Origin of the sequence: Marinitenerispora sediminis (assembly GCF_003336425.1) — a bacterium.
In the GTDB taxonomy this organism is placed as follows: domain Bacteria; phylum Actinomycetota; class Actinomycetes; order Streptosporangiales; family Streptosporangiaceae; genus Marinitenerispora; species Marinitenerispora sediminis.
The window spans coordinates 1-42,227 of record NZ_QEIO01000035.1; the positions used below are offsets into that span (position 1 = coordinate 1).

Here is a 42,227-nt window from a genome sequence, read left to right on the forward strand (position 1 = left end):
CCCCCGCCGCCCGCCAGCCCGGTGAGCTGCGCGACGAGTCCACCGGACCGGCGCCGCGGCCGGGCACCGGCGGCTATCCCGCCCACCGGCGCGGCGACGACCTCCTCGCCGGCCCCTCCGACAGCGATCCCCAGCGGCTCACCGATCCCGCCGTGCACGGCAGCAGCGGGTGGTTCGCCGACGAGCGGCGCCACGACCCGCAGCCGCGCGAGGACCCCCGGTACCGGGGCTGGACCGAGCCCCCGCGGTGGGACGCCCCGAACCGCTGGGAGACCCCGGCCTGGGAGCAGCCCGGCGCCGGGCATCCCGGCGCGCACCGCCCCGACCAGGCCGCGGGACCGGACGGGTGGAGCGGCACCGACCACGCCGGCGGCGGCACCGCGCGGCCGCCCGGACCGCTGCCCGGCGCCGAGGACGGCGCCGACAGCGGCCAGCAGCCCGCCTCCACCGAGCCGGCCCGGCTGAACCCGAAGTACACGTTCGACACGTTCGTGATCGGCTCCAGCAACCGGTTCGCCCATGCCGCGGCGGTGGCGGTGGCCGAGGCGCCGGCCAAGGCCTACAACCCGCTCTTCGTCTACGGCGGGTCCGGCCTGGGCAAGACGCACCTCCTGCACGCCATCGGCCACTACACCCAGCGCCTCTACGACGGCGCCCGGGTGCGCTACGTCAGCTCCGAGGAGTTCACCAACGAGTTCATCAACTCGATCCGCGACGGCAAGGCCGACGGCTTCCGGCGGCGCTACCGCGACATCGACGTGCTCCTTGTGGACGACATCCAGTTCCTGGAGAACAAGGAGCAGACGCAGGAGGAGTTCTTCCACACCTTCAACACGCTGCACAACTCCAACAAGCAGATCGTGATCTCCAGCGACCGGCCGCCGAAGCAGCTGGTCACCCTCGAGGACCGGCTGCGCAACCGGTTCGAGTGGGGCCTCATCACCGACGTCCAGCCGCCGGAGCTGGAGACGCGGATCGCGATCCTCCGCAAGAAGGCCGCCCAGGAGGGTCTCGCCGCACCACCCGAGGTGCTGGAGTTCATCGCGAGCAAGATCTCCACGAACATCCGCGAGCTGGAGGGCGCCCTGATCCGGGTCACCGCGTTCGCCAGCCTGAACCGGCAGTCCGTGGACCTGCACCTCACCGGGATCGTCCTGAAGGACCTGATCCCCGACGACGAGGGCCCGGAGATCACGGCGTCGGCCATCATGGCGCAGACGGCGTCCTACTTCGGGCTGACCACGGACGACCTGTGCGGCACCTCGCGGTCCCGGGTGCTGGTGACCGCCCGCCAGATCGCCATGTACCTGTGCCGGGAGCTGACCGACCTCTCACTGCCCAAGATCGGCCAGCAGTTCGGACGCGACCACACCACCGTCATGCACGCCGACCGCAAGATCCGCTCGCTCATGGCGGAGCGCCGGTCGATATACAACCAGGTCACCGAGCTCACCAACCGCATCAAGCAGCAGTCGCGCAACGTCTGATCCCGGCTCGCGGAATCCGCGGCCGGCCGGCCCTCCACGAGCCGACGCGCCCGGACGCACACCCGGTGCACAGCCACGTGGACGCGCCTTCTCCCCCGGGGAAGGCGCGTCCCGCTTTCCCCATGCCTGTGGATAACCCTGCGGATAACCGGGCTGGAGCTGTGGGAAACCTGTGGAGAGGATGTGCGGTCGCTGCCCGGTGATCCGATCACCCGATCACCGGCACTGTGCATAGCCGGTGGATAACCCGTGGATAACCGGTGGACGACCTGTGGATCGTCTGTGTGGACAGCGGCGCCGTCCACAGTCGCCCGAGTTTTCCCCAGCCGTCACCCACAGGGCCGGTGGACAAAAATCCGTGGGCCGACCTGCGAAAACACTGGTTATCCACATTATCCACAGCCCCTACTACTACGACGCCTCCTATAGAGATCGATGGGGCTTGGAAATCAGGGTTGGGCCCTTTCTGTGGACAACTCGGCGCTCCTCGACCTCGAACGCTCACCCCGCGTTCGGACGACCGCACCGAGCCCCGACGGTCCCTCGGAGTTCGGGCCCTCTCGTCGACCAATCGGTGGCGGTGGGCAGCGGCTCCCGTGGAATCCGGGTACCGTGGGGAGCTGTCCCCTTGACGCATCCGGTGGCGGGACCCGACCGAGGGACCGCACACCCTGCGGTGCCGTGATCCGTACGCAGCCTGGATGTCCAGTGATGACGCGGGGGTACGCCGTGCCCTCCGGGCCTGTAGTCCTTGAGGAAAGAGAGTCGGATAGTGAAGTTCCGGGTCGAACGTGACGTGCTCGCCGACGCCGTCGCCTGGACCGCTCGTACGCTGCCGGTCCGGCCTTCCGTTCCCGTCCTGGCTGGAATGCTGCTGGACGCCGGGGAGCACGACGGCCAGCACCGGCTGAAGCTCTCCAGCTTCGACTACGAGGTCTCCGCCCAGGTGTCGGTCGAGATCGATGTCGAGGAGCCCGGCACGACCCTCGTCTCGGGGCGGCTGCTGGCCGAGATCACCCGGAACCTTCCGCCGCAGACGGTCGAGATCAGCACCGACGGCGCCAAGGTCGTGGTGGCCTGCGGCTCCGCGAAGTTCACCCTGCTGACGCTGCCGGTCGAGGACTACCCGACCCTGCCGGACATGCCGCAGCTCACCGGCTCGGTCGGCAGCGACGCGTTCGCCGCCGCCGTCAGCCAGGTGGCCGTCGCGGCCGGGCGGGACGACACACTGCCCATGCTCACCGGTGTCCGCGTCGAGATCGAGGGCGAGACCGTCACCCTCGCGTCCACCGACCGCTACCGGCTCGCTGTCCGGGAGCTCACCTGGAAGCCTGAGAACCCCGAGCTCTCGGCGGTCGCGCTCGTGCCGGCCAAGACCCTCGCCGACACCGCCAAGTCGCTCACGACGGGCGCCGAGGTCTCCATCGCGCTCTCCGCCGGCAAGACCGCCGAAGGCATGATCGGCTTCTCTGGCGGCGGCCGGCGCACCACCACGCGCCTGCTCGACGGGGACTTCCCGAAGTACCGGGCGCTGCTCCCGGACACGTTCAACTCGGTCGCAGAGGTGCAGAAGTCGGAGTTCATCGAGGCGGTGAAGCGCGTCTCGCTGGTCGCGGAGCGCAACACCCCCCTCCGCCTGGCGTTCAGCGACGGCCAGCTGGTCCTGGAGGCGGGCACCGGCGACGAGGCCCAGGCGGTCGAGGTGCTCGAAGCCGGCCTCGAAGGCGACGACATCCAGATCGCCTTCAACTCCGCGTTCCTGCTCGACGGCCTGAACGCCATCGACTCCGACATCGCCCGCCTGCAGTTCACGACCTCGACCAAGCCGGCGATCATCACCGGCAAGCCCGCCGAGGACGGCGCCGACGCGGACTACCGGTACCTGATCATGCCGGTCCGGCTGTCGAGCTGAGCCGATCGGCCGACACGTAGATTTGTCCACATGTCCACGGGCCGCACTGGGGGAGTCACGAGCATGCAACTGGGTCTGATCGGCCTCGGCAAGATGGGCGGCAACATGGCCGCACGGCTTCGCGAGAAGGGGCACGAGGTGGTCGGTTACGACCGCTCCCCCGACCTCCGCGACGTCGACACGCTCGCCGAGCTCGTCGAGCGGCTGCCGGTCCCGCGCACCGTGTGGCTGATGGTCCCGGCCGGCAAGCCCACCACGGACACCATCGAGGAGCTCGCCGAACTGCTGGCGCCCGGAGACCTCGTCATCGAGGGCGGCAACTCCCACTACGTGGACGACCGCCGGCACGCCGGGCAGCTGAGCGCCAAGGGCATCCGCTACGTCGACGCGGGCGTCAGCGGCGGGGTCTGGGGCCGGCAGAACGGCTACGGCATCATGGTCGGCGGTGCCGCGGAGGACGTCGCGCACGCCAAGCCCATCTTCGACGCGCTCACCCCCGACTCCGGAGGTGGCTACGTGCACGCCGGCGGGGTTGGTGCCGGACATTTCGTGAAGATGGTGCACAACGGCATCGAGTACGGCATGATGCAGGCCTTCGCGGAGGGCTACGAGCTCATGGCCGCCTCGGACGTCGTCGATGACGTCGCCGGTACCTTCGACAGCTGGCGCGAGGGCACCGTCGTGCGCTCGTGGCTCCTCGACCTGCTCGTGCGGGCACTGGAGGAGGACCCGGAGCTGGAGGGCATCCGCGGCTACGCGCAGGACTCCGGGGAGGGGCGCTGGACGGTGCAGGCCGCCGTCGACCACGCGGTCCCAGCGCCGGTGATCACCGCGGCGCTGTTCGCCCGGTTCGCCTCGCGTCAGGACGACAGCCCGGCGATGAAGGTCGTCGCGGCGCTGCGCAACCAGTTCGGCGGGCACGCGGTGACCAAGAGCACCGGCGACTCCGCGTAGTCGGCCGCGGGCCTGGCGGCGGGTTCTCCCGCCGCCCGACCGGACCGGCGTGCGGTTCGGCGCAAGAACTCCCCCCCCGTTTCGGGTGGTGTTTCACGTGAAACACCACCCGAAACGGGGGGCCGCCCGCAGTGCCGGCCAGCATGCCGCCCCGCCCTTCGCCGACGATTGGAGGCCAGATGTACGTCTCGCACCTGCAACTGGCCGACTACCGGTCCTACGAATCCGCGTACCTGGAGCTGGAACCCGGGATCAGCACGTTCGTGGGGCCGAACGGCCAGGGCAAGACGAACCTCGTCGAGGCCATCGGCTACGTGGCCACCCTTGGCAGCCACCGCGTGGCCACGGACGCCCCGCTGGTCCGGCGGGGGGCTGAACGCGCCATTGTCCGCGCGGCCGTGGTACGCGGCGACCAGCGCGCCCTGGTCGAACTGGAGATCACCCCCGGCCGGGCCAACCGCGCCCGGCTGAACCGCTCCCCGGTGCCCCGGCCCCGCGAGGTGCTCGGCGTCCTGCGCACCGTGCTCTTCGCCCCCGAGGACCTCGCCCTCGTGAAGGGCGACCCGGGCGAGCGCCGCCGCTTCCTGGACGAACTGCTGGTGGCCCGGGCGCCCCGCTTCGCCGGTGTCCGCTCCGACTACGAGCGGGTGCTCAAGCAGCGCAACGCCCTGCTGAAGTCGGCGTCGGCCCGGTACTTCCGGCAGCGCGCCGAGCCCGACCTGTCCACGCTGGACGTCTGGGACGAGCACCTGGCCGCCGCCGGTGCGGAGCTGCTGGCCGCCCGCCTGGCCCTCGTCGCCGAACTCCAGCCGCTCGTCGCCAAGGCCTACGGCGAGCTCACGAGCTCCGGCGGGCCGCCCGCCCTGCACTACCGCAGCTCCGCCGCCCCGGACGAGGGCCACCTGCCGGCGGACCGCGCCGCTCTGGCCGAGCTGCTCCGCGGCGCGTTGTCCGAGGCGCGCCCCCAGGAGCTGCAGCGCGGGGTGAGCCTGACCGGACCGCACCGCGACGACCTCCAGCTGCGGCTGGCCGATCTCCCGGCGAAGGGGTACGCCAGCCAGGGGGAGGCGTGGTCCTACGCGCTCGCGCTCCGGCTGTCCGGCTTCGAGCTGCTGCGCGCCGACGGCGACGATCCCGTCCTCATCCTGGACGACGTCTTCGCCGAGCTCGACGCCGAGCGCCGGCGCCGGCTCGCCGAGCACGTGCGCACCGCGGAGCAGGTGCTGGTGAGCGCGGCCGTGCCCGGTGACGTGCCGGAAGAACTCGTGGGCACCCGGTTCCGGGTGGGCGAGGGCCGGGTGGAGCGTGAGTAGCGCCGAGCGCCCGCAGGGGGAGGCCGCGGCGTCCGCTCACGGCGACCGTCCACAGGATGTGGACGGCGCGGCCGCGCCCACTGGGATCGAACTCGCCCGCCAGGCGCTCGCCCAGGCGCGCGCGGCCGCGAAGGAGCGCGGTGCCGCCCCGGGGGCCGCTCCGCGGCGGACCCGCCGCACCCCGCTCCGGTCCCGCCGCGAACCGCAGCTCTTCGGTGACGCGGTCCGGGCCTGGCTCGTCGAGCACGGCTGGCAGGAGCAGGTGGCGATCGGCGGGGTGTTCGGCCGGTGGACGGAGATCGTGGGTGAGTTCAACGCCCAGCACCTCCACCCGGTCAGCTACGAGGAGGGCGAGCTCGTCATCGCCGCCGACTCCCCCACCATGGCCGCGCACGCGCGGGCGATGGTCCGCGACCTGATGCGGCGGCTGAACGAGGAGCTGGGACACGGCACCGTGCGTTCGATCCGCGTCCAGGGGCCCGGCCGCAGCCGCTCCGCCGGCCCGCTGCGGGTCCGCTGACGCCGTCTGGCCGCCCCTGCGCCGGCTGACCGTTGCCCGGTGTGCCCATGACCCGGAGCTGACGCTCTTCGGGGGAGCAGATCCCCGCAGCGGGCACTGAACGGCGCGGAACTTTGTCGGCAGGGGCGGGTGTGTGTGGGGGCTTGAGTCCCGCCATATTCACCCGTTGTCGGGCAGCACAGCGCCGCGAATGCCACTTTCCGGCGACGCGCGCGGTATCATGAAACCGGTTCTTCGGACGCTTCCGCCGGCAAAGCCCGCCCCAAGAGCGGGGGGCAGGAAACTGGGCGAAGTGAGCGGTGCCAGGCGGGGGCGGTTGTGTACCTCTGAACGCCCCACGGTCATCGTGCTCGCTGGCCAGTTGCCCTGAGAGGCTGGTAGGCGTCCCCAGCAGGAGGGTGTGCACACTTGGCCTACGACGCTCGATCAATCACTGTTCTTGAAGGGCTCGAGGCGGTTCGCAAGCGCCCCGGCATGTACATCGGATCCACCGGTGAACGTGGTCTGCACCACTTGGTCTACGAGATCGTGGACAACTCCGTGGACGAGGCCCTGGCCGGGGCCGCCAGCGCGATCGAGGTGACCCTGCTCGCCGACGGCGGGGTGCGTGTCGCCGACAACGGCCGCGGTATCCCCGTCGACCTGCACCCGGTGGAGAAGCGGCCGGCCATCGAACTGGTCTTCACCACGCTGCACGCGGGCGGCAAGTTCGACGGCAAGTCCTACGCCGTCTCCGGTGGCCTGCACGGTGTGGGCGCCTCCGTCGTCAACGCGCTGTCCACCCGGCTCGACGTCGAGGTCCGGCGCGACGGCAGCGTGTGGCGGCAGAGCTACGAGATGGCGCGGCCGACCGGCGACCTCGCGAGGGGCGAGGACACCGAGGAGACCGGGACCCAGATCACCTTCTGGGCCGATCCCAGCATCTTCGAGACCACGACCTACAGCTTCGAGACGCTGGCGCGGCGGCTGCAGGAGATGGCGTTCCTGAACAAGGGGCTGTCCATCACCATCCGCGACGAGCGGCCGGAGTTCGTGGCCGACGCGCCCACCGTGCACACCTACCACTATGAGGGCGGACTCTCCGACTTCGTCCGGCACATCAACGCGACGAAGGAGGCCGCGCACGCCTCCGTGATCGACTTCGAGGAGGAGGGCGACGGCATCTCGGTCGAGATCGCGATGCAGTGGAACCAGTCCTACACCTCCTCGGTGCACACCTTCGCCAACACCATCAACACGGCGGAGGGCGGCACCCACGAGGAGGGGTTCCGCTCGGCGCTGACGTCGATCGTCAACCGGTACGCGCGCGACCAGAAGCTGCTCCGCGAGAAGGACGACAACCTCACCGGTGACGACGTCCGCGAGGGCCTCACCGCCATCATCTCGGTGAAGCTGGCCGACCCCCAGTTCGAGGGGCAGACCAAGACCAAGCTGGGCAACACCGAGGCCAAGTCGTTCGTGCAGAAGGTGTGCAACGAGCACCTGCGCGACTGGTTCGACCGCAACCCCGGCGAGGCCAAGGACGTCATCAGCAAGGCCGGCCAGGCGGCCCGGGCCCGGATCGCGGCGCGGCAGGCCCGCGACCTCACCCGGCGCAAGACGCTGCTGGAGTCCACGTCGCTGCCCGGCAAGCTGTCGGACTGCCAGTCGACCGAGTCGGAGAAGTGCGAGCTCTACATCGTCGAGGGCGACTCGGCGGGCGGCTCCGCCAAGGGCGGCCGCGACCCGCACTACCAGGCGATCCTGCCCATCCGCGGCAAGATCCTCAACGTGGAGAAGGCCCGCATCGACCGGATCCTCAAGAACAACGAGGTCCAGGCGATCATCACCGCGCTGGGCACCGGGATCCACGACGACTTCGACATCGAGAAGCTGCGGTACCACAAGATCATCCTCATGGCCGACGCCGACGTCGACGGCCAGCACATCCGCACGCTGCTGCTCACCCTGCTGTTCCGGTTCATGAAGCCGCTGATCGAGGCGGGCCACGTCTACATCGCCCAGCCGCCGCTGTACAAGATCAAGTGGGACTCGCGCGGCAGCGACGCCGACTACGTGTTCTCCGACCGCGAGCGCGACGAGACCATCGCCGCTGGTATCGCCGCGGGCAAGCGCGACCCGCGCCCGCGCGACCTCGTCCAGCGCTTCAAGGGCCTGGGTGAGATGAACGCGGCCGAGCTCTGGGACACCACCATGGACCCGGCGCGGCGGGTGCTGCTCCAGGTGTCGCTGGACGACGCGGCCCAGGCCGACGAGATGTTCAGCGTGCTCATGGGCGAGGACGTCGAGGCCCGGCGCTCCTTCATCCAGCGCAACGCCCGGGACGTCCGCTTCCTTGACATCTAGCGGCCTTCGCGAGGCACCTCGACGGCAGCGAACGACTCACCAGAAAAGGATCGACATCCCGTGACGGATGCGAACACCCCGGAAGCTCCGGAGGAAACCGAGAACCAGCACCACCGGGTCGAGCCTGTCGACATCCAGGTCGAGATGCAGCGCAGCTACCTCGACTATGCGATGTCGGTCATCGTCGGCCGCGCGCTGCCCGACGTGCGCGACGGCCTCAAGCCGGTGCACCAGCGGGTGCTCTACGCCATGTACGACGGCGGCTACCGCCCCGACCGCGGCTACTTCAAGTGCGCCCGCGTCGTCGGCGACGTCATGGGCAACTACCACCCGCACGGCGACTCGCCGATCTACGACACCCTGGTGCGGCTGGCGCAGACGTGGTCCATGCGGATGCCGCTGGTCGACGGCAACGGCAACTTCGGCTCGCCGGGCAACGACCCCGCGGCGGCCATGCGCTACACCGAGTGCAAGCTCGCGCCGCTGGCCATGGAGATGCTGCGGGACATCGACAAGGACACCGTCGACTTCCGGCCGAACTACGACGGCCGCTCCCAGGAGCCCATCGTACTGCCGGCGCGGTTCCCCAACCTGCTGGTGAACGGCTCGGCCGGTATCGCGGTCGGCATGGCGACGAACATCCCGCCGCACAACCTGCGCGAGGTCGCCGCCGGCGTCAACTGGTACCTGGAGAACCCGGACACCTCCGACGAGGAGCTGCTCGACGCCCTGATCGAGCGGATCAAGGGCCCGGACTTCCCGACCAGCGGCCTCATCGTCGGCCGGCGGGGCATCGAGGACGCCTACCGGACCGGCCGCGGCTCCATCACCATGCGGGCCGTGGTCGAGATCGAGGAGGACGGCCGCGGCCGGCAGTGCCTGGTCGTCACCGAACTCCCCTACCAGGTGAATCCCGACAACCTGGCGCTGAAGATCGCCGACCTGGTCAAGGACGGCAAGATCACCGGGATCGCTGACGTCAAGGACGAGACGAGCGGGCGTACCGGCCAGCGGCTGGTGATCGTGCTCAAGCGCGACGCCGTCGCCAAGGTCGTGCTGAACAACCTGTACAAGCACACCCAGCTCCAGGAGACCTTCGGCGCCAACATGCTGGCCCTGGTCGACGGTGTGCCGCGCACGCTGCGGCTGGACCAGCTGATCCGGCACTGGGTCACCCACCAGATCGAGGTCATCGTCCGGCGCACCCGGTACCTGCTGCGCAAGGCCGAGGAGCGGGCGCACATCCTGCGCGCGCTGCTCAAGGCGATCGACCGCATCGACGACGTCATCGCGCTCATCCGCGGCAGCGCGTCGGCGGACGAGGCCAAGACCGGGCTGATGGCGCTCCTGGAGATCGACGACATCCAGGCCCGCGCCATCCTCGACATGCAGCTGCGCAAGCTCGCGGCGCTGGAGCGCCGGCAGCTCACCGACGAGTACGACGAGCTGATGACGCAGATCGCGGACTACAGCGACATCCTCGGCTCGCTGCCCCGGCAGCGCACGATCGTGCGCGACGAGCTGGCGGAGATCGTCGAGAAGTACGCCGACGAGCGCCGTACGCACATCGTCCCCTTCGAGGGCGACATGCGTATGGAGGACTTCATCGCCGAGGAGGAGATCGTGGTCACGATCACCCGCGGCGGATACGCCAAGCGCACCCGGATCGACAACTACCGGGCGCAGAAGCGCGGCGGCAAGGGCGTCCGCGGCGCGCAGCTCAAGCAGGACGACATCGTCCAGCACTTCTTCGTGACCACCACCCACAACTGGGTGCTGTTCTTCACGAACAAGGGCCGGGTGTACCGCACCAAGGCCTACGAGCTGCCCGAGGCGGCGCGCGACGCCCGGGGCCAGCACGTCGCGAACCTGGTGCCGTTCCTGCCGGACGAGGAGATCGCGCAGGTCATGACACTGCGTGACTACGAGACCGCGCCCTACCTGGTGCTGGCCACCCGGTCGGGCCTGGTGAAGAAGTCCCGGCTGGCCGAGTTCGACTCCGCGCGTGCGGCCGGCATCATCGCCATCAACCTGCGTGAGGACGACGAGCTGATCGCGGCCCGGCTGGTTTTCCCGACCGACGACCTGCTGCTGATCAGCAGCGACGCGCAGGCCATCCGGTTCCCGGCCTCCGACGAGTCGCTGCGCCCCATGGGGCGGGCGACCAGCGGCGTCATCGGGATGCGGTTCCTCGAAGGCGACTACCTGCTCAGCATGGACGTGATCCGCGAGTCCGACGGCCCGACCGACGTGTTGGTGGCCACGGAGGGCGGCTACGCCAAGCGGACCCCGGCCGAGCAGTACCCGGTGCAGAACCGCGGCGGCAAGGGCGTGCTCACGGCCAAGATCGTCGAGGCGCGCGGCAAGCTGGTCGGTGCGCTCATGGTGCGCCCGGAGGAGGACGAGGTCTTCGCGATCACCTCGGGCGGCGGGGTCATCCGCACCCGCAGCGCGGAGATCAAGCAGTCGGGACGTGCCACCATGGGGGTGCGCCTGATGAACCTCGACGACGGCAACCACGTGGTCGCCATCGCCCGCAACGCCGAGGCGATGGAGGAGGACGTCGAGGACGCCGACGGGGACGGTGCCGGAGCGGTCGAGCCGGCTGAGGCGACCACCCCGGACGACAACGCCGAATAACCCTCCCCGCCCGCCGCCGTGAACGGGCCCGGACGGGCGAGGGGGACGCCGGTCGTCCCCCTCCCCGCCCCGGGCCCGCGGGCGTCCGGGTGCGCGGCCACAACCCACAGCAGCACCTGCCAACCGTCCGGTGGAGTACCGCCGTCTCACGGCTCTGCCGACCCGACCCGTAGATGGAAAGTCCAGCGGTAACGTGGCTATGTCTGACAACGCACAAGGGGATTCCGCCGCCCGGGACCAGGCCGGCGCGGACCCCGACACGAGCACCGGCGGGCACGCGTCGGGCGCGCCGTCGGCCGACAGCGCTGAACAGGGTGATGCGACCATGACGGCACCGGAGTCCAGGCCCGCTCCTGCCCCGGCGACGAAGAGCACAGGCAGCATGCGCAAGGCCCACCTCACCGTGAGCCGGGTCGAGCCGTGGTCGGTGATGAAGTTCAGCTTCGTCATCTCGCTGGTGTGCTTCATCATCCTGTTCGTCGCCGTGGCGGTGATCTACTTCGTCCTGTCGATGCTGGGCGTCTTCGACGCCGTGACCGAGCTGATCACCTCCCTGACCGACGGGGGCGAGGGCGACGAACTCGCCCTGAACCCGGCGTCCTGGTTCTCCCCGGCCCGCGTCCTCGGCTACACGGGCCTGTTCGGCGCGCTGAACATCATGGTGATCACCGCGCTGGCCTTCGTCGGCGCGATCCTGTACAACCTCGCGTCCGACCTCGTGGGCGGCATCGACGTCACCCTCAGCGAGTCCGAGTAACACCGCCGACGCCCCGGGCCCCCGCCACCTCGCCGGGGGCCCGAGCACTGCCCGCCCCACGCTAGAATCGGTACCGGAGAGGGCGTCCAGCACACCCCTCCCCCACCACCGAGGGCCCTGCCCACCTCACCGAACCGGTTCGCCCCGGTAGGCGGAGTGCGATAGAGTCCCAGAGGTACGCGGGCGTATAGCTCAGTCGGTTAGAGCGCATCCCTGATAAGGATGAGGCCCCAGGTTCAAGTCCTGGTACGCCCACATAGCTGACCTGCGCGAAGGCCCCTGTCGGATGTCCGGCAGGGGCCTTCGGCATTCAGCAGTGCGGGCAACCGGCGACGCGGCCGTTCTCGGGCGCTGTTCCCATTGCCACCGAACCAGGGTCCGGCCAGCTGGCGGAAGATTTGCCGCTGTGTCTCCTCGTCGACAAGCGTGCGGATCTCCACGGCGACCGCGCGGCGCCGCCCCGGCATGCTTCGGCGGTGACGCCGTACAGGAGCGAGTCGACGGCTCGCGCTCGCCGCTCGGGTCGGGGTGACGGTGCGCCCCGATCCGTTCGCCGGCTACTCGATCAGCTCCACCACCGGGTGCTCTGCCGACGGCCCCTCGAACAGCTCGCCCGAGCCGTCGCGCAAATGCAGGTCGAAGAACGCCGTCAGGTACGCGCGCTGCGCCGCCAGGCTGCTGTCCGGGTCGGCCGTGCCGATGGAGCCGGCCAGGAGTTCCTCCTCGTTCTGGTCGCCGGTGGCGAGTTCCAGGGCGTCCGCGAGCTGTGGGAGCAGGACCTGGTAGTCGGTGAAGCTCATGTGCTCGCCGTCCGCCATGTAGAGGTCGCGCCGCCAGCCGGTGGAGCGGTCCCAGAAGGTGCGCCACTCCGGGGTGTCGAGGTGGTGGTGCGGCAGGTCGGCGTCGCCGCTGGTGCCGGCTCCCATCAGGAGGAAGGGGCGGTCGACGCCGGTCTCCGCGGCCTGGCCGTGGCGCGGCGGCATGCTGCCGTCCATGTTGACGCCGGCGTCGACGCGCGGGTCGGTGAGCATCGTCTCCGCGCTCGCGTAACCGCCCATCGAGTGGCCGAACATGCCGACCCGCGACAGATCGAGGGCGGCGGCGACGCCCTCCGGGACCGGGCGGCCGAGGGTGTCGGGGTTGTCGCCGGCTCGGAGTCCGGTGAGTGCGTCGAGCACGAACCCCATGTCGCGGACGCGCTCCCGCAGCGCTTCGGTCATGTCCACGTCGGACGCGGGGAACTCCATTCCGTCCGGTAGCTCGACCGGGGCCTGGAAGGTGTGGTCGACGGTCACCACCACGTAGCCGCGGCTCGCGAGTTCTTCGACCAGGGTGGTGCCCAGCATCCGGGACAGGCCGCCGCCGGGTGAGTACAGGAGTACGGGCAGGTCCGCCGCCCCTGGCGCGGCCGGAACACGGGTGCGCGCGTGGCTGCGGACGCCCGTGAAGTCGACGCTGTCCGCGGGGGCTCCGATCGCCTCGACCGACTGCTCGTAGAACGAGGCCAGGCCGCGCGGCAGGTAGGGCGTGCGCGGGCCGGACGCCCGCGGGTCCGCCGGGTACCAGACGCTGGCCATGACCTCGCGCGGGCCGCCGTCCTGCGACCACGGGTCGGGGCGGTTCCCGTCGACGAGGTGCAGGTCGAAGGTGCCCAGGCGGTGCGGACCGGTGGGGGCGGGCAGCGTCGGCGTGACGGTGTCCGGAGCGTGGCCGGCTCGGGCGGTGGCGGTCGGTAGCAGCAGGGCCGCGGTGGCGGCCACGAGGGCGGCGGCGGTGGCGGCCGCGGCCGCCCGTCGGCGGGGGTGCGGGTATCCGGAACACATGGCCCCAGTCTTCGGCGGCGGCGCGGGGCGGGGCATCCGCCGTTCGGTGCCGGCCGGGCATGCCGAAAGCCATAGGGGGCGGGGGCGCTCGCCGTGCGGCGGGGCTCGGCCGTGCCGGCCCCCGCGGTCGTGTCCCACCTCGCGGCCGACTCCCACCCCGCGGCTGGGCCGAGCCGGCCGCCGGCGGGCGCCGTGCTGCCCGCCGCCAGGGCGCCGCGCGGATCCGGGCGCCGCCGGCGGGGATGAGCTGGTTCGCACCGCCATGGGCCGTGCGGGTGTCACGACCCGTCGACCAGCCCCGCCTGGTAGGCGACGATCGCGGCCTGGACCCGGTTGCGGACCTCCAGCCGGCGGAGGATGGCGCTCACGAAAACCTTGACGGTGCCCTCCACCACGTGCAGCCGGCGTCCGATCTCCGCGTTGGACATCCCCCGGCCCACGAGCGCCAGCACCGCGCGCTCCCGGTCGGTCAGTACGGCGACCCGGTCGCGGGCAGTGGCGCGGGCCGCCAACCGGCCGCCGGGGCCCTCGGCGAGTTCGGTGATCACCCGCTTGGCGATCCTCGGCGACAGGTACGCCGCGCCCGCCGCCACTGCCCGCAGACCCGCCAGCAGCTCGTCCGGGTCGCCGGTCTTGAGCAGGAACCCGGTCGCACCGCCGCCGAGCGCACGGGCGATGTAGTCGTCCTCGGCGAAGGTGGTCAGTATGACGACGGCGGTCTCGGGAAGCACGCGGCGGATCTCCGCGGCGGCGGCCAGTCCGTCGAGCCGGGGCATGACGATGTCGAGGAGTGCGACGTCCGGCCGGTGCGACCGGGCGAGTTCGACGGCCGCCCGGCCGTCGGGGGCTTCCGCCACGACGTCGATCCGGGGATCCGACCGCAGGATGGTGCGGACCCCGGCGCGGATCAGCGGTTCGTCGTCGGCCAGCAGTACTCGGATCACGTGCGTCGTCCTCGCGGGTGCGGTCGGAGGTCAGCTATCGGCGGGCCGGCGCGGGGCGGGGGCCGGCGAAAGGGCCTCGCGCGGCACGGCGTCCTTGGCGACCAGGTGGTGCTCGTCGAAGCAGAGCCGGTAGTACAGGGTGTCGTCGCCGGCGTGGCTCGGCCAGTAGTACCGGCAGGTCGCCCCGCGCGGCGCCGGGGGCTCCGCGACGGGTACGCCCACGATCTGCGATGGCGGCAACCGCCGTTCGACCGCGGCGCGCCGCTCCCCCACCCGGAGCCCCTCGTAGATGTCGGCGTCCAGCCGGTTGCCCAGCCCGGTCAGGGCGACGATGCCGAGCGCGGCCACGACGGCCGTGCTCCCCGCGAGCGTCAGGCCGACCAGCGTCCTGCGGAGCCCGCGGCGTATCCGCCGCCCTGACGCGTGGCGGGCGGCCCCGGTGGTCGCGGGTGGCGGATCCTCCCCGGAATCCGGGAGAGACGCGTCATCCGTCCCGTCGGCCGCCGCGCGCGCCGGGGCGGCGCGGTGCGGCAGCACCGCAGCCAGCTCGAATCCGCTGCCCCGAGGCCCCGACCGCAGTGTCCCGCCCGCCAGCCGGACGCGTTCGCGCAGGCCCACCAGGCCCTGCCGCCCGCCGCTCGCCGCCGGCGCGGGCGCGGACGGCGGCCCGTTCGACACGGTCACGGCGGTCGCGCCGGCCGACTGCTCCAGCAGCACCAGCACCGCGGCCCCGGGCGCGTGCTTGGCGGCGTTCGTCAGCCCCTCCTGCACGACACGGTGGACGGCCCGCTCCACCGCCGCCGGGGGCTCCGCGGCTTCCCCGGTACGGTGCAGCTCCACCACCAGACCGGAGGACCTCGCACGTGAGACCAGCACGTCGACGTCTTCGGGCGTCGGTGCTGCCGGAGCCGGATCGCCGTCAGGCCGCAGGACGCCGATGATGTCGCGCAGGCGCTCGGTCGCGTCGGCGATCCCGGACCGGAGTTCCCGCACCGCCGCGCGGTGCCTCTCGTCGAGGTCCGGTGCGACCTGCAGCGCCGCCGCCCGCAGTGCGACGAGGCTCAGCTCGTGGCCGAGGGAGTCGTGCATGTCCTGGGCGATGCGGGCCCGCTCCCGAAGCCGCGCCTGCTCGGCGGCGATCCGCTGCTGGCGCTCCAGGAGCTCGGCCCGCTGCCAACCGGCCGCGGCCAGTTCGGCGTGCTGCCGCCGGTAGCGGCCCGCCATCCAGGGCACCCCGAGCATGAGGAGCAGCGCGAGCGCGACGACGATCCCGTCGTGGAGCCCGGCCAGCACGCCGAACGCGCCACGCGGAACGACCTGCCGCGCGACGGCGCCCAGCACGGCGACCGCCGCGGCCCCGGCCGCGGCGAGCAGCACCGGCCGTGCCCGCGGCAGGCGGTGGCCCGCCAGGTACCCGAAGAGGGCCGTGGCGACGAGCGGCCACCCGAACGGGAAGCCGGAGTCACCCGGGCCCCGCACCGCGAGCTGCACCAGCGCCGCCGCGAGGGTCACGCACAGCGCCGCCACGGTCCAGCGCCGCGACAGCGCCACCGCGCCGCCGAGGACGACCCCCGCCGCCCCCGCGTCCACCCATGCCCCGGGCCCCAGCCCGCTGGCGGTGGCCGACACGGCCAGGACGATGGGCAGCACCATGAGTGCCGACCACATCAGCACGTCGGAGAGAAGCACCGTGCGCAGGCGCCCCGCCATCGTGCCGCCGTCCATCGGGCCTCCTCCCACGCCGCCGGGGGCCGGGCCGGTCCGCGCCGGTCCGCGTCGGACCGGGCCGGCCCCTGGTGACCAGCGTGGCACCGGCCGGCAGGCACCGGCATCTGTCGAAAGACAGGTGCGGAGCTTTCCGACGGTGAGATGGCCGCTGTCCGGTTTCTTCCTAGCTTGGCGCCATGAACAGTGTGAACGCGGGGTCGCCGTGATCGAGTTCCGGCGGCTGACCAAGCGCTACGGCGCCACCACCTCCCTCCACAACCTGTCCCTCACCCTGCGTTCCGGCCAGGTGACCGGCTTCCTCGGCGCGAACGGTGCGGGCAAGTCGACGACGATGCGGATCCTCTTGGGGCTGGACCACCCCACATCCGGCCGGGCGCTGATCGGCGGGCGTCCCTTCGCGGCGCTGCGGTACCCCGCCCGCGAGATCGGTGCGCTGCTCGACGCGGGCGCCGCGCATCCGGGCCGCAGCGCACGGGCGCACCTGCGGGCGCTGGCGCACGCCGGCGGCGTGCCCGCGCGGCGGGTGGACGACATGCTGGACCTGGTCGGCCTCGGTCACGTGGCGGACCGCCGGGCCGGAACGTTCTCCCTGGGGATGCGGCAGCGGCTGGGGATCGCCGCCGTCCTGCTCGGCGACCCGGCCGCGGTGGTGCTGGACGAGCCGGTGAACGGCCTCGATCCGGACGGCGTTCGCTGGATCCGCGGCCTCATCCGGTCCCTGGCGGCGGACGGCCGTACCGTGTTCGTGTCCAGCCACCTTATGAGCGAGATGCAGGAGACCGCCGACCACCTGGTCGTGCTCGTGGGCGGACGGCTCGTCGCCGACGCTCCGCTGGCGGACTTCGTCGGCGCGTCGGCGGGGGTACGGGTGCGCAGCCCGCAGGCGGACGAGCTCGCCCGCGCGTGCGCCCGGGCCGGTCTCGCCAGCGAGCGGTACGGAGCGGACGGACTGCTCGTCGCCGGCGGCACCGCGGCGGCTGTCGGCGACCTCGCCCACCGGGCGGGCCTCCGCCTGCACGAGCTCGCTGAGCGGACCGCCCATCTGGAGGACGCCTACCTCCGGGTGACCGGCGAGCCCACTGGCGTCCCGGGGGCAGGAACCGCGGCCGTGTCCGGGGAGCGGCGCCGGGGGCGCGGTGGCACCGGCCGGATCCGGGGGCGGCGCGGATGACGACACCCGCACCGGGACGCGGCCCGGCGGGCGGCGGGCTGGTCGCCGCCGTCCGCGCGGAGTGGACCAAGCTGTGGACGGTCCGGTCGACGTGGTGGCTGCTGCTCGCCGCCACGGCGCTGATGGCGGTGGCGTGCGCGGTGAGCGCGATGTCCGTGGCGGCCAGCGCGGCGAACGGCTACGACGTCTCCCTGACCGCTCCGCAGGCCGCCGCCGAGGCGATGGCGCTGGCGCAGCTTCCCGTGGTCGCGCTGGCTGCCCTCGTCGTCACGGCGGAGTACGCCACCGGCGGTATCGCCGTCACGCTGTGCCGCACTCCGCTGCGCGGCCGCGTGCTGCTCGCCAAGACGGCGGTGTCCTGCGGTGTCGCCCTGCTCGCCGGACCGCCGCTGATCGGCATCGGAACCGCCGTGGCGGCCACGGTGCTCCCCGGGCACGGCGCCTTCGCGCCGGCCGAGGCGGCGCGGACGGCGGCGGCCCTCACCGGCTACCTCGTGCTGCTCGCCGCGGTGGCGGTCGGGACGGCCACCGCGCTGCGCGGCACCGCCGGCACGCTCGTCGGCCTGGTTCTGCTGCTGCTCGTCGCTCCGACGGTGCTGGAGATGTCCGGCGTCGCATGGCTGCTCTCGGCGGCCGACCTGCTCCCGGGCACCGCCGGGCAGGCGCTGGCGGCCGGGGACGGCGGCCCGTATGGACCGGGGCCGGCGCTGGCCGTCCTCGCCGCCTGGGCGGCGGTCAGCCAACTCGCCGGGTACGCGGTCTTCTGGGCACGGGACGCGTGACGCGGCCGACGGCGTCCCGCCGGTCCGGGGCGGACGGACCCGTGGTGCTCGCCGGCTCCGCGGGCCCCGGAGCGGGGGCCGGTCGGTCGGAGCGGGCGCGGGCCGTCCGGGGCCCGCCTGGACGGCGCTGTGACCGCTCGTCCGTGCCGCCCGCCTGCCTCGGTCGGCCTCGGGTCTACCTGCCGGTGCCTGCGCCGGGATGGTGGGGAGCGAGGACGATCTCGATGCCGACGCTGGGGCGGCGCTGCCGGGTCAGCGTCAGGCGCAGGCCGGTGAGCCAGTACTCACGGCCGTACCTGCGCCGGATCCGGCGGCGGACCCGGGCGGTGTCCTCCGGGGCGAGGACACGGCCCCGTCCGGGTACGGGCTCGGCGTCGGGGTCCAGCCGGCCGGCGATGTCGCAGGGTGCCACGGTCACCCGAGGGTCGCGGCGCAGGCGGCGGACCTTGTAGGCGTCGACGTCCGAGGTCACGTACAGGCGCGGCCCGTCGGGGTCGGGCGCGAACCAGACCGGTGTGGCGACGGCGCTGCCGTCGGCGCGGAACGTGGTCAGGCTGATGTAGCGGGCCGTGGCGAGGGCGCCGCCGTGGATGTCGTGCATGATCTCCCGTACGAAGCAGGGTGTCTCCGACGGGCCCTGGTCCCCCGCGGTGTGCCGACCGGAACGGTCGCGGGGGGCCGGCGGCAGCCACCACGGCGCACCGGCGCGCGGGCGACCGGTGCCGGCGGCGCCACGCGCGCCGCCACGTGGCGGTCGGCGCCGGCCGGGGCTCGTGGGAGCAGCGCAATCGGCAAAATCGGTATGGCCATACCGTATTTACATACGGTGCGGCCGTGGTTAGGATTCTACGCGAGATGATGACCGACGGTGTGGAGGACGGCACGGGGCGTGTCCCGGTGCCGGGACGACGGCGGCGCGCCGGTGGTGCCCGCCGACAGCGGGCGCTGGAGGCGGCGGCCCGGGTGCTGGCCGAGCGGGGGTATGAGCGGACCCGGTTCAGCGACGTGGCGAAGGAGGCGGGGGTGGCCGTGAGCACCCTCCAGACCTACTTCGGTGCACGCGAGGACATGGTCATCGAGGCCCTCTACAGCTCCACCGAGGCCGAGGCGGCCGCGCTTGAGGCCGCGGCGGCCGGCCTGGAGGACCCGTGGCAGCGGGTGGTGGCGCTGCTGGACCGGGGGATGGCACCCGTGCCGACCCAGGTGTGGCGCATGCTGCTGGAGTGCTGGCACGCGAGCGCGCACGACCCGGAGCTGGCCGCGCACAGCGCCGGCCTGCAGGAGCGGTACCGCCGCCCGTTCGTCGGCGCGGTCGACGACGGCGTCGCACGCGGCGTGTTCCGCACCCGCTGGCCGACCACCCACATCGTCACCTCGCTCGTCGCGATCCTCGACGGGCTGATCATCCCCCGCGTCCTTGACCACTCCTACTTCGACCACGCGGGCGTGCGCGATGTGATCATCGCGCAGGCCGCCGCGCTGCTCGGCGTCGATGAGACCGCCGGGCACGCGGCCGACGCGGCCGGTCCGCCGGCCGAGGGCCGCGGTTCCGCGGAGGTCGGGGGAACGGCTCCGGCGCGGGGGACACCGACAACGAGTTAGGGGAGATCCGTGTCCGAATTCGCCCGCGGCGTACCGTCCCTGGTCGACGTCACGTTCACCGACCGGGAGGCGAGCAAGGACTTCTACCGGGAACTGCTCGGCTGGCGGTTCGACGATGCGCTCGACCCCTCGGGCACCTACACCTACGCCGTCCGCGACGGTGATGTGGTGGCCGGGCTGCGTCCCGCGCCGCCGGACCAGCCGCCCGCCTGGACCCTCTACCTCGGGGTCGCGGACGTAGCCGCCGCCGCGGAGCGGGTCGGCGAACTCGGCGGTCAGGTGTTCTTCCGCAACGACGTCCCGGGCCAGGGCAGCGTGCTCATCGGCTCGGACCCGGGCGGCGCTGTGTTCGGCCTGTGGCGGCCCGAGAGCGGTGCCGGGCTGCGGCGCGGCGAACCGGGCACGCTCACCTGGGCGGAGCTGCGGACCCCGGAGGGCGAGCGGAGCGACGCCTTCTACCAGGGGCTTCTCGGGCACACCGCCCAGCAGATCGGCGACGGCGCCGCCTACGACTACGCCGTCTACTCGGTCGCCGAGCGTCCCGTGCTCGGCCGGCACCGGGTCGGTGAGCAGGATCTCGGCGGCGCCCCGCCGCACTGGATGGTCTACTTCGCGGTGGATCCGGCGGTGGGGACGGACGCGCTCGTGGAGCGGGCCGCCAAGCTCGGTGGCGGGGTGCTCGCCGAACCCGCGGACATCCCGGCCGGCCGCTTCGCGGTGGTCACGGATCCGGCGGGCGCCGCGTTCGCACTGGTGGACGAGTCGCGGGCGACCCGCCGGTAGCCGTTCACCGTGCGGGGCCCGCCGCGCGGCCCCGCACACCGTCGATGAGGGCGGCGCGCCGGTCGGAGTCCGCCGCGGCCGCGCACGCCGTCCACGCCAGTGCCGTCGCGCCGTCGCGGACGGCCCGCTCGGCTGAGGCGGAGCGGCACGCCGCCGCGAACTCCGGCTGGTGGTTGACCGCGTCCCCGCACTCCAGCGCCATGGTGGGGTGCAGGCTGGGGACGACCCGGCTCACGTTGCCCATGTCGGTGCTGCCGGTGGGCACCGCAGCCTCCTGCTCCGGTGGGACCGGGGTGCGGCCGAGCCGGGTCACCGCCGAGCGGTAGGCCGCCACCAGCCACGGGTCGTGGACGAGCTCGGCGTAGGCGGGGCCATCGCGTACGACCTCGTGCGCGCAGTCGGCGCCGGCCGCTCCGGCGGCCAGGCAGCCGCGGACCCGTTCCTCCAGCTCCGCCAGCGACTCCGCGTCCGGCGCGCGCAGGTCGAACACCGCCTCGGCGTGGTCGGGGACGGTGTTCGGCGAACTGCCCGCAGCGAGGGTGATGCCGTGCACCAGGTGGCGCGGCGGCAGGTGCTGGCGGGCCAGCCCGAGGGCGACGTGCGCGATGGTCAGGGCGTCCGCGGCGCTGCGCCCCAGGTGCGGCGCGACGGCGGCGTGTGCGGCCCGTCCGCGGTAGCGGACGCGCAGCGTCTGGATGGCGAGGGAACGCGGCGCGCACACTTCGTGCGGAGCGGGGTGCACCATCATGGCGAGGGCGACGTCGTCGAACACGCCGGCCTCCAGCATGGTGATCTTGCCGCCGCCGGACTCCTCGGCGGGGGTGCCGATGAGCCGGACGGTCAGCCCGAGGTCGGCGGCGGGCCCGCGCAGGGCCAGGGCCGCTCCGACCGCCGCCGCCGCGATGACGTTGTGTCCGCAGGCGTGCCCGATGCCGGGGAGCGCGTCGTACTCGGCGCACAGGCCCACGACCAGGTCGCCGCCGCCGTACTCGGCGACGAGCGCGGTGTCGAGGCCGGCGATTCCGCGGGTCACCGTGAAGCCGGCGTCCGCGAGGACGCCGGAGATCCGCCCCGCGGCGTAGTGCTCGGCGAACGCGGTCTCGGGATGGGCGTGGATGTCGGCGGAGAGGGCGTGCAGGTCGGGAGCGGCCTGCGCGACGGCGCGGCGGCAGGCGTCCTCGTGGCGGGCCACGTCGTGCTGGGGCATGCCCTCAGCTGACCGGTCGGACACCCGGACGGGCAAGCGGCGCCGCCGGAATCGACGGTGACACTGTTCGGCCGTCGGGGGACGGAATGGTCGCTCATTCGCGGGTTGACATTGCCGAAAAATGCTGCGCACTCCGGATAAAGATCATTTTCGCAACTGCAAGCCCTCTTCCAGTGCCGGTGGAGTTTGACCGGATATGGACAGGTACGGGGCATATCTCTGGTGGCGTTTCCCGGATACGCTGAGCGACCGCGCGGCGCGGCCGTCCGGCCGTGCGACCACCGCCACGGGAGGTCACCAGTGACGGAACCGACGCCCTCGCTGACCTGGACACTCGCGGCCGGAGACCGGCGGCTCCGCGTGGAGCTCCTGCCGTGGCTGCTGGTCCGCACGCCCGGTTTCCCCGCCGCCCTGCTCGACCCGGTCGCGCGCCCGGAGACCCTCGCGGAGGCCGACCGCCTCGCCGATGCCGAGGCCCGGGTCGACCGGATGCGCGCCGCGTTCCTGGACGGAACGTGGCCCACCGTCCGCGAGCGCGCCAAGACCGCCCCGCCGCCCGACGCGCCGCGGTTCCGCGTCCTGGTCGCCGCCGCCAAGCGGGTCGACCGCGGCGAGTCGGTACCGGACCGCCCCCGGGAGGCCCTGGCGCACTACCTGCCCGATGACTGGGCCGCCGGGTGGAACGCCGCCGTCCAAGCCCGCGACGAGGCCGTCGCCGCCGCCCAGGCGACCTTCGCCGGCGGACTGGCCGCCGCCCGCGGCGAGGTGGCCGCGGCGTTCCACGACACCAGGCTGCGCCACGCCGTGCACATCTCCAACCCCGGGTTCCACCGCACCGCGTTCGGCGCCGAGTCGACCGTCGCCCGGCTCGCCGACCCGCGCGGCCGGGACGCGCGCCGCGCCCTGAGCACCGCGCACCGCTACCTGCGCCGCTTCACCACGCGGTGCGAGACCGTCGCGTTCTTCGGGCCGGTGCTGTTCGCGCGGTTCGCGCCGGACCTCGACGCGCCGCACACGGTGGACGCTCCGGTGGCGGAACGCGTCTTCGTCGAGGCCGGCACCTGGCTCGTGGACCGGATCGCCGCCGACCTCACCCAGGCCACCCCCGTGGAGCGGCTGCGCGCCTGGCGGGACCCCATGGTCCGCCCGGTACCCGGGCGCGACGAGGTCGAGCGCGTCCTCGACGGCCGGCGCGTGCGGCTTCCGCCCGATCTCATGCGCTTCTGGCGGGCCGCCGACGGCCGACCGGTGGCCGAGATCGCCGCCGAGGCCGGGCTCGCGCCCGAGCGGATCGCCACCGAGGTCCCCCGGCTCCGCCCGCTGCTGCGGCTCACCGCCGTCCCGGTGCCGGCCACAGAGCTGCACCCCCTGCCGCTGCTGGCCGCCGCGCCGGTCGCTCGGCGGCTGCTCGCCGTGCGCGACCGCTACGCGGACCTCCCCTGGCCGGACCGGCGCGACGCCCTGGAGGAGGCCGAATCGCTGGCGGCCAGCCTCAGCGGCGACCGAGCCCGCACCGCGGGCCGCCACTACGCCGACCGGGAGGTCTTCCACGAGGACCGCTCCAGTCCGCTCAGCGAGCGGGTCCGCTTCGGTGCCCCGGCGCTGCGCGGCGTGCGCGCCGCACTCGACGCGGTCCTCCCGCTGGTCTACCTCGGCGCCCTGCTGCGCCGCGAGGACGCCCGCGACGCCGTCCGCGCCGCGCTGTCCGACCGCCCCGCGCCGCTGCTCCGGGTGGTCACCGCCGACCTGCCGGAGCACCCGCGGCGTGCCGAGCGGCTGCGGGCGGCGCTGCGCGCGCTCGTGGCCGAACGGGCGGCGAGCCCCGGATGCCGCGCCGTCCACCTCGACTCGGCCGCGGTCGCGGCGGTCCTCGCGCCGCTGTGGGAGCTGGTGCCCCCCGACGCCGCCGGCGACCCCTGCCTGCCCAGCCCCGACCTGATGGCGGTCGGCCCCGACCTCGCCACCGCCACCTGGTTGCTCTCCGAGCTGCACGACGACTGCGGCTCGATCTACGGCGGCCTGGAGAACCCGCTGCACAGTGACCCGGCCGGCCTGTGGGCGGGGTACACGGCCGCGGTGACCGCGCGGATCGATCCGGCCGGTGTCGCCACCGTGGTCGCGCGGCGGCGCAGCGCCCACGTCACCCCGGAGCCGCCCGGACGCTCGATCGAGCTGAGCGGGATGTCGGGACGGGACCGGGCGGAGACCGTTCCGATCGCCGAGGTCCTGGTGCCGCCCACCGGCGACCGCGTTCTCGTGGACGGCCGCCCGCGGCTGCTCTACCCGGGCGACCTCGACTCCACCGCGCACCGCGCCCTGGCGCTGCCCGCGTTGAAACCGGTGACGGTGGACCTCGGCGCGCACACGCCCCGCATCACGGTGGACGGCGTCGTCTACCAGCGGGAACGCTGGCGGATCCGGTCACAGACCCGGGAGGCCGGCGACGAGTTCGGCCGGTGGCGGGCCGTGCAGCGGTTGCGCAGCGCACACGCCCTCCCCCGCCGCTGCTACGTCCGCCACCCCGCAGAGCCCAAGCCCCTCTACGTCGACTTCGCCGACCCGCTCGCCGTGCTCGACCTCGCCCGGCTGCCACCGGGGGAGGTCACGGTGACCGAGGCACTGCCCGCTCCGGGGGAACTGTGGTGGCGGGTCGGCGGCGCGGCGCAGCACGCCGAGCTGCGGATCGGCTGCGTCGTGTCCGACGCGACCGTACCGGCCCAGAACGGAGGGCGTCGCCCATGACCCTGCTCCCCGACCCGGCCACGGAGTTCGGTGCCCGGGTGCACCGCCGCCTGAACCAGGAACTCGTCATCTGGCTCACCACCGTCGACGCCGCCGGCGCGCCGCAGCCCAACCCGGTCTGGTTCCTCTGGGACGGCGAGGCGGTGCTGGTCTACACGGCGACGACCGCGCACCGGGTGCGCCATCTGGCCCGCAACCCGCGGGTGAGCCTGCACCTGGACGGCGGCGAGTTCGGGCGCGACATCGTGGTGCTCTCGGGCACGGCGCACCGCCGTCCCGACCTGCCGCCCGCCGACGAGCACCCCGGCTTCCTCGCCAAGTACCGCGACCTCATGACCCGGGTGTTCGGCGGTCCGGCGGGCTTCCGGGCGGGCCACGCCGTGCCGCTGAGGATCGGCGGCCTGCGGTTACGCGGCCGGTGAGCCGGCCGGCCGGGCCTCCAGCACGCTCATGGCGCGGTCGGCGCTGTGGACGACCCGGCTCACCGCGAGGTCGGCCGCGGCGAGCAGCCGGGCGGTGTGCTCCAGCGTCCGCTCCCGGCCGCCGCTGACCACCAGCAGGTGGAGGTCGAGCATGCCGCGTGCGGCCGGCGCGTCCGGGTCGGCGAGGCCGCCGACGACGAGCAGCCGGGCGCCGGCGGTCATGGCGGCGCGGATCCGGCGCAGCAGCACGGTGGCGTCCGCGTCGTCCCAGTCGGCGAGCACCCGGCACAGGAGGTAGACGTCGGCACCCGCGGGGACCGACTCCAGGAAGCTGCCTTCGACAACGGTCGCGCGGTCCGCGACCCCCGCCGCGGACAGAGCGGCGCGGGCGTGCCGGGCCGCGTCCGGTAGTTCCTGGAGAACGGCGGTGAGTGAGGGGTTGGCGGTGAGCAGTGCGGTGGTGAGGGCGCCGTGGCCGCCGCCGATGTCGGCCACCTGGCGGCTCGCGGCGAAGTCGTGCACCTCCATGAGCAGGGCGCGGGCTTCGGCGAGCGAACCGGCCATGCCGGCGCCGTACCACCGCGCCGCCTCGGGGGCGGCCGCGAGGTAGCTCCAGAAGTCGTCCCCGAAGAACTGCGGGAAGGCCGCCCTCCCGGTGCGCAGGGTGTGCTCGGCTCGGCTCCAGGCGAGGTACTGCTCCTCGCACACGGTGCGCGTCCACGGCGCCAGGCTCTCGGGGTGGTCGGTGCGCAGCAGTGCCCCGGTGGGGGTCAGGGACACCGCTCCGCCGGGCGCGAGCGAGAGGAGGCCGGCATCCGCCAGCACGGGGACGGCGCGTCGCAGCACGTCGGGGTCCACCCCGCAGGATTCGGCGAGCTCGGCCGTGCCGCGGGGGCCGGACGCGAGGGCATCCGGGAGGCCGACCCGCACGGCCGCGTGGATGAGCTGGGAGAGCCGGTAGCCCGAGACCATGGCGCGCAGCCGTTCGCGTGCGGGCGGCGCCTCGGACGGCGCCCCTGACGGCGGGCGGTGGTGGGACATGGCACTTCCTTTCGGCGGGCCCGGGTGAATATCGCCGGGTGGGAGAATGGATCCGCGTCGGCAGTGTTTCCGTGATTGCCATCTTCTAGCTCCCCGACTCACTTCGCGGGCAAACTTTCGATTTAGCGGGCCATGATTTTTTATTGCGCACGTAAGTGCGTCCCTGTCAAGGGGCCGACTCCGGCCTCCGGATCATTCGCGGGGTGCGGGTGATCGAATTCGAGTCGGCGGTTCTTTTTGGGATGTGTTGTCGGCGACCCAGCGTTACGATCTCTCAGGGGGTTTCTGGGACCGTGCGATCTCCCTCGATCGTGTTCGGTCGGCGACTTTCGGTGAAAACATCGCATGTCCTGGGTGAATGCCAATATCGATTGGCGCCGATAATGCCGGCACTCACGCACGGTGTCGGGCTGGGTTCGTTGGGTAGGTGGCCGTTTTTCGGCATTCCATTACTTCTGGTAGTCGAATTCAAGATCGCCTGCGGCCTTCTGGGATGGAGCCTTGACATCCTTGTATTGCATTTTCCATACTGGACCGTGTTTTCGGGGGTGGGTGCTCTGCTCGGAGCGGCGGCACTATTGCCCCCCGGGTTGCGGTCTTTTCGGGGTGGTAGGCATTTCGAGTCCGCGCCCCCGCGTGGCGTTTCTGTCCGTGATTTCAATTTCTCGGTGAATGGTCGGTGAACCGCCCGGTCGGCGGTCGCCGCCGCCAGTCCACCGGCCGCGGGATCCGCTGGAGCCCGCGTGTCGTCCCCTTTCCCATCGCCGCCGGGCAGCCCGCCGGCGGCCACCCCGGCACGAGAGGAGGCAGCAGCGTGACCGACGAGCAGCGTGACCCCGGTACCGACGTCATCGAACCCGACGCCCCCGTGGCCGAGGCCGACGACCTCGACGACCTGGACGACGTCGACTTCGACCTCGACGAGGTCGAGAACAAGATCGCCCCACTGGCTCTCGCCTAGGCGCCCCGGACGGGTGTCCGCCCCTGGCACCGGCGGCGTCCGGCCGTGCCGCCCGGCATGGCCGGACCCCGCCGGACCACCGCCCGCACCATCCCGTCAGACCGACCAAGGAAGGCGCCGACCATGTCCGTACCCACGTCCACGACGCGCGGCGCGGCCGTGCACGTCACCGTCGACCACGGAGCCGCCGTCAGCTACGGCGGGCTGCGCACCGCGCTGGCGGCCGCCCTCGACGCCGGGGCGGACCTCGTGGACCTCGCCGCCCGCTACCCGGCCGAGTGGGCAGTCCTGCGCCCCGCGCCGGATGACGGCCGCGGCGCGGACATCGCCGAGATCGCCCTCGCCCCGTCGGAGCGCCGGCTGCACCGCGAGTCGGAGCAGGTCTTCCGCGTCCTCTCCGTCGCGGCCGCCGGGCTGTGCGAGGCGTCGCGGCTGCTCGGCCGCCCGGTCGTCGTCCACCGGCCGGCCGCCGGCGACCTGACCTCGCTGCGCGGCTTCATGCGCGCGGTCGAGTACGCGCGCACCGTCCCCGGCGCCGAGATCCGCCTCGCCGAACCGCTCACCGTGCGCCGGCCGCTCGGCCCGGCCGCCGACTACCGCCCCGAACAGGCGCGCTGCCTGACCCGCGCCGGCGTGCCGGCCGCGCCCGGGGACCTCGAATTCGCGTCCGGCCGGCCGGCGGCGGCCGGTAGCGACGCTCCCGAGGCGGTCGCCTTCTCGGTGGCCATGTCGGCGGACGCCGACCCTGCCGACCGGCTGGCCGCCGCCCTCGCCTACAGCCGGTACGGGTTCTTCACCGCCAACTGGGAGGGCATGGCGGCGGTCGCGGAGACCGTGCTGCCGCTCACCGCCGAGGTACCGGACGGGGCCGTGCCCGGGCTGCTGCGCGAGGCCGGTCGCGGCGACACCCAGGCGGAGGCCATCGAGTTCGAGCCCACGGTGCTGCGCTCCCGCGCGGACCTGCGGGCCTTCCTGTACAAGGTCCTCGGCATCCAGGCGACGTTCCGGGGCGCGCAGGACAGCGCCGTCGATTACTTCCTCCGTATGCGCGAGCCGGGCGGCCACCGTGCGCCGTCCCCCGAGACGCGCGCGCAGTCCCACCTGTACACCGCGCTCGTGCACTCCAAGCGGCTGAACCGGCTCGGCGACGCCGTCGCCGAACTCGAACAGGGCTTCGCCGCGGTCCGGGAGCGGCCGGACGAGCCGGAGAGCGTCCGGCGCGAACGCGGCTGGCTGCACAACCTGCGCGCTCTCACCCTGTTCCGCCAGAAGCGGTTCCGGCCCGCCTTCGAGGAGGAGAAGCTGGCGCTGGGCTGCATCGCCGGACTCGACGACCCCAGTTCCGTGCACCTGCGCATCAACCTGCTCTCCAACCTCAGCGTGCTCCAGGAGCGCGCCGGCCGGTTCGAGCAGGCCCTCGCCACGTGGAACCGGTTCCGCACGGCGTCCGGGGCGGACAACGACTCCTTCCTCAAACACCACTCCTACCGGGCGGCCGGCCTGCGGCTGGCACTGGCCGACCTGGACGGCGCCCTCCCCGACCTCGCCGAGTCGCTCGACGGCGCCCGGCGGCACGCCGACGACTTCCACGAGCACGAGATCCGGGTGGAGACCGCGGCGCTGCTCGCCCGGCACGGGCGCGCCGAGGCCGCCGCCGAGCACGCCGAGGCCGCCCGGTCCGCCGCCGGGCGGCTCGGAGACCCGTACCGCATCGCCCTGGCCGGCGCGGCCGCGGCCGCCGTCCGCGGTGCGGCGCCCGCCCCGGAGGTCACCGCGTCGCTGCGCGCGTCGCTCAGCCGCGCCCCCGCGGCCGCGGCGCTGGCGGAGGCCGTCGCGCGGGGACCGCAGGCCGTCCTCGCCGCCCTGCCCGCCCCCCGCACCAAGCTCAACCGCCCCTTCGACCTCGTCAACTTCCAGGACTAGGCCTGCGGCCGGGCCGCGCCGGCCCGGCCGCTCCGGCCGACGACCACATCCGACACGGCCAGTGGAGTGGGAGGACATGGAGCAGCCGAACCCCCATGAGCGGCGAGGATCCGACAACGGCGGGCCGGCCCGATGGCGGCTCTACCCGCGCCTGCTGCTGCGCCGCGCCGGCTTCGGCGTCGAGACGATGACGTCCCTCGGCGACGACGCGGTCGCGGCGGCCGCCGCACGCTACCGCGAGCACGTCCGCGCCCTGGAGGCGGCGCGCACCGCCCTGCTGCGCGACACGGCCCCCCGCCTGGTCGAGACCGCGGCCGCCGCCGGCGACCGCGCGGCGCTGCGCGGGTGGTCCGCGGTCCGCCGGTCCGCCGGCCGGCGGCGCCCGATTCCCGGCACCGTGCCCGACCCCGTCGCGGCGGTGCCCGACGTGCGCCGGTACGCGGCGGCCCTCGCCGCCGAGCAGGCGGCGGGACGTTCGCTGCGCGAGGCCGCCGCCGCGGAGGCGGAGCGGCGCGCCGGCCGGCTGGGCGCCGTCCTCGCCGACCCCCGCGTGCGCGACGCCCTCGTCCAGCTCGCGCCGTCCTTCTACCAGGAGGTCCGGCGGCGCCGGACCTCCGGCACCGGGCGCCGGCCCTCGGCGAAGGACCGCGCGTTCCTGCGCCGCGGCTACCTGTACTGCCAGCGGCTCGGCGCCAAGAACGAGACCACCAGCTTCTTCGGACCCCTCGTCCACGGCCGGGTGGACACCGCGGCGACGGGCGTCCGCCTCGGGCCGGAGGCGCCCGGCGGGGTGCGGCGGTTCGCGGCGCACGTCTCCTTCTGGGCGGTCCGCGAGCTGGCCCGGGCGATGGCCGCCGACCCGGCGGTCGCCCCCCGGGTGCCGGTCGGCTGGGTCGCGGCTGCCCGCCTGGCGGGGGAGCGCCTGACGCTGCCCGGGGGCCGCGAGGTCCGGCTGTCCCCGGCACAGGCCCGGCTGGCCGCCGCGGTCGACGGCACCCGCACCCGCGCCGAGCTCGCCGGAGCCGCCGGCCTCGCGCCGGAGGACGCGGACCGGTTCGTGGACCGGCTGGCCCGTGCCGGCGCCGTGCGCACCTGGCCGGAGCCCGCCTCCACCGCACCGTCGCCCTTCGACGTCCTCTTGGCGGACGCGGCGGGCATGGCCGCCGGCACCCCCTGGCCGGCGCGGCTCCGGGAGCTGCGCGAGCACGTCGCGGAGTACGCGGGCGCGGCCGACGCCGACGCGCGGCTGCGTGCCCAGGAGGCGGCGGAGGCGGTGTTCACCGAACTGACCAGCACCGCGGCGCGCCGGGCCGGCGGCCGGATGTACGCCGACCGCGGCGTGCTGTCGCTGGACGCCGAAGGCGACCAGTCCCCCTTCACCGTGGGCGGCGACGTCGCGGCGCGGTGGGAGCGGGAGCTGTCCCCCGTGCTGGACGCGGCCGGCCGCTACGGGATCCTGCACCGGGACGCCTACCGCGGGCTCTGCGCCGACATCCTCGCCGAGACCGGGCCGCTGGCCTACCCCGACCTGGTCACGCGCATGGAACGCGCGGTCGCCGAGGGGCGCGCCGAGGTCCACCTCAAACCGGCCCGGGCCTTCGCCGCCGAGTACGCCGAACTCGTCCGGCGCCACACCGCCGGGGACACGGCCGCGGTGCCGCCCGAGGAGCTGCGGCGGCTGGCCGGGCGGCTGGAGGAGCCGCTGTTCGCCAGCCCCGACCTCATGCTGGAGCGCCGACCGGACGGCGGCACCCGCCTGGTCCTCGGCGAACTTCACCCCTATGTCTACGCCTGGGGCTCGCAGGGCATGTTCGCCGAACGCGACCCCGGGCTGCTGGCGGACTTCCGCGCCGACCTGTCGCCGTGGGGCGGCGCCGAGCGCATGGCGACCGTGGTGCGGCTGCGCCGGCACAAGGGCCTGCTCGCCGAGTGGTTCCCCGGCCGGTTCGTCGAGGTCACCGCGCTGGCCAGCCGCGACCGCTCCCGGACGCTGGCCGTGGGCGACCTCACCGCCGTCCTCGACGCCGGGGTCCCCCGGCTGCGCGCCCCGGACGGCGACGTCGTCCTGTACTCGGGCGACGAGGACCACCCGCACCTGGTCGCGTTCTCCGCCCCGGCGCCCATGCTGCCGCCGGCCCGCTGCGGCGACCGGGCCCCGCGCGTCCTCGTCGGCGACGTGCTGGTGCAGCGGGCGCGCTACTGGGCGGCCGCCACCGACCTGGCCCCGCCACCGGGAGCCGGCCCCGGCGACGCCCTCACGGCCGTGCAGCGGCTGCGCGCCGTCCGCGGCCTCCCGCGCTTCGCCTTCGCCCACGTCCCCGGTGAGCCCAAGCCGGTGGGCGTGGACCTCGACGCCCCCGCCGCGGTCGACGCGCTCGTCCGGCTGGCCGCCGCCCAGGACGCCCGGGAGGTCTCGCTCGTGGAGATGCGCCCGGCCCCCGGCGACCTCTGGCTCCGGCACCACGGGCGTCCCACCACGTCGGAGTTCCGGATCGCCCTGCGCCGGGCCGCGGACCCGGACGTCCGCGGCCGGGGAGGTGCCGGCGATGACCGGTGAGGTGCGGGGTGCGGAACCCAAGGCGGAGGCCGGTGCGGAGCGACGGAGGAGGACGGCCATGGCGGAGTGGGACCTGGTTCCGACACTGGTGGTGCGCAGCGCGGCGTTCCCGTGGTCGATCCTCGACGGACTGCGCTACGCCGAGACCGGCGCCGCGCTGAGCGAACTGCGGGCCGCCGAGCGCGCGGCCGCCGACCTGCTGCGCGACCACCCGCCGGGCGCCCGGCTGCCGCGCGGGGTGCGGGCGCGGCTGCGCGCGGTGCGCCCGCTGCCGCCGGACGGCGCCGTCCCACCCGGGTGGGCCGAGCGGTGGAACCCGATCGCCGAGCGGGCCGAGCGGCACCAGGCGGAGGTGGCCGCGGCCGTCGAACGCGACACGGCCGCGGTGGGTTCCGCCCTCGCCCGGCTCGCCGCCGACGAGCGCTTCCGGGACGCCGTCGCCTGCTCGTCCCCGCCGGCGCTGCGCGACCTCGCCGACGCGGTCCCGGGGACGCGGGCCCGCCGGCAGATCGCGTCCTACGCGCAGCGGCTGGCCGCCAAGTGCGAGACCATGAGCTTCTTCGGCCCCATCAACTACGCCGACCTCGACGCCGCTGCCAGCGGCCCTACCGAGTACGCGTGGGAGGGGCACCAGGCGCTGCGTGCCCGCACGGCCCACCCGGCGGCACGGGTCGTGGCCGCGGTCCAGGACGCGGTGCTGGCCGACCCGGCGCTCGTCGGCCTCCTGGTGCCGCGCCGCAAGACCTGGGCCCGCGCCACCCACCTCGAACGCGCCCACGGTCCGCTCGCGGGGCGCGTCCTGGCCGCCGTCGACGGCAGCGCCAACGTCTCCGCGATCGCCGGCCGGCTCGGCGCCGACCTCGGCGAGGTGGCGGCCGCCGTCCGGGCCCTGGTCGGCGCCGGCGCGCTCACCCACCACCTGTGCCCGCCGGCGACCGACGTCGACCCGCTCGGCACCGTCCGGCGCGGGCTCGCCGACCTCGGGTACGCGGGGGCGCTGTCCGGGACGCTCGACAAGATCGCCGGCCTGCTGGCCGCCCACCCGGCCACACCGCCCGAGCACAAGGCGGCGATCCACGCGGAGATCGCCCAGCTGCTCCCCGCCGCGGCGACCGACGAGGGCGGGATCCGGCCCCGGTTCTACAACGACCGCGTCATCGTGCACGAGGCCGCCGCCGGGACGCTGCGGATGACCGTGCGCGGCCACCTCGCGGCCGACCTCACCTGCGGAATGGCGCCCGTCCTCGACCTCCTCGCCCACGACGCGGAGCTCACCCGCCGCGCCACGAACGCCGCCCTCGCGCGCCGCCTCGGCCCCGGCCGGTTCCCGCTACCGACCGCCATGCGGCGGTGCGCCGACCTGCCCGTCCAGCGCAGCGACTGGCTGCACGACCGCATCGCCGCCCTGCTCCCCCGCAGCCCGGTCCCCGCGATCGACCTCGCCGGCCGGCTGGAGCAGCCGCCTCCGCCCGAGCTGCCGGTGCTGTGCTCGGTGGACGTGCTCCCGGCCACCGACGACATCACCCGCTACGAGCGGGGCCGCACGCCGCTCGTCGTGGGCGACGTGCACGACGCGGCCCTGCTCACTCCGTGGGCGCTCCAGTTCCACCCCCGGGCGGCGGAGCGGCTGGCCGACCGCGACCGCCGGATCACGGCGGCGCTCGGCGGGGTACGTGCGCTCAGCGTCGTGTCGCGGCGCAGCACCGGCCTGCCGCCGCTCGCCTTCCCCGGACACGTGCTGGAACTCGGCGGCGGCACCGACGCCCCCGGCGCCGGCCGCGTCGGCCTGGACGAGCTCGTCGTCGACAGCGACGGCGAGACAGCGCTCCTGCGCCGCCGCGGTGATGACGTCCCGCTGTACCTGCACAACGGGGAGCTGGAGACCGGCGTGCACACCGCGCTCGCCCTGCCCCGGGTCCGCCGCCCGCGCCTGCCCGACGTGCCGAGGCTGCCCCGGCTGTGCTGGGGGAACATCGTGCTGAGCCGGGCCCGGGTCCGCGTGCCGTCCGCCCTCTTCGCGCCCAGCACCCGCAAGCCGCCGCCGCTCGCCCGGCGGCTCGCCGACCTCCTCCAGAGCAGCGCCGAGCACGCGATCCCCGACCGGTTCTTCGCCAAGTCCGCCAACGAGCGCAAGCCCGTGTACGTGGACGTCGCCGCACCCGCCCTGCTGGACGGGCTGGCCCGGCTCGCCGCGACCGCCGACGAACTCGACCTCCACGAGGTGATGCCCGGCCCCGGGCAGTTCTGGCTGGCCGACCGCGCCGGCTCCTTCGCCGCCGAGATCCGCTGCGTCTACGTCCGCCAGGGAGGACGTCCGTGACCCTCACCGTGATCCCGCCGCTCACCGACCCGACGCTGGAGTGGGCACCGCCGGGCAGCGGCCCCCTCCTCGACCTGAACGCCGCCTTCTTCGACCGGCTCGCCGACCCCGGCCGGCTCCGCGCCGCGGCCGAGTGCGACGACACCGCGGACGCCGACAGCGACCGGTCGCTGCGCGTCGTGTTCGGCCGCGCGGCCGCCGCCGTCCTGGACCGGCCCGCCCGCGACGACGCCCGGCTGCGCGCCATCGGCTACGCGCTGCGCGCCGCGGGTGCCGCCGATCCCGCGATCGAGCTGTCCCTCGACGACCTCCGGCTGCGCGGCGGCACCACCCAGTCCAGTGCCGACGTCGTGGCGGCGGCCACCGCTACCGGCCTGTTCGGCCCGGAGGTCGAGCGGCTGCGCGCCGCGGCCGGTCCCGGCACGCGGGTCGCGGTGCTGGTGGACACCGACCAGCAGCTCCCGGCCGCGGTGGCCTTCACGCGGGCGCTCGGCCCGGAACGCGTTGAGTGGACCGGCCGCTACGTCGTCCGGTACGGCGCCGCCCTCTCCCGGGTCCCGGAACTGCGCGGCGTCCGGCTGCGGGCGCTCGCCGCCCCCCGGACCGTGCGCACCGAATGGGGTGCTCCGGACGGCACCACGTGGCTCACCGACGCGGCCGAATGGCGCCCGGGCGGAGCGTGGGCCGGCTGGATGGACCCCTCCGTCGCGGCCGCGCTCTCCGACGAAGCCCTCAAGGACTGCCGCGGGCTGACGGTCACGGTCGCCGGCCCGGGAGGCGGGCCGCCCGGTGAGGTGGTCGGCGCCGACGGCGTGCCCGCCGACCTGGCCGCGCTGCGCGCCCGGCTCGACCCGGCGGCCCCGCTCCGGGCTGACGTCGTCCTCGGTGCCCCCGGGGTGCCGGTGGCCGAGGCCGCGGCCCTGGCCGACGGCCTGGAGAGCGCGGCCGGCGGGATCGGCCTCGCCGGCTTCCGCCCCTTCCGGCTGGCCCCCGGAGCGCGGTGGCCCGCCGCCCGCCGCCTGCCCGCCGGCGGCGACCTGCCGCTGTGGCACCCCTTCGAGGCGGACGGCACTCCGGCCGCTGCCGAGGTCGCCGAGGCGGTCGTCGACCTGATCGACCGCTACGTCCTCCGCCACGGGCTCTACCCGGGACGCGTCGCCGCCGCCGTCCTCACCCGGCCGGCCCCGGAGCCCGGCACCGCCGACTGGGACCCGGCCGCCGCCGTCGTCGCCACCCGCGCCTGCGCTCCCGACGGCCGGGGGCCCGGCGACTTCGCCGCGGGCCTGCGCTCGGGCCGCGCCCTGCGCGTCGCCCCGCGGCTCGCCGCGCTCCTGCGCGCCTGGGAAGGCGGCGACCCGTCGGCGTTCGCGGCGCTGCCGCCGCACCGCCGCGCCACCGTCGGGGTCGGCCTCGCCCGCGCCGGCATCCTCCGGGGAACGGCCTTCTGATGCCGGGCCGGGTCCACACGAGGCCGCCGCTCCGGCCGCACACCCGGAGGACGGACGCACCCGCGCCGACCGGAACGCGGCACCGGCCGGTCCGGGAAGGCCGCGCCGACCTGGCCGGCACCGGTATGGCCGGGGACCGGCGCGGGCCGGTCCCGCGCCGACACGACCTGGGGGTGGAGACGTGACACGGGAATGGCGCCTGACCGGGGACTTCGTGGTCCGCCACGCGGGGATGCCCTTCGACTGGCTCGACGGCCTGGGGGCCGGCACCCGGGCGCTTGCCGCCGCTGACCGGGTGGTCGAGTGCGAGGAGGCCCTGCTCGCGCTGCCCGGTGCCCGGCGGGCGGCCGTGCGGGAGGCGGTGCTCGCCGGGCGGCCGGAGCAGGTCGGCGCGCGCGGCGACGACGCCTGGCGGGCCGCGCTCGGGCGGTGGCGCGAGGCGCTGGAGGCGCACCGCGCGGAGTTCGCCCGCGCCGAGGAGGCCGCCACCGACGCCCTGCGCGCGGTCCTGGCCCGCACCGAGGTGCGCGAGGCCGTCTTCCTGTCCAACCCCGACGCCTACCGCAACATGCTGGAGCCGTTCCTCCGGCACCGCGGACCCCTCAACGCCCGGTGGCGGCGGGTGCGCCGGCAGCTCTACACCTACGTCCAGCGGTTCTGCGCCAAGAACGAGACCACCAGCTTCTTCGGCCCCATGGCCTATGCCGCGCCCGTCCCGGGCCGCGGGCTGCGGGTGCGCGACACGCGGCGGCACCGGGCGGCGGTCTTCCTGTCCGGGTGGGCGCTGCGCGAGGTCCGGCGCGCCGTCGTCCGCGACCGCCGCATCCTCCCCGACCTGCCGTTCACCCTCACCGGCGCGCCGGCACCGCCCGGTGACCCCGCCGACGCCATCGTGCGGGAGCTCGCCAAGGGCCCGCGGCGCCTCACCGAACTGCGCGACGCCCTCGACCGCCCGCTGCGGGAGGTCGCCGCGGCGACGCGGGACCTCCTCGCCTCCGGCGCCGTGGACGCCCGCATCGGCGCCGACCCCTATGACGAGCACCCGCTGGACGCGCTCGCCGCCCAGCTCGGCGAGCTACCGCCCTCCCCGGCCCGGGCCGACTGGCTGGGCCGGATCTTCCGGCTGGAGGCGCTGCGCGCCCGCGTCGAGGCCGCGCCGTTCGAGGAGCGGCTCGTCCTCGTGCCCGAGCTGGAGCGGGCGTTCACCGAGATCACCGGAGCGCCCGCGCGCCGGGCCGCCGGGCGCACCTACGCCGACCGCGCGGTCTTCTTCGAGGAGTGCGGGTCCCGGTTCGCGCTGGAGGTCGGGACGCGCACACTCGCCGAGTGGGCACGGGCCGCCACCCCGGCCCTGGAGGCGTGCGCCGCGCACGGCCATGCCGCCCAGCGGGCCGCCGCCCGCCGGGTCGCCGCGGCCTGGCGGGCGGCGCCGTCCCGCTCCCTCGCCGCGTACGCCGAGGAGACGGCGGCGGCGTTCGCCGCCGGCGGGAGCGTCTTCCACGCCGACCACGCGCCGCGCTACCTGGCCGCCGACGCCGCCGCCGAGATCGACCGGCTGCGCCGCGTCGCCGCTGACCAGCCGGGCGACCGGTACGCGGTCATCGACCTGTGCCTGGCGGCCGCCGCGCCAGAGGACGCCGCCGCCGCACCGCCCGTGCTCGCCCGCACGCACCACCACCTGCAGATCGACGGCTGGCTGGCCACCATGCATCCGGACCGCGCCCGGTTCGGGGCGGACGCCGCCCGCTGGATCGCGGACCAGGACGGCACGGTGGTCGGCTTCGACTTCGGCCGCCGCAACAAGGGCTACTACCGCTTCCCGGGGCGGCGCGCCGCGCTGCGCCCCCTCACCTGGCACGACGCCGAGGACCCCGACGTCCTGCCGCCGGGAGACCTGACGGTCGAACGCGCCGGCGACGACGTCCGGCTGCTCGACCCCGCCGGACGGCGGGTCACCGCCTACCTGCCGCTCAGCGACTTCGTGAAGTACCCGCCCTACGCCGCGCTCTCCCACCCCCAGGTCGGCCACCCGGTGTTCGACGGCCCGGGCGACCGCCCCCGGGTACACGCCGGCGGCGTCGTCCTCCAGCGCGCCCGCTGGAGCGTGGACCCCGGGGAGGCCGCCGCCCCCCAGACCCACCAGCGGTTCCTGGCGCTGCGCCGGCTGGCGCGCCGCTCCGGGCGCCGCTTCGTGTTCGTGCGCACCGACCGGGAGCGCAAACCGTACCTGGTGGACCTCGCCGCGCCGGCCGCCGCCGACCTCGCCGCCCACATCTGCGACGGGGCGGCCGAGGTCGTCGCCGAGGAGATGCTGCCGGGCCCCGAGCACCTGTGGCTGCGCGACGATGAGGGGCGCCGCTACACGTGCGAGTTCCGGATCCAGGCCATCGGACGGGAGCGGACGTGACCGACACCCGGGTGTTCGTGGAGAACTCGCTGCGCGGCACCGTCCGCTTCGCCCCCGACGGCACCGTCACCGCCGAGAGCACGCGCCGCCGCGGCGCCTGCCTGGAGCAGAGCGTCGGCCGCGACCACGTCCGGCACGTCGCCGCCGACGGCGTCGACCTGCTCGCCGGTCCCGCCGCCGGGATCTCCGCCCCGGTCGCCGAAGCCGGCCGCGAGGTCCTGGCCCGGCCCGTGGTCGGACTCGACCCGGCCGAGCGGCAGGTGCTCGCGGACCTCGCGGCGGAGACGGGCGCCACCGCCACCTGGGCCGGCTACCACCAGCACGTTCTGGCCGGGCCGCTGGACGCGCCGACCGCCGACACCCGCAGCCTCTACACGGTCGAGGTCGACCGGGACGGAACCGACACCGAGGTCGTCCCGCTGCGACCGGACGGCGGCGTCACCACCGGTCTCGGCGAGGTGCGCGCCGCGCTCGACCGGCTGGACGCCCGCAGCGGGCTGCCCCGTGCCGCCCTCCCGCACCCGGTGCCGGACCTGGTCCTGCTCCCCGGGCGGGCGGGCGCGTTCTTCCACGAACTGGTCGGCCACCCGATGGAGGCCGACGTGGTCGTCAGCGGCACCAGCTACCTGGGCGCCCGGCGCGGCCGGCGCGTCGGCCCCGAGTGGCTGACCGTGACGGACGGCGCGACGCCCGCCCGGACCGGCGTGCGCGCGGCGGTGGACGACGAGGGGACGCCGACCGCCGGCGCGCGGCTGGTCGATGCCGGGGTGGTCGGTGATCCCATGACCGACCTCGGCACCGCCCCGCTCGCCGGCACCGCCCCGCGCGGGCACGGCCGGCGGCTGGACTACCGGCATCCGGCGATCCCCCGGATGACCCACACCAGCGCCGTGGCCGACACCGGCGACCCGTCTCCGGACGGCACCTGGATCGCGCCGTTCGGCCTGAGCCTCGACGCGATGAGCATCGCCACCGGCGACTTCAGGTTCGTCGCCCGCACCCCGCTGCTCCACGAGGCCGGGACCCCCGTCGCCCGCCTCCCCGAGCTGACCCTGACCGGCAACGGCCTCCTCGTGCTGGCCGGGATCCTCCCCGCGGGCCGCACCGCGGGCGAGCACGCCCGGGCCAGCCGCGGCTGCGGGAAGCTCGGCCAGTTCCCCCTCATCGTCTCCTTCGCCAACAGCGGGTTCCTGCTGCCGGCCGGCCTGGTGGAGGTGGCGGAGCATGACTGAGCCCGTGCGGCGGCCGGCTCCGCCGGCCGGCGGTTTCCGATGGCGCGGTGAGGGGGCCGGGCGTGGCTGAGACGGTGCGCACCGTTCGCGTGGTGGTCGTCCCCGGCACGGCCGGGGACCGGGTGACGCACTCGGTGGACGCGGTCCGGCTGGGACGCGACTCCACCGGGCGGGTTGCCGCGTCCGCCCGTGTGGCGGTGGACCCCGGGGGCATCGAGACTCCGGCGGTCGAGGCGGTCCGCGGCTTCGCCGCCGACCTCGCGGCCGACGGGGCGCCGGTGCAGAGCGCCACCGCCGTCGTCGTGGACCGCTCCGGCGGCGCCACCGGAGCGCGCGCCGGCGCGCTCCTCGCCCGGGTGGAGACCGCGGCCGGTCCGATCCTCGCCGGGGCGGCACTGCGCCCCCGCCCCGGGGCCCGGAGCCCCGGATGGTGCCCCGAGCCGTCCGGGCTGCCGGGTGGCGGGGGCGGCCGGCGCGCCGCCCCCGCGCTGCCGACCTCCGGCGGACGGATCGACCCGCCGGCCGACTGGCGGGCACTGCCGCTCGTCCTCGCCCCGCCCGTGGCGGCCGTGCTGGTCAGCGGGGTGCGCCTGGCACTCGGCTCGCGCGCCGGCCGAGCCCTGCGCCGCCGCCGCGCGGGCGCGGCACTGCTCCCGCCCGTGACCGTCGTCGACGAGCCCGTCCTGCACGCCGCGGGCGGCCCCGACGACGCGGGGACACCGGCGCGCCCGCTCCCGTTCGTGTCCGGCGGCCGGCTGGTCCCGCCCGACGGTGACGCCGACGCGCTCCCGGGCGGGGAGCCGGGCCGCGCCTGGTGGGACCACGACGAGCAGGCCCTGCGCCCGCCGCCGCTCACCCGGATCGTGCTCGAAGGCGAGCCGGTCGCCGCTCCGCCCGAGGCGGTCGAACTCACCTGGTGCGTCGAGCACCTCCAGCGGTACCACGCCGGAGGCATCCTGCGCCTCACCTGCGTGGCCCGACCGCCCGGCCGTTCCGACGCCTGGTTCCCGGTGCTGGTCACCGCCCGGCCGCTGACACTGCTGCGGCTCGCCCGCGGTCCCACCGGCCCCGCGCGGGAGACGTTCGGCGAGGACCAGGTCCGCACTCCCGCGCTGCTCCTGCCGCCGGCCACCGCTCTGGGCACCCAGGTGCGCGACGCGGCGGGCCCGCGGACCCGGCCGCGTTCCGGCGGCTCGCCAGATCCGATCAGGAAGGAAGGGACCACGTGACCGCATTCGACTTCGCGATCGTCGGTGGCGGCATCGTCGGCGCGTGCCTGGCCGAGGAGACCGCGCGGCTCGGCGGGCGCACCGTCGTCCTCGACGCGGGGGAGCGGCCCGGGCACGCCACCCGGTACGCGGCCGGGGTGGCCGTGCCGTCGCTCCGGTACGCGACCGACCCGGAGTTCCACGCGTGGCTCTGGCAGGGCCGGGCGCTCCTCGACGCCGACATCGGGCGGCTGGAACCCGCGCACGGCACATTCGCCGCCCGGCTCCCGCTGCTGCGCGCCCTGCGGCCCGGCGACGCGGAGACGCTGGGGCCGCTGCTCGCCGACGACCCGCACCTGTCCTGGGTGGACCACGATGAGGTGCGCGCCACCGCCCCCGCCATGCGGCTGCCCGCCGACCGGCGCTACCTGCTGGACGAGCGCGGCCTGATGGTCGACGGCGCCGGCTACCTCGGTGCCGTCCGCGCCGCCGGTGCCGCGCTCGGCGTCGAATGGCGGCAGGGCGCCACCGTCCTGGAGGTCGCCCCCGGGCCGGACCGGGTGCGGGTGGTGACCGCCGACGGGCAGGTCAGCGCCGACCGGGTGGTCATCGCCGCCGGGGCGTGGAGCGGCACCGCCGCGCTCGCCCGCGGCGTGCCGGTCCGCCCGCAGCGCGGTGAGCTGCTGCGGCTGTCCGGTACCGCCGCGCTCCCGTGGATCCTGTCCTCGGCCCACTACCTGGCGCCCGGCCCGGCGGGTGAGGTCATCGTCGGCGCCACCGAGGACGACGCGTCCGGCTTCACCCCCACCCCGACGGCGGCCGGTACCACCCGGCTGCTCCGCTACGCGCTGGCCGTCGCGCCCGAGTTGGCCTCAGCCGCCCCCACGTCGATCAGTGCGGCGCTGCGCCCGGTCACCGACACGGGCCGGCCGCTCGTCGGGCGGGTGCCGGGCGAGGAACGCGTCTTCCTCGCCGCCGGGCACGCCGGCCACGGCCTGCTGTCGGCGCGGGCCACGGCCGCCGGCCTGGCGGCGGCCCTCGACCGCGGGGAGTGGGAGTCGCTGCCGTTCTCCTTCTGCCCCACGGAGAACGCCCGCCGGCGCGCGGAGGCGGCCCTCTGATGCGCATCGACCACGTGATCCTGGGCGCGCGCACCATCGAGCCCCTGCGCGACCTGCTGCGGAGCGGGTACGGGTTCGGCGTCACCGACGGCAGCCCCAACCCCGACGGCACCGCGAGCTGGGTCGTCCCCTTCCGGGGCGACGACGTGCAGTACCTGGAGCTGCTCGTCGTCCACGACGAGCACGTGCTGAAGGACAGCGCCTTCGGCCGGGTCTTCCTCGACCGCGTCGCCGACGGGCCGGCCCTCCTCAACTGGGCCGCCCTCGCCCCCGACATCGACGCGGCCGCCGCCCGGGTGCGCCGGCTCACCGGCGCCGATCCCGAACTGCTGCGCGGGGAGTCGGTCCGCGCCGACGGCCAGCGCGTGCCGTGGGCCGAGGCCGCGTTCGCCGCGTCCTGGGCACGCCCCGCACACCCCTTCTTCCTCGACTACGGCAACTGGCCGGCCCGGCGCGCCCGCCTCGCCGGCGACCTCACCGACGCCCGCCACGACACCACCCCCCTCGCGATCGAACGCCTGGAGGTCGTCACGGACGCCTCCGACCTGACCGACTGGCTGGGCCCGCTCGCCGACGACGTCGACGTCCGCGCCGGCGCACCCGAGGCCGTGACGGCCGCGACGATCCGCACGGACGCCGGCACCGTGACCATCCGCCTGCCCTGACCCGGCGGCCCCACCGCCGGACCAGCACCGAAGGGAACCCCGACGATGCCGCCACGCCCCTGTGACGGCGGTGACCGGCCCTCCGTCGCCGCCTCCCGCTCCCCGGCCGCACCGACCGGGATGGTCCGTCCAGGCTGCCGGCCGGCGGCACCGGGCACCGGTGCCGCCGGTGCGGGAGCGGCGCCCGCCGAGGCGGGCGCCGCTCCCGCAC

General features: G+C 74.9%; 29 protein-coding genes, 1 tRNA gene and 1 pseudogene. 25 read left to right on the forward strand and 6 right to left on the reverse strand.

Annotation, left to right across the window (positions count from 1 at the left end; translation table 11 throughout):
* From dnaA to DEF28_RS09305, 9 genes are all read left to right on the forward strand, one after another.
* Positions 1-1,487, forward strand: a 1,487-nt coding sequence (gene dnaA, locus DEF28_RS09265) for a chromosomal replication initiator protein DnaA (protein WP_325048993.1), incomplete at its 5' end; no start/stop codon positions are given.
* Positions 1,488-2,259: 772 nt separating this feature from the next.
* Complete coding sequence (gene dnaN / locus DEF28_RS09270) at positions 2,260-3,399, forward strand: DNA polymerase III subunit beta (protein WP_114396836.1); 1,140 nt, start codon at positions 2,260-2,262, stop codon at positions 3,397-3,399.
* A 63-nt stretch (positions 3,400-3,462) separates the two neighbouring features.
* Positions 3,463-4,353, forward strand: a complete 891-nt coding sequence (gnd, locus tag DEF28_RS09275; protein WP_114396835.1) for a phosphogluconate dehydrogenase (NAD(+)-dependent, decarboxylating) — start codon at positions 3,463-3,465, stop codon at positions 4,351-4,353.
* A gap of 179 nt (positions 4,354-4,532) precedes the next feature.
* The gene (gene recF / locus DEF28_RS09280; protein WP_114396834.1) at positions 4,533-5,666 is read left to right on the forward strand and encodes a DNA replication/repair protein RecF; all 1,134 of its coding nucleotides are present in this window, start codon (positions 4,533-4,535) and stop codon (positions 5,664-5,666) included.
* Positions 5,667-5,724: 58 nt separating this feature from the next.
* A complete protein-coding gene (locus tag DEF28_RS09285) occupies positions 5,725-6,186 on the forward strand; it encodes a DUF721 domain-containing protein (RefSeq protein ID WP_181874233.1) in 462 nt (153 codons plus the stop codon).
* Positions 6,187-6,594: 408 nt separating this feature from the next.
* Positions 6,595-8,532 carry a DNA topoisomerase (ATP-hydrolyzing) subunit B gene (gene gyrB, locus DEF28_RS09290; RefSeq protein ID WP_114396832.1) on the forward strand — a complete coding sequence of 646 codons (1,938 nt, stop codon included), beginning with the start codon at positions 6,595-6,597 and terminating at the stop codon, positions 8,530-8,532.
* A gap of 60 nt (positions 8,533-8,592) precedes the next feature.
* Positions 8,593-11,172: a DNA gyrase subunit A gene (gene gyrA / locus DEF28_RS09295; RefSeq protein ID WP_114396831.1), complete on the forward strand. Its 2,580-nt coding sequence runs from the start codon at positions 8,593-8,595 to the stop codon at positions 11,170-11,172.
* Positions 11,173-11,554: 382 nt separating this feature from the next.
* A complete protein-coding gene (locus DEF28_RS09300; RefSeq protein ID WP_309485802.1) occupies positions 11,555-11,929 on the forward strand; it encodes a DUF3566 domain-containing protein in 375 nt (124 codons plus the stop codon).
* Between the two features lie 181 nt (positions 11,930-12,110).
* Positions 12,111-12,184, forward strand: a tRNA-Ile gene (locus DEF28_RS09305).
* A gap of 302 nt (positions 12,185-12,486) precedes the next feature.
* On the opposite strand, the gene DEF28_RS09310 is transcribed toward DEF28_RS09305, so the two are convergent.
* From DEF28_RS09310 to DEF28_RS09320, 3 genes are all read right to left on the reverse strand, one after another.
* The gene (locus DEF28_RS09310; protein ID WP_114396829.1) at positions 12,487-13,752 is read right to left on the reverse strand and encodes an alpha/beta hydrolase family protein; all 1,266 of its coding nucleotides are present in this window, start codon (positions 13,750-13,752) and stop codon (positions 12,487-12,489) included.
* Positions 13,753-14,030: 278 nt separating this feature from the next.
* On the reverse strand, positions 14,031-14,696 hold the full coding sequence (locus tag DEF28_RS09315; RefSeq protein WP_114396828.1) for a response regulator: 666 nt from the start codon (positions 14,694-14,696) through the stop codon (positions 14,031-14,033).
* Positions 14,697-14,726: 30 nt separating this feature from the next.
* Positions 14,727-16,421 carry a sensor histidine kinase gene (locus tag DEF28_RS09320; RefSeq protein WP_199493182.1) on the reverse strand — a complete coding sequence of 565 codons (1,695 nt, stop codon included), beginning with the start codon at positions 16,419-16,421 and terminating at the stop codon, positions 14,727-14,729.
* A 205-nt stretch (positions 16,422-16,626) separates the two neighbouring features.
* Between DEF28_RS09320 and DEF28_RS09325 the strand changes: the two genes are divergently transcribed.
* Both DEF28_RS09325 and DEF28_RS09330 read left to right on the forward strand, forming a co-directional pair.
* Positions 16,627-17,595: an ATP-binding cassette domain-containing protein gene (locus DEF28_RS09325; protein ID WP_114396827.1), complete on the forward strand. Its 969-nt coding sequence runs from the start codon at positions 16,627-16,629 to the stop codon at positions 17,593-17,595.
* Positions 17,592-18,377, forward strand: coding sequence for an ABC transporter (locus tag DEF28_RS09330; protein WP_114396826.1), 786 nt, complete (start codon positions 17,592-17,594; stop codon positions 18,375-18,377). Before DEF28_RS09325 ends, DEF28_RS09330 begins: the two co-directional genes overlap by 4 nt.
* 175 nt (positions 18,378-18,552) lie before the next feature.
* On the opposite strand, the gene DEF28_RS09335 is transcribed toward DEF28_RS09330, so the two are convergent.
* Positions 18,553-18,978 carry a PPOX class F420-dependent oxidoreductase gene (locus tag DEF28_RS09335; protein ID WP_114396825.1) on the reverse strand — a complete coding sequence of 142 codons (426 nt, stop codon included), beginning with the start codon at positions 18,976-18,978 and terminating at the stop codon, positions 18,553-18,555.
* Positions 18,979-19,232: 254 nt separating this feature from the next.
* On the opposite strand from DEF28_RS09335, the gene DEF28_RS09340 reads away from it, so the two are divergent.
* Positions 19,233-19,979: a TetR/AcrR family transcriptional regulator gene (locus DEF28_RS09340; protein ID WP_114396824.1), complete on the forward strand. Its 747-nt coding sequence runs from the start codon at positions 19,233-19,235 to the stop codon at positions 19,977-19,979.
* A gap of 9 nt (positions 19,980-19,988) precedes the next feature.
* Positions 19,989-20,762: a VOC family protein gene (locus tag DEF28_RS09345; protein WP_114396823.1), complete on the forward strand. Its 774-nt coding sequence runs from the start codon at positions 19,989-19,991 to the stop codon at positions 20,760-20,762.
* 4 nt (positions 20,763-20,766) lie between these two features.
* Here the strand turns inward: DEF28_RS09345 and DEF28_RS09350 are convergent, their stop codons facing one another.
* The gene (locus DEF28_RS09350) at positions 20,767-21,969 is read right to left on the reverse strand and encodes an amidohydrolase (protein WP_114396822.1); all 1,203 of its coding nucleotides are present in this window, start codon (positions 21,967-21,969) and stop codon (positions 20,767-20,769) included.
* 300 nt (positions 21,970-22,269) lie between these two features.
* Between DEF28_RS09350 and DEF28_RS09355 the strand changes: the two genes are divergently transcribed.
* Positions 22,270-24,711 carry a lantibiotic dehydratase gene (locus DEF28_RS09355; RefSeq protein WP_114396821.1) on the forward strand — a complete coding sequence of 814 codons (2,442 nt, stop codon included), beginning with the start codon at positions 22,270-22,272 and terminating at the stop codon, positions 24,709-24,711.
* On the forward strand, positions 24,708-25,133 hold the full coding sequence (locus DEF28_RS09360) for a TIGR03667 family PPOX class F420-dependent oxidoreductase (protein WP_114396820.1): 426 nt from the start codon (positions 24,708-24,710) through the stop codon (positions 25,131-25,133). The genes DEF28_RS09355 and DEF28_RS09360 overlap by 4 nt, the downstream gene beginning before the upstream one ends.
* Here the strand turns inward: DEF28_RS09360 and DEF28_RS09365 are convergent.
* Entirely contained in the window at positions 25,119-26,174 is a 1,056-nt protein-coding gene (locus DEF28_RS09365; RefSeq protein WP_114396819.1) for a methyltransferase, read from the reverse strand. The two genes, DEF28_RS09360 and DEF28_RS09365, sit on opposite strands and share 15 nt — an antisense overlap.
* Positions 26,175-27,057: 883 nt before the next feature.
* Here DEF28_RS09365 and DEF28_RS28370 point away from each other — a divergent pair.
* The 10 genes and pseudogenes from DEF28_RS28370 to DEF28_RS09415 form a co-directional block, all read left to right on the forward strand.
* Positions 27,058-27,135: pseudogene (locus tag DEF28_RS28370) on the forward strand (ammosamide/lymphostin RiPP family protein); the annotation flags it as partial.
* A 123-nt stretch (positions 27,136-27,258) separates the two neighbouring features.
* The gene (locus DEF28_RS09370; protein WP_114396818.1) at positions 27,259-29,058 is read left to right on the forward strand and encodes a hypothetical protein; all 1,800 of its coding nucleotides are present in this window, start codon (positions 27,259-27,261) and stop codon (positions 29,056-29,058) included.
* A 76-nt stretch (positions 29,059-29,134) separates the two neighbouring features.
* Positions 29,135-31,615 (forward strand): lantibiotic dehydratase, encoded by a 2,481-nt coding sequence (locus tag DEF28_RS09375; protein WP_114396817.1) that lies wholly within the window; start codon positions 29,135-29,137, stop codon positions 31,613-31,615.
* A gap of 58 nt (positions 31,616-31,673) precedes the next feature.
* A complete protein-coding gene (locus tag DEF28_RS09380) occupies positions 31,674-33,935 on the forward strand; it encodes a lantibiotic dehydratase (protein ID WP_114396816.1) in 2,262 nt (753 codons plus the stop codon).
* Positions 33,932-35,383 carry a hypothetical protein gene (locus tag DEF28_RS09385; RefSeq protein ID WP_114396815.1) on the forward strand — a complete coding sequence of 484 codons (1,452 nt, stop codon included), beginning with the start codon at positions 33,932-33,934 and terminating at the stop codon, positions 35,381-35,383. The genes DEF28_RS09380 and DEF28_RS09385 overlap by 4 nt, the downstream gene beginning before the upstream one ends.
* A 181-nt stretch (positions 35,384-35,564) precedes the next feature.
* A complete protein-coding gene (locus tag DEF28_RS09395; RefSeq protein ID WP_114396813.1) occupies positions 35,565-37,790 on the forward strand; it encodes a lantibiotic dehydratase in 2,226 nt (741 codons plus the stop codon).
* The gene (locus DEF28_RS09400) at positions 37,787-39,022 is read left to right on the forward strand and encodes a metallopeptidase TldD-related protein (protein WP_114396812.1); all 1,236 of its coding nucleotides are present in this window, start codon (positions 37,787-37,789) and stop codon (positions 39,020-39,022) included. The genes DEF28_RS09395 and DEF28_RS09400 overlap by 4 nt, the downstream gene beginning before the upstream one ends.
* A gap of 62 nt (positions 39,023-39,084) precedes the next feature.
* Positions 39,085-40,251, forward strand: a complete 1,167-nt coding sequence (locus DEF28_RS09405; RefSeq protein ID WP_114396811.1) for a hypothetical protein — start codon at positions 39,085-39,087, stop codon at positions 40,249-40,251.
* Positions 40,248-41,351, forward strand: coding sequence for an NAD(P)/FAD-dependent oxidoreductase (locus tag DEF28_RS09410; protein WP_114396810.1), 1,104 nt, complete (start codon positions 40,248-40,250; stop codon positions 41,349-41,351). The genes DEF28_RS09405 and DEF28_RS09410 overlap by 4 nt, the downstream gene beginning before the upstream one ends.
* A complete protein-coding gene (locus DEF28_RS09415; protein ID WP_114433186.1) occupies positions 41,351-42,016 on the forward strand; it encodes a VOC family protein in 666 nt (221 codons plus the stop codon). The genes DEF28_RS09410 and DEF28_RS09415 overlap by 1 nt, the downstream gene beginning before the upstream one ends.
* The last annotated feature ends 211 nt before the right edge of the window (positions 42,017-42,227 follow it).

What these genes read in the sequence shown, in the direction of transcription:
- DEF28_RS09310 (WP_114396829.1), bottom strand. Translation starts at nt 13,752, where the DNA reads ATGTGTTCCGGATACCCGCACCCCCGCCGACGGGCGGCCGCGGCCGCC.
- DEF28_RS09340 (WP_114396824.1), top strand. Translation starts at nt 19,233, where the DNA reads ATGATGACCGACGGTGTGGAGGACGGCACGGGGCGTGTCCCGGTGCCG.
- DEF28_RS09370 (WP_114396818.1), top strand. Translation starts at nt 27,259, where the DNA reads ATGTCCGTACCCACGTCCACGACGCGCGGCGCGGCCGTGCACGTCACC.
- DEF28_RS09360 (WP_114396820.1), top strand. Translation starts at nt 24,708, where the DNA reads ATGACCCTGCTCCCCGACCCGGCCACGGAGTTCGGTGCCCGGGTGCAC.
- DEF28_RS09335 (WP_114396825.1), bottom strand. Translation starts at nt 18,978, where the DNA reads ATGCACGACATCCACGGCGGCGCCCTCGCCACGGCCCGCTACATCAGC.
- recF (WP_114396834.1), top strand. Translation starts at nt 4,533, where the DNA reads ATGTACGTCTCGCACCTGCAACTGGCCGACTACCGGTCCTACGAATCC.
- DEF28_RS09330 (WP_114396826.1), top strand. Translation starts at nt 17,592, where the DNA reads ATGACGACACCCGCACCGGGACGCGGCCCGGCGGGCGGCGGGCTGGTC.
- DEF28_RS09300 (WP_309485802.1), top strand. Translation starts at nt 11,555, where the DNA reads ATGCGCAAGGCCCACCTCACCGTGAGCCGGGTCGAGCCGTGGTCGGTG.
- DEF28_RS09350 (WP_114396822.1), bottom strand. Translation starts at nt 21,969, where the DNA reads ATGCCCCAGCACGACGTGGCCCGCCACGAGGACGCCTGCCGCCGCGCC.
- DEF28_RS09320 (WP_199493182.1), bottom strand. Translation starts at nt 16,421, where the DNA reads ATGGACGGCGGCACGATGGCGGGGCGCCTGCGCACGGTGCTTCTCTCC.
- DEF28_RS09380 (WP_114396816.1), top strand. Translation starts at nt 31,674, where the DNA reads ATGGCGGAGTGGGACCTGGTTCCGACACTGGTGGTGCGCAGCGCGGCG.
- DEF28_RS09375 (WP_114396817.1), top strand. Translation starts at nt 29,135, where the DNA reads ATGGAGCAGCCGAACCCCCATGAGCGGCGAGGATCCGACAACGGCGGG.
- gnd (WP_114396835.1), top strand. Translation starts at nt 3,463, where the DNA reads ATGCAACTGGGTCTGATCGGCCTCGGCAAGATGGGCGGCAACATGGCC.
- DEF28_RS09365 (WP_114396819.1), bottom strand. Translation starts at nt 26,174, where the DNA reads ATGTCCCACCACCGCCCGCCGTCAGGGGCGCCGTCCGAGGCGCCGCCC.
- DEF28_RS09415 (WP_114433186.1), top strand. Translation starts at nt 41,351, where the DNA reads ATGCGCATCGACCACGTGATCCTGGGCGCGCGCACCATCGAGCCCCTG.